Here is a 57,671-nt window from a genome sequence, read left to right as displayed (position 1 = left end):
TGGCAAAACAGAAAGCCGAGCTAATGCAAATGCAGGCCGAACTAAGAACAGAAGATAAACAGGTTCGGGCGGCTATGGATAAGTTAAACTCCATGAAAGATGCCGATTTAGCTTACAAAAAGGCAGAACTTCAACTAGAACTGGATCAATTACGCGCACAGACAGCTAAATTAAGGGACGAGGCATTTTTAAAAGCCAAAATACAGCAGGATAAACTGCATGCCGGAAACGCTGATCACAACCTGGTTGAGTTACGCGAACATGCCGAACAGGTAAAACGGATGGCGGAGGATAACAGGAGCTTGGCTTTGATGGCGAAGCTCAGGGCCGAAGAAGCACAGGGAATGGCTCAGGTTGCCAAAAAACAGGCCGAACACGCAAGAGTAAGAGCTGAAGAAGCGAGAATCTATTTTGAAAAAACAACCCGTGGCGTCATCGACGACCTGATCAAGGAAGGAATCATCACCGATAAAAGCGATCTGTCATTCAGACTGTCAAATGATGAATTAGAAGTAAACGGAGTAAAACAACCCGAAGCGGTACATCAGAAATTGAAAGCAAAGTATGTGAATGAAGCCGGTTTCGAAATAATTTATAATCATAACGGTCGAACGGGCATTAGCAAAATGGCTAAATAATTTGACTATGCCGATAAGACCCGTAATTTGAGCCGATCAATACGTGTCTTATTGAATGATAAACTATCTGCTTGCTTTTCTGCTAATTACGGCAACGGTTGTACAGGCTCAAACAGCCACTAAGCCAAGAGCCCGTGATGCAGGCATACCATTCAATGGTACGCCCGGAGAATACAATGCCATTACCGACGTGCCGGGTGTATTGGTGGGTTATAAAACGCTCATCGAAGGAAAAGGAAAATGGATGCTGGGTAGCGGCCCGATCCGAACGGGTGTAACGGTAATATTGCCAGCTGGGAAAACGACTAAAAGTTACCCGGCTGGTTATTTTATTTTTAATGGTGATGGTGAAATGACCGGCATTCCCTACATCCATGATTACGGAACGGGTTGCGGCCCTATCGGTATTACCAATACGAATAGTGTTGGCGTGGTCAGAGATGCTATTGGCAGTTGGTCCCACCAACATTTTGCGTCTAAAAATCCCCTCGATTTTGCGTTCGGTCTGCCTATCGTCGGCGAAACCTGGGACGGTGTTTTGAATGATATCAACGGCTTACATGTCCGGAAGGAGCATGTTATGGCTGCGCTGGATGGTGCGTCGTCGGGGGCAATTCAGGAGGGTAACGTTGGCGGAGGTACGGGTATGATCTGTTATGCCTTTAAGGGCGGAACGGGTACGGCTTCGCGCGTGATAAAAATTGGCAATCAGACCTATACGGTGGGTGTATTGGTTCAGGCCAATTTTGGGCGCCGACCCGATTTGCTGATCGCCGGTTTGCCAGTTGGTCAGGAGATTACGGATCTAATGCCGGTGCTGAATGAGAAAGACGGCTCAATCATTGCAATCGTTGGAACGGACGTGCCCCTTGTTTCATCGCAGTTGAATCTGGTCGCTAAGCGCGTCACAATGGGTATCGCCCGAACAGGTACCTACGGAACCAACAGCTCCGGCGATATTTTTATGGCCTTCTCAACTCAAACAGCCGAACAGGACACGCTGACGAAGTTAACAACTTATCGATCAGTCGATAAGTCGAGTCTCGATGTTGTGTTTAAAGCAACGGTCGAAGCCACCGAAGAAGCTATTATTAATGCCCTGGTAGCTGCCGAAACGATGGATGGCATTAATGGTCATAAAGTGTATGCACTACCACACGACCGTTTGCAGCGAGTAATGAAAAAGTACAATCGCCTGGAAAAGAAAGACTAACGCGTTATTTTAAGTGCCAGACTTCGGTTGAGACCATGCCTCCTACGCAAGGCTGCCGTTTCTGAAGAGATAGACCGGCCTCCGCAAGAAGCCGTTGCCAATCAGCCAGTTGCGTAGTTCCTATGCCAGCCGTCAGTCGAAAAAAACGGATCATGGTCCACAGCAGCGTTTTTTGCCACCAGACATCTGTGACTACAAAGTCTGTAACCAGCCAGATCCCGTTGGGTTTAAGCGCATTTCGGAGTTGAGGTAGTAGTGTGGATTGTAACGTTTCTTCTGGGAAAAGATCGAGCAGAAAAGGCGTTATAACAATGTCGAATTGTTCGTCTTTGTGCAAATGCATGATCGTATCTACCCGATATTCGACCGTACCCAGGACTGCTTTCTGGATTATTCGCTGACTGGTCAGCGCTACCATTTGAGCCGACGCTTCGAGGTAAAGAACCCGTCTCGGATTCCGCTCCACCAAAAGCTGTTCGAGCAACCAGCCAGTGCCACCACCTGCCAGAAGCACCGATGCATTTTGCGGAATAGTAGGTAAAAAGACAACCTGCGCCTGTTGAAGTTTTCTCCCAAATACCACACTTGCCAGTAAATCATAAACGGGCGCAATCCAATCGAAAGTAGAGGAAAATCGGGTTGTTTTTCCCATTGATTAACTTGACAAAGTGTTTAGGTACAGTAGTAGTACTCTTCCACTTTATAATTTATACGTAATTACAAACCTATAAGGTTTCAAAAACCTTATAGGTTTAACTTAGCCGAGCACTAGTTCGTCAAATGTTGTCGTATAAGCACGGGCATATCAATACTTGTTGATGCATTGCCCTTCAGACTAAACGAACAGAGTAGTCAGGCCATAATTCGAGATTCTGTGTATTTAAACGCTAGTTCGCTGATTTAGCAGGCACAGGGAAATCAGAATTAACGATATTTTGGGATTACTTTGCGTAATGCCACTTATATAACAAGATTATGCTTCAGTATATCACTTGGAACATTGATCCTGAGATCATTCGTATCGGCTCCTGGCCCCTTCGGTGGTATGGGTTATGCTTTGCCGCCGGATTTCTGATCGGACTCCAGCTAATGACGTTCATCTTCAAGACAGAGAAAAAACCGCTATCTGATACTGATCCACTATTTATAACGATGGTCGTTTCAACCATCTTAGGTGCAAGGTTAGGTCATTTTCTTTTTTACGAGCCTGCCATGTTTCTGCACAACCCATTAGGGATTATAACCCCTCCTTTCGCTGGTCTTGCCAGTCATGGAGGCATAATAGGCATTAGTATTGGTTTGTGGCTCTATTCTCAACGTGCATCCAGCAAGGCGACTGGTCAAACGTTTTTATGGCTCACTGACCGCGTGTGTATCATAGCTGCCCTTGCCGGAGCTTTTATCAGGTTTGGCAATCTGATGAATTCAGAAATTGTTGGTAAGCCAACCGACGTACCCTGGGCTTTTGTGTTCTTGCGGAATCAAGAATTTAGTCAGGTAGCCCGTCACCCAGCCCAACTCTACGAATCGTTATCCTATCTGGTGCTGTTCTTTCTGCTACTTTGGTACTGGAGAACGTATCGTACCCAATCGGCACCAGGTACGATGTTAGGAATATCTTTAATCTGGGTATTTGGCCTACGGTTCCTCTGGGAATTCTTCAAAGAAAATCAGGTTGCTTTTGAAGACAGGATGAGCCTGAATATGGGTCAAATTTTGAGTATACCGGCTGTTTTAGTTGGCTTATCTCTGTTGCTGAGAAATTTTATCAGACCCACTCTGTTCGTTCCAGTGGCATTAGTAATCCAGTCAACTAGCCTTTGTTACCGTTGTGAGCACACATCATCATTACCCGATTCGAGTAAGGATCATCAGTCAAGTTGGTCAAATGACTGCGACGTACTCACTATTAATAAACAAGCTTTCAACATAAGACTTTTACAAGATCACATAGCAAATCTGAAACGGCCTGATTCTAAAGTCAACCACATAATTTGACGGTAGTGACTGTTTGCTTAGTTACACAGTTTGCAGGTGGCCTCTGGGAGCCATCCTAGAGTTAAGACAGATCCAACGGAAGAAAAATCAAACAGACAAGCTTACTGCAAAGTCGTGATGCCAGCATCCATGACGTTGGGATGGTCAGTTACTGTCATGACTTTTTTTGCCTACTCAGGCTATTAAAAATGCCTTACAGCGTGATTTGGAGGCTTTTTATAACAAACCCGTCGGATGGTGAAAATTTTTACTGAAAATGTCCTGTTTGCTTTAAGGGTTTTGGATAGGTAAATGTGTCTTTAAGTTAGAATGGTTATTAGTGAGCATACGATTAATCAATTACAACATGCAACTAATCAGTACCTGGCAAACTGACGCAGTGACCGAATCAGTACCTTTATCGACTATGGACGCATCATCACCAGATGAGCTGGAGCCGTTGGCTACCGATAAAGAACTGTTTATCCGCCGAACGTTCAAAACCGACGCCCAATTGGGTTGCGAGTTGCTTTTTCGGCAGCATTATGTCGCCCTTTGCAGTCATGCTGTGCGTTTTGTGGGGTCAAAAGCTGTTGCCGAAGACCTGGTCGCCGATATGTTCTGTCAGTTTTATGAACAACAGATTTTTAGCACCATTACCACTTCTTACCGGGCTTATCTCTACAAAACCATTCGGAATCAGGCCTATAATTACATTCGGCAGACATTCCAGCGCGATGTATCGCTGGAGGAAGCCCAGTATCAGACCACAAAGGAGCACCAGCAACCAGACGCCATCACCCAGTATGATGAACTCTATCAGGATGTAGAAAAAGCGATCGAGTCCTTGCCTGTACAGCGCCGACGCATTTACCTGATGTACCGCTTCGAAGGAAAGAAATACGGAGAAATTGCCAGTGAGCTTGGCCTTTCGGTTCGAACGATTGAAGTACAGATCCGGCTGGCCAGTCATGCGCTGAGGGAGTTATTGAAAGATCGTTGGTTTCTTCTGAGCATCAGTGTATTAGTTGATTTTTTCTAACCTGTATTTAAGGGTTTTCCAACACCAAATGTGTCATCCTACTAAATACTCCTGGACATGAATCAACTCGTCAATAAACAACTTATTTTCGACTCATTTGCGGGCAAGGCAACTACCTTGCAGCGGAAGCTGATCGATGAATGGTGTGAAGATCCTCGCCATGAAGAACTATTTTATGAGTGGCTGGAAGAATGGGAGCAATCTCATTTGCAGTACGTAGCCGATCAGCAAAGCGCGCTAACGAGCTATACCAATTTTTTAACCAGTGATCGCCCGACGGACGTGCAGGCAGGTGAAGCAATACGTATGGCATTACCCACGCCTACACGTCGAAACTGGTTGCTTTGGGCAGTAGCGGCCTCCGTTGCCATCATGGTGGGCAGCTTTACGTTTCGTCAGCAACTACTGAATAAAAATTACGAAACTGCGTATGGTCAGACGCGCGTCGTTCAACTGGAAGATGGCAGCCAGGTAACGCTCAATGCCAACTCCACTTTACGAGTACCTCGGTTTGGTTTCGGACGCGAAACCCGCCAGGTTTGGCTGGATGGTGAAGCGTTATTTTCAGTTACACACATGGCTAACAATCAGCGATTTGTGGTCAAAACCGACAATGGGGCCGATGTTGTCGTGCTGGGTACAGAATTCACATTGTATGCCCGACCTCGGGGTACGCAGGTCGTGCTGCAGCGAGGGAAGGTTGAACTCCATTATCAGCAGGCAGGCCAGGGCGAACAACAGGTAACCCTCAAACCAGGTGATCTGGTTAACCTGAAACGCAATGGCGTTGCCCGTCTGAAGCCAATCCCGCAACCGGCTAACTATGCGGCCTGGCGGGACCATCGGTATGTCTTTGAGGAGACCTCACTCAAGGAAATTACGTATCTGTTCCAGGAAAATTTTGGTATGAGCCTGGAAATTTCCGATCCCGAAACGGCAGCGCTGACGTTATCGGGTGCCTATCCGGCTCAAAGTGCGGATGACTTATTATCCATTATTGCCGAAGCCTTAAACATTCGGATTACCCGGCAGGGCGACAAAGTGCTGCTGGCTCCCCAACCTATTTAACCCTTCTTGTATGCTTTCCTGTTTTACTGGCCTTCCAACGCTGGGGCTGGTAGTTTGCCTGACTTTTTCCGGTCAATCAGCTACTGCTTTGCCCGTTTTCGCCCCGCAGCCGATTCATTCGCCTGCCAGAGTTACCGACAATACGACACGATTATTAACCGACGCCCTGAAAGATCTCAAACAACTTTTCGGGGTAGATATCCTGTATGGCGATCAGCTCGTGCGGGGTCTGGTCGTACCGACCAATATCATTGATCAGAAAGTCGACCTGGAAGAAAACCTGAAAATGGTTCTCAAGAATACCGGGCTTCGCTATCGTAAAGTAAAAAACGGGGCTTATTTAATAACTGGACATCGGGTAGATAAAGGCCTGTCTACCAGTATAATAGGTTTGCCAGGTGTTAGCGCCACCGGATCATTGACCAGCCTGGAAACAACGGACGTCAACGCAAAGCCGGGCTTGTCCAATGCAGTCTCGGAGAAGAATCTACAGGCAATTGACCAGGCCATTGCTGGGCAGGTTATCGATGAAAACAAGGCTGGATTACCGGGTGTCAATGTGCTCTTGAAAGGGACAACTCGAGGAACTACAACGGACGTCGACGGGAAATTTAAACTGACTATCTCGGAAGGAGGGAATGCTACTCTGGTTTTTTCGCTGGTGGGATACACGTCTCAGGAAATCGCTATCGGCACGAAGTCGACGATCGATATTCAATTAATGCCCGATAATAAAACCCTAAATGAAGTCGTCGTCGTCGGGTATGGAACCGTTAAGAAAAGTGACATTACTGGCTCGCTGGGTTCGGTGTCGGCCAAAGAATTGACGGCCTATCCAACCATTAATGCCGTTCAGGGACTACAGGGACGCACTCCCGGTGTACAGGTTTTACAGAACTCGGGCGAACCCGGTACAACCCTGAGTGTACGCATTCGGGGCGGTAACTCATTGCAAGGAAGTAACGAACCGCTATATGTCGTAGATGGCTTTGCCTTGTCGGGTGCGCCAAACGCCATCAGTCCAAACGATATTGAATCGATGGAGGTCCTGAAAGATGCCTCGGCAACGGCTATCTATGGCTCCAGAGGGGCGAATGGTGTTATCATCATTACAACCAAACGCGGTAAAGCGGGCAAAACCCAGATATCGCTGGATAGTTATTATGCTGTGCAGCAGGTAAATAAAAAAATAAACCTGATGAACGCTCAGGAGTTTGCTACGTTAGCCAACGAACGGGCAATCAATGATGGCTTTGCCCCTTATTTTACCCCCGACCAGATTAGTGCCTTTGGGCGGTCACCGGGCACCGATTGGCAGGACGTTATCTTCCGCCAGGCACCGATGCAGAACCATACGCTGTCGGTAACGGGAGGAAATGAGAATACGCAATATGCGGTGTCGGGCAATTATTTTGGCCAACAGGGTATTATTCGGGGCTCAGATTACAACCGGGAAAATTTCCGTGTCAATCTGAATCAGAAGCTGGGGGATAAAGTCCGCCTGTTCTATAACGCGGTACTGACCAATACGGATCGCTCCCAGTTGTTGAACGACAACGGACAGAAAGGCAGTACAGTAATATCGGCTGCGCTGGGTTCCCCACCCACTATTGCTCCCTATGATAATTTGGGTAATTACAGTTATGTGAAGCCCTATGCGTTCAGTCCTAACAGCCTGGAGAATCCACTGGCGCTGGCCGAAGCCCGGCACCAGAAAAACAACGAAGTCTATATCCTGACCAGTGCCGCAGTTAGTTATGAGCCCGTTAAAAACCTGACCCTACGCTCATCGATCGGTATCGAAAATAGCTCGATCCGGGGCGATTTTTATTCCCCGGCTGTAATTTCAACGACCCCCGCCGGTTCGGCAACTATTACCTACGGCAGTCGGGCCAATATCCTGAATGAAAATACGGCTACGTATATGCCTCAACTTCCAGCCAATCACGAGTTAACGCTATTAGGAGGTGTTACGTATCAGCAGGAAAAAAGCCGTTCGTTTGCAACCAGTTCTACCGGCTTCAATTACGAAGGACTGGAATCGGAGAATATCGGCGTAGGGAGCAATCCAGGTGTACCGACCAGCACTTCCTACAAATGGGCACTTTTCTCCTATCTGGCCCGCGCTAACTATTCCTATAAAAGTCGGTATCTGCTGACGGCCAGTATTCGGGCAGATGGTTCATCCCGCTTTGGCGTCAATAACAAATGGGGCTACTTCCCCTCAGCGGCCTTTGGCTGGCGTATCATCGATGAACCATTTGCCCAGAATATACGAACCATTTCAGACTTAAAACTTCGTCTTTCTTACGGGATCACGGGTAACACGGCTCTTTTGCCCTACCAGACGCTGTTTACGTTAAGCCCCGTCAACACGGTCTACAATGATCAGCTTTACGTGGGCCAGTTAACGGGTTCTTTGCTCGTCAATCCTGATCTGAAATGGGAGTCGACCGGGCAATTTAACGCGGGTTTGGACATTGCCATTTTACGAAACCGGTTTTCCTTAACCCTCGATTACTACCAGAAAAACACGCGGGATCTACTGGCTACCGTACCGCTTCAACAATCAACCGGCTACACCAGTACCATACAAAATATCGGACAAATTCGTAACAGCGGCATCGAGTTGGGGTTAAACGCCAACCTGATCAATAGGAAAGCCATCAAGTGGGATTTAAACGTCAATTTTACCCGGAATCGCAACGAAGTGGTTCAACTCGCAGGCGGAAGTGATGTGTTTGGCACACTCCTGCAACAGCCACTGTCGGTAGCCGTTAACCTGATCCGGGTTGGCCAGCCCGTGGGGGTTTTCTATGGGTATCTGGAAAACGGTCTGGATGAAAAAGGGGCTATTAAATACCAGGACCTGAATGGGGATGGGGCTATTACCCTGGCCGACAAGACCATTATCGGCAATCCGAACCCCAATTTTCTGTATAACTTCAACACAAACATTTCTGTCAAAGATTTCACCCTTACAATGTTCTGGCTGGGGAAACAGGGCGGAGATATTTTCAATGCCAACTTGACCAATCAGGCCAGTAGCATGTACTTTGGCGAAAACCAGATTAAAGATGTCTTCGATAATCACTGGACAGTGGCCAATCCAAACCCCAACGCCAGGTATCCGAAGATCAGCGCCAGTACATCCTTTAAGGAGTCGAATCGATTTGTAGAGGACGGTTCCTTCCTGCGCCTGAAGAATATACAATTGGCCTACAATGTACCAACAACCAAATGGGATTTGAAATGGCTCCGCAGTGCGCAGCTCTATGTGAGTGGCCAGAATTTGCTCACGTTTGCCAACTATTCCTGGTTTGATCCGGAGGTCAATACGCTGGGAGGGGCTTCCTCCATTTCGGTGGGCATCGACCAAACCGGCTACCCCTCCGCCCGTACCTATACGATTGGTGCCCGCATTGGTTTCTAAACCCTACTTTTCTGCCAACAAGCCATGAGAAAAAATATTATATTCTGTCTACTCAGTACGAGCCTGCTGACTTTTTCCTGTAAGGAAATACTAATCGAAAAGCCCGAAAGTTTGTTGGCCACGACGAACTTTTACAAAACGGCGGCTGATGCTAACTCGGCAATCAGTGCGGTATCCAGTACACTCCATACCACTACGTTATACGGTTTCCGGTATCTGGCTCATACGACTGCTCTAGAGGATTATGCATCCGGACAGGGATTTTACATTCCTATGTCGCAGTATCAGATTACGACACCCATCATTGCCGTAACGGATCAGTTTTGGGCGGGATTTTACAAAACCATCGATGCGGCCAACCTGGCACTGAAGTACATTCCCGCTATTTCGATGGATGAAACGCAAAAGAAACAGTTACTGGGTGAAGCCTATTTTCTACGGGCGCTGGCCTATTATAATCTCGTCAAAAACTTTGGCGGGGTTCCTGTTCGGACTCAACCAACACAGGATCTGACGGCTGTTGGCGGCAAGCGCGAAACCGTCGAGACTGTCTATGCACAGATTATAGCCGATTTAAAACTAGCAGAGACCAGCCTGCCCCTGACACAATCGCTTGCCGGTAAACCCACCTCAGGCTCAGCAAAAACGATGCTGGCGGATATTTATTTAGTGCGGGAACAATGGGCTAATGCCCGCGATAAAGCCGAGGAGGTTATTGCGTCGGCAGCTTACTCGCTGGTTACTATAAAGCAGTCTGCTGATTTTGAGAACATTTTTGGCGCTGGTGTTGTCACGACGGCCGAAGAAATCTTCTCCATTAAGTTTCAGCGGAGTGTGGCCGCGGGTTCGGCGCTGCCTCAATTCTATCATCTGCCGACCAGCCTCTGGGCCATAAACGGCTTCGGTACGTTCTTCGGTTTCCCAACCTACCCGCTACTGCGCGACTGGGCCGACACGGATTTACGGAAAGGGTATAATCTGTATACCGCAGGACCCAACAAAGCAGGCACTATTGTTGCCAACAGCGCGACACAACCCATTCGATTTGGAAAATTTAAAGATACAGGTGCTCCGGCTTCGATAGCCAGTGGCAACGATTTTCCAATCTACCGCTACGCCGATGCCTTGCTGATTTATGCGGAAGCGGCTAGTCAGGCTAGTCAAGGGCCAACGGCGCTGGCGGTGGAACGACTGAATATGGTTCACAGAAGGGCCTATGGCTTTGCGCCGGGAAGCCCGTCATCGGTCGATTTTACGTTAGCTGGTCAGACAGCGGCCACGTTTCGGGATTTAGTCCTGAAGGAACGGGCTTATGAATTTATCGCAGAAGGTAAACGCTGGTATGATCTCGTCCGTACGGGCACCGCCAAGTCAGTCATTAAAGCAGCAAAAGGTATCGACATTCCAAATTCGGTCTTACTAATGCCGATTCCCAAGCAGGAAATTGATAATAATCCGGATATTGCCCCGACAGATCAGAATCCAGGTTATTAAATCCTACCCTCAACTTAGCTAACAGCATGATTAATCGCATAAACACCCATTTTTGGGGAAGTCTGCTCCTGGTACTTTTGGGCTTTCCGGTAGTTGCTCAATCGCAAAAAGCACCGAACATCATTGTTATTCTGGCCGATGATTTAGGCTACGGCGATTTGGGGTGTTATGGTCACCCAACTATTTCAACGCCAAATCTGGACCGAATGGCCGTCGAAGGCATGCGCTTCACGGAGTTTTACTCGGGCGCTGCCGTTTGTACACCCAGTCGGGCGGCACTGCTCACCGGTCGGCTTCCGGCTCGCACGGGTGTGTACGGTAAAGGGGATGTATTCCGGCAGAATTCGGCCAGCGGTTTGCCCCTGAGCGAAGTAACCATCGCCGAGATGCTTAAAGAGAAAGGCTATGCAACCGGATTGGTTGGTAAGTGGCACCTTGGCCATCTGCAGGAGTTTTTGCCGACCCGGCAGGGCTTCGATTACTGGTTTGGTACGCCCTACTCCAATGACATGGGGAAAGTCTTTACGACAAGTAAAGCGGGTGTTTATGGCATACCGCCCGGTCCTCGTGCGAACGCTCCGGCTTTGCCCCTGTATAAAAATGAAACCATCATTGAAGAAGAACCGGATCAGCATTTTCTGACCAAACGCTATACCGATGAGGTCATTCAATTCATCAAACGGAGCAAAGACAAACCGTTTCTGATGTATTACGCCAGTAATTTTCCCCATACACCCCTGTATGCCTCGCCCGATTTCGAAGGGAAAAGCCCTCGTGGTTTGTACGGTGATGTGGTTGCGGAGTTAGATTGGAGTGTGGGGCAAATACTGAAAACGCTGAAGGAACTTAAACTGGATCAGAACACGCTTGTTGTTTTCACCAGCGACAATGGTCCCTGGCTCGTTCAGAAGGATCACGGCGGCTCAGCGGGCCTGCTGTATGAAGGTAAAAATTCGACCTATGAGGGCGGAATGCGCGTTCCGGGTATTGCCTGGTGGCCTGGTAAAATTAAAGCAAACGTGACCAGTAACGCTCTTATGAGCAATATGGACCTGCTCCCAACGATTGCTGCGGTGGCAAAAGCAAGTTTGCCTAAAGACCGGGTACTGGATGGAATTGACCAATCCGGTGTACTGTTTGGTCAACAAGAAAAAGCTCGTGAAATGCTGCCGTATTACCTGAATGAGCAGGTTTATGCAATCCGTAAAGGTTCCTGGAAGGCCCATTTCCTGACCCACGCATCCTATTCACCAGCAGCCCCGGACGTACACGCGACTCCGTTACTCTACAATATCGATAATGACCCCAGCGAAAAATATGACCTGGCCAAAGACTATCCTGAGATTGTGGCGGATTTGACCAAAGAATACGAAAAGCAGAAAACGTCCTTTACCCTTCCGCCTTCAGAAATCGAGAAGGTGCTTCCTAATCCGCAAAAACAGAATTAAGGGATGTATCGGATAAAGACCATTCGCTTAATTTAAACCTATAAGGTTTTTGAAACCGCAATGGCGGCCCGGCTTATAGGTTTATAATCAACCCCATTCATGACTAGTACGTATAAACTATAAATTGGTAGAGTACCAGTCGATAGTGTTAACTGCCCTTTTATTGCATGAGAACTCTGATTGCAATAGGAGAAGGAGGCAGTACGAAAGGACTTCTTGCTGTTTTACGGCTTCACCAAACTGATCATGCTGTGCTGCCACAATCACTTGATTTCGATTATAATAACTCTCAACTACAACCAGTCATCTACGTTTTTTTAACAGGCGCTTACCATTCATGATTATTGATTTCGCCGTGCCGACTCAGAAAATATGACAAAATTTGCGCAGGTTCTAAGTAAAGACGCAACCGTTTACGCATGGGAGAAATAAATTCGGCTACGATAAGCACAAAGCAACACTTTGTTATTCTGGATGGATTGCGCGGAGTGGCAGCACTGGCCATCGTAATCTTTCATTTCATGGAGTGGGTGTATCCCGATCCCAGCCGGAATTTTATCGCCCACGGTTTTTTAGCCGTCGATTTTTTCTTTTGCTTATCGGGCTTTGTCATCGGCTACGCGTATGACGACCGAATCCGTCTATTGGGGCTCGCAGCGTTTTTTAGACTACGATTGATTCGATTGCACCCCCTTGTCATTTTAGGATCGGTACTAGGTTTGCTGGGGTTTCTGTTCGATCCGTTTGCGGCTCAGCCCGGTTTAATTGGTCGGGCAAACCTATTGCTGACCTTTGTTTGCTCGATATTCCTCATTCCGTTGCCCATCATGAAAGAACGGGCTTTCAACCTGTTCAGTTTTAATGCGCCAGCGTGGTCATTATTCTGGGAATACATGGCCAATATCATTTATGCCCTTGTATTATACCGGATCGGCCGTCGCTATCTGTCCGTATTCATCGTACTGGCGGCAGTAGCACTCTGTTTCGTTAGCTACCGGGCAGGAAATCTGTTGGGCGGATGGGCAGGGTCTAACTTCTGGGATGGCTGTGCCCGTGTAGCGTACTCGTTTCTGGCCGGGTTATTCATTTACCGGGCCAACTGGATACTGAAGAATAGCCTTGGCTTCACGGGTGTGGCGGGACTACTTATTCTGGCATTTCTCGTGCCCTTTACCCGATGGAACTGGTTGGTCGAACCGATCATTGTGCTATTCTATTTTCCAGCCCTGATTGCGGCTGGAGCAGGGGCTACCCTATCGCCTGGACTTAAAAAATTGTGTGTGTTCTCGGGCAAACTTTCCTATCCGCTCTATATGACCCACTACGGGGCTATGTGGATCTTCGGCAGCTATTTGGCCAGTCAGAAACCGGATACGCTGCATCTGTCACTGATTGTGGTAACCGGGGGCATTTTACTTGTTGTATTCGCCTATCTGGTACTGGTGCTATATGATGAGCCCATTCGACGTTATTTAGCCGGCCGTCGGTAGCCGGAACCTATGCTATGAAGTGGGCCACATGACTGGTAAATTAGTTGTGTAAAGCGTATAGCGCTAATCCACTAGTTTTGTGGTGATTGGGGTGTCGCTTTTCTTTTCTTTACGTCAATTGAGCAACTTCAAAATGCATTCCATCCAGGCGGCTTTTAAAATGCCCTCCCCAGAAAAAACCGTGTCTGTTGGCAATGGGTACAAGTTCGCGCACACACCCCGGCTTGCCCACTAAGGCTGGCGTAGTCCCAAGCTTATTCTGGGCTACATTGATATCGAAAGCTGTTCCGAATGCATGGTTACTCAGGGTTGTTCTGCTCCCTCGGATAAATCGGGGGACAAATGAACCACCATAACTTAACACTCGATCAATCAAACCCGCGCTCTCCCACTCCGCCCACATGTCCTGAAGTTGTGGCACGGCGAGTCGATGAAACGGAATCGTTCCAGATGCCGGTGCGCCAGGTATACCGGCTAGTTGTGAAATAGTTACGTTTACAATATTGTTATCTTGCCAATTTCCCAGAATCTTAATATTCTCGGGGTTCCCAGGAACAGGAGCGGACTCAAAGGTGAATTTTCCAAACAGATCCTGACGTGCTTTCAGGCCAATTAATGCCGGAAAATCGGGTCGTGGGGGCCAGTTAGGCCCTTCCATTGCGGTATCTACATTGGTAAGTACGGGGAAATTCAGTTGCATGGCTATCCCCACCGTTTTGTCGCCTACGACTCCATCAGGAAGGAGTCCATGCTGTTGCTGAAAAGCCACTGTAGCTTCATGAGTTCTCGGTCCGAAATCACCATCGGCTTTACCTATTTCAAACCCCTGCCCAATGAGAAAAAATTGCCATTTTTTAACATCAGCGCCGTTACTGCCTTGTTTGAGTACCTGCATATGTTTACTTGTTTTAATTATGAATGACTGTTCGGCAACGGTTAGAAAGGTTTCGCCAAATTTGAGGGGCTGTTAATTTTTTTTATTTTTTTATTTAGTGCCCGGATGCAATCACCCCACTTCGCTTTATTGAAAAAGTCAACCGGCGATAGGTTAAAGTCCTTTTTAAGGTCAGTTTTTATACATTCCATCACATACATGCCAAGCGCCCGATAGCTTTCAAACTGGCTTTCGCTGAAAAACTGATCGCCTGTGGATTCATGCGGAAAGGCTTTCTGAACTGATGCATAATTGAAGATATCGCGAGGCTCCTGGCCGTAGAAGGCGGGTTTGATGTACAAAAGAATCCCATCCGTTTCCGCAAAAGTCAACGGGCTATCTTCTTCGATGTTGGTGATGCCAGCGTTTGATTTTGATCGTTTCGCTTTCGTTCCACTCCTGGCAGGAATTCCGCAAGGGCCTTCCGAATAGCGGATCCGACCAATAGCCAGGTATTTTTTGGGTTCGGAAGTTACAAAGGTGCGTGCGTAGATATCAAACCCCAACGGAAAGTCGATTGAGATTCCCAGATCGATTCGTATTTTCCGAATGGCATTGCCGAGGTCTTCCAGCGTACAGGTTCCATCGCAACCGGCGTCGGAAACGACAATCACCCGATTCCGGCGAAGTACCATTTCATACAAACCCAGGTTTTCAAAATGCCCGCCATCCGACAGATAAACATACGGGTTGACATCGTCGGTATTGCCCGTCATTTCGTCAAGAATTGGCTTAATGGTCAGCGTTGGCGACGATTTGTGGAACGTTTTGTCGCCCGCGGGCCCCGGATTGCCTAGCCACCAGCCCAGCCGAACATTGAACAGTGTCATCAAAAAACCAATCACCGGGGAAGAATGATAGCCCTGATTTGGGCTCGCAGCCGCACCGGAAATAGTCATCGCCGTTCCCAGGGTTATCCCTTTCTTCCCGCCATAATAGCAATCATCTTCATCGGGGTCCGGACAGCCTTTATTATCTTCCAGAAACGTGCGCCGATAACCCAGATATAGAGCGCCCCCATGAAGGGGCGAAACAGTGAATGACTCGGCCTTACGCTCCTGCCACGCCAGATTCTTTCCGGCTACCAGATTTAGGGCAATGTTGATGATATGGAACGGTACTTTTCGGTTTATATCTTTTTCGGAGATTGTTCGGGCATAGGAGTTTGGCGGACGCATACAGCCCATATAGATATTGTCGGTTTCATCAAAGCCCGTAAACGGATCTGGCTGGCGTTCGCCGGGTGGACGGGAAGCGCCCAGATAGGCTCGAATCAGCCGCATGCGATAGAGGGCATGCAGAGAAAACTTGTTCGTATTGATTGGCCAGCCTAACAACCCACCCGCCACCGTAAGCCCTACCATGACACTAAGTGGTACAATCGGGTTGACACATGCCAATTCTCCGGCATTGAATTTAAGTAGGTGATACTGGTTAATGTCAATCCAGGAGATAACCCATCGGATCAAAATCATGTCGAGCAGCGACAGTAAAATGAACAGGCTGATGGCAGCGATAATAGCCACCACGGGTAAAGTCAGGTAGGGAATCAGTCGGCTAAGGGCACTTGGCGCTCCTTTGTTGGCGTCCTTCTCTTTGCCCGCCGTTTTCGAACTTTGTCCCAATAGCGCGGTCAAAATCCCCGACCCCAGTCCAACACCGGCCGTTGTGGATATTCCAATGGCTCCGGCAAGTTGATTCGCCAGATTCAGCCCGTGCAGAACGAGGCCCATAGTAACCAGCCAGCCGGACGCCAGGATCAGCAACCAGGCACTGTAGCGGGCTGTCCATTCGCGTTCACCATCATCAGTCATCACGCTCATTAATCCCTCAAACACATAACCCGCCAGCAGCAACGAAATCGTGTATCCAGGTACGGCTAGGCAGGTATAGGCAATCCCGTCGGCGATATGCACATAACTTGTATGCAACAGTTTGGCTGTCAGTAGCAACAGAAACCCAGCGAAGGCACCGGTAAAAATGACAACAACTGGTTCCAGCAAGCGCTTCCACCATTGCTTCTTTTCCTTTTTCCGCTCCTGCGACTGAAAAGGAATCGACCCAGCCCAGCCCAGAAAATGCGCGACTGTGGTTCCTCCCATAATGACCCAACCACCCCAGGCGAAAATATCCAGACCATCGGGGCCGTTTAGTTTCAACGACTCTCTCAGACCCATCAGAAAATACGATGTTTCGGGATTCAATTGCTCAAACCAACGCCAGCCCAGCATCCAGCAAATGATGGCAAGCGCTAAAGGAAGCAGGCAAAACCACAGAAAGGCTGACTGATCTCGCTTTGATTCGACCTGTTGCTCTTTCTTGTAAACAGCCTCTGAACGGGGTCGAAACGCATGGACAAATCCAGTACCAATAATCGTACTTAAAGCACCCAAAGCCACGATAGCAGTTATCCAGTATGGCGCATTGCTCATGTTGAGTTCGACCAGCGATGCGATGACCCACGGCAAGGCGGTAAATGCAGCCAGCAGGGGCAGAATGATTAGCCACAACAACAGCAGATTACGCAGGTAAATCGCCCCTAACGTCCAGCTATCTGCCGAAAATAGCCCCAGCACCGGGCTCAGGTAGTTGCTATATCGACGAAGGTGACGCACCGGAATAGCCTCGGGCTCAAGGGGCGATTCGGCATGCTGCCGTAATTTTTCATTCACTGCCTGAAACCCTTCATTATGAATCCAGGCGCTGAGCCAGCTCCCCAGATAGCCACCTCCCGACACTGTGGAGAGGTACGTAAATTTATCCAGCAGGTCAACTTTGACGAGACCTTGTAAAATACCCATCCCAAAGGTGGCGCTTCGAATACCCCCGCCGGAAAAACAGAGCGCAGTCTGACCACTTTCATACATCAGCCGGAAGATCTTAGCCAGCCGCCGATCATCGACCCGCTCAACGTAGCCAACGAATGTATCTTCGAGCAGAAACCGATTGAGCAGTTGCTGCTTTTCGGATGAATAGGTCGGCCCTTGCATCCATTTCATAGTCAAACCAGCAGTAGCTAGTTGAGGAGGTTCTTTTCCTGTCGGGGATTTAACCGGTTTTTTCTGGTGATACTTAAGTAAACCGCGAGTATAGGGCCTCAGTGGATCGTTCGTCATCCAGGGTTCTGTTGTCGGCAAATCTTGTTTAAGTTTTTCCGCAAGAACCGTTCTAATCAGGTTTAGTTTTTCCTCCCTGCCGAGTGTCGCCACTCCAGAATCGGCTGTTTTAAGCCATTTTGCCAGCTTTATATAACGAAGTTCATTGGGTAAAGCCTTTGTCGTAGCTAGTTCGGTAGCTTCCGTTAGCGTAAGCCATTTCTGTAGTTCACCCAACAATTCATCTTCGTTTAACAGTACAATTTCGCCAAACCAGTCTTGATACTTAGCATACTGTTTAGCCTGTTCACCCTCCGGGGGGGCACCGTGTACATGCTCGTATTCTTCCTCAAGAATTTCACACGGCCGAAGCGAACGGTTCTTATCCTTAATGGTTGGATTATTCATAGTTTGGTGTCAGAGGAAACAGGCTAAAGTATCTGATGGTGAAATAGTTATTTGGCCTGTTTTGATTTTTACGATATCGAACCCAATGCATATCAAACTGGATGGTGCAGGCAAAGCTGCCGAGTCTACGCTCTGACAAATGAACCCCTATTTCTGGGCGGAATCAATGGGGAAATCCCCGTATCTATTGCGGGTTTGTGGGTATGATTTATTTGCTGGTCGCCCACTCAGCTCTGTCCGGCATGTGCAGTCCAGACAGTGTAAGATGCTACATGATTTAAGCAGATCACTGTCGACATTAGTACAAAGTAGGTTGCAGGGAATGGAAAATAGAAGGTCAACTACTTTATAACCCGACAAGTGTTCTGGCTTATGAAATCGATTTATTCATCAATCGTTTATCGCCTGGTACACCAACGGTTTAAACGCTTTGTCAGTATTTGTAACATACGGCCCCCACATTTGCCGGTAAATCAAGACGAGCATATCCTCTTTAGGATCAACCCAATAGGAGGTGGAAAACACGCCACCCCAGGAATAAGTACCTGCCTGGCTGGGGGTAAATCGACTGCCATTTTCTGAAATAACCAAAAAGCCAAACCCGAATTTATTATCGCTGGCATGATCACCAACATTAGGACTCAGGTCGCCAATTTGATTCATGGTCATCAGACGAACCGTATTGCGAGCCAACAGCCGTACACCCTTGTATTCGCCACCATTTAACAACATTTGCAGGAAAACCGCATAATCATAAATGGTGGTTGACAAACCGCCACCGCCCGAAAAATAGTCATGTTTTTGGAGTGGGTAGTTCATGTCGAGTGCGCCACCAAAAACCGAGCTCTGCTTTTGGATTCTTCCAGTAGAATCGCCCAGGAAAAAATTGACCAGTCGGGGGCCTTTTTCAGGGGGCACATTAAAATAAGTATCGTTCATTCCAAGGGGCTGACAGATCCGCTTCAGAAAAAAATCCTCTAGTGTCAGACCTGACCATTTCTCAATCAAATAACCTAATACATCCATATTTAACCCATATTTCCATTGTTCACCGGGTTGAAAAAAGAGCGGCAGACTACCCAGGCGGGTCATGGCGTCGGAAAGCTTCTGGCCTTTTGTGCCAACTCCACCCGTCAAATTGTTTTTTGCATAAATGGCACTCTCTGCCGGAGGCCCGATGGCTGGATAGCCCAGGCCCGATGTATGGGTCAGCAGATCACGGATCGTGACAGGTCGTTTGGCCGGAACGGTCGTATAAGTGGTGTCTTTTGCCTGGAAGCTAGCCAACACTTTTTGATTGGCGAAGGAGGGAATGAACCTGGAAACCGGATCGTCCAGCGAAAACTTTCCTTCTTCCCACAGCATCATCACGGCCACCGTTGTGAGTGCCTTTGTTTGTGAGGCTACCCGAAAGATTCCGTTTTTATGGAGTGGCGCATTCGTCGGTTGATCATTGTATCCATGCGCTTTGTAAAAAACAATTTTGCCATGACGGGCTATCAGAACTACTGAACCATTTACCCATTTCTGCTTGACCCAACTACTCATACCAGAATCCAATCGGGCAAGGCGGGCAGCAGAAAAGCCGCCAGCTGCCGGTGCTGCTTCTGTCAGAATTTTAGCTTGTGCCTGGGCCGTGCTGGAGTAAACAATAAACGGAACCAGAATAAACAGGGCGGCTAGGTAACGGTTCATTGTAGAGAATGGTCGAAAACAAACAAGTAATAAAATACGGAAGGACTTGTAGGTCAAGGAAAAGAGTTACCGAAAATCAGTTGAAAGTCAACTCGTCAACCGTCGATCGACCGCTAATTTTTTGGCAGCGACAAAAAAGAGCGCGGTCGATCCAAAACTAATAACGATGATGATCGACATGGCCCATCGCAGTGATTCGGTACCCAGAGAAGGAGCGAGCCCATCGCTGATCATGCCAACCGCCAATGGCCCAAAACCCAGCCCAATGAAATTGAGTACAAAAAACAGAATAGCCGACGTCAGGGAACGCATCGATGCTGGAACAAGGCTATGGGATACTGCAATTGAGGGCCCCAAATAGGTACTGTGAAGCGACGCGGTTAACCCTAAGCAGAATACCGAGTAAACCGTATTCTCCAGAAAAAGGGCTCCTGCTGCACACGGAATAGAGATAACAATCGCAAACGCCGGAATTTTCAGGTACCATCGTTCATCTCTTTTTCCGAAATAATCCGTCAGGTACCCACCTGTGAATGAACCGACTGCTCCGCCGATGCCAAAGATAGGGCCGAGTAAAGCACCTATTTCTGAGTTCGTCATCTTGTGAATCCTGGCCAGGAAAGAGGGCGCCCAGTTAAGCAGACCATAAATACAAAAGACATGCAGACCAGTAGCCATCGCCAGAAATACAAAAGTTTTGGTCGCATACAATCGCTTTAATACCTCGCGTAACGAAGGTGACTCTATGGCCGACGATCCGTTCGTATCGGTCGCTCCACGTCGGGGTTCTTTCACCGATAGATAAAACAGCAATGAAAAAATAACACCCGGTATACCCACTACAAAAAAAGCCGTTCGCCATCCAAGCTGTTGGTTCAGGTAACCACCCAGTAAGAAACCTGTCAATACCCCGAAATAAATGCCAGTTGAGTAAATCGAAAGCGCTGTAGATCGTTTTTCCGGCGGGAAGTAATCGGATATCATGGCATGGGCTGGCGGGCTTCCCCCTGCTTCCCCAACTCCCACGCCAATACGGGCCAACAACAGTTGTACGTAATTTCGCACCAGACCCGAGCTGGCGGTCATTAGGCTCCAGATCCCCAGCGACGCGGCCACAATATTTCTACGATTTGTTTTGTCGGCAAGACGAGCAATGGGAATACCCAGTGTAACATAAAATAGGGCAAACGTAAACCCGGAGAGCATCCCTAGCTGGGTATCCGACAGGTGTAACTCTTTTTTTATCGACTCCTGGAGAATGACAAGGAGCTGCCGGTCAACAAAGTTGAAGACGTAAACCAATGTCAGCATCGCCAGGACATAATTCCGGTACAGGCTACTTACCTCATTACTACTGGTTTCTCTTGTTTGCATATAGGGGCTGAATGAAGGGTAGGCTGGGGTAAAAAAGAACTAAAGACGCCGGAAATACTATGGTGTTCAACAGAACCCACACATTCATTCGATTATGGAACAAATAACATACCTCTTACTTCGGTATGAATGGGAGGTTTTCGTGGACGGTGGTCAGGTAGGAGGGAAGTCCCGAAAAAGCTTTTTGAGGGCCAAGAAACCGTTCACTTAATAAGTTCAGCTTTTGTTTTAAGCGAGGTTTTTACTGAACAATTTCCTCAGCGTCGAACGCTGATAAACCTGCTAACACCCGATACGGATACTGTTAATGGCCGCGAGAAGGAACAGAAACAGTTTCAGCGCCTTGTTCGTTGGGGTTATGCATCGATCTGCCAATACTAGTCTGGCAAGGAATTAATTACCTGCTTAAGTGCCGTAAGCTAATGCTATTTTGATAGCCTGCTCAAAGAATGATAATATTACCTCAGTAAACCCTGTAATGCGTTAGCACCATGGCAACCTTTATCGCTGAAATTGATACTTATTCTGTTTTATTGGCGCACGGAAATAGTCAAAGCCAGTCGCCCTTTAGAAGCCGGTTTATTCACCTTCATTTTAAGGATAATACTGGGAAGCTTGAATTTTACAGCCTGAGTTTTGTGCCAGAAGCAAAGCATGCGTCGACCGGAACAATGGAGAAGCGATCGAGTGGCGTTTTCTATGGAAACACAAATATCCCGATGGACGAATTCTCGCTGTATTATGAAGTACTCTGTCGTGAAAAACAGGTATCGGTTCGACTGGATTTCGATGATGATCCAGACGCGTCTCCGGTGGGAGAGCCGCTACCACTCAAATCGTTTACCTTATTTACGGGCAACGAACCGATTGATTGAACAGAAGATAGTCAGTGAAGTTATTACGTCCTTATTTCCGGCCCAGGTATTTATTGATAGCCTCAACTTTAGAGTGTACCTGGAGCTTTTCGTAGATGTTGAAAATGTGTTTTCGAACGGTAGTCGGGCTGACAAATAGCTCATTGGCTACTTCCTTGTGGCTATGGCCTTTGGCCAGCCGGTCGAGGATTTCACGCTCGCGGGGTGTCAATACATCCAGTTCGTTAGGAGCAGCAGGGCCTGCGTGGAAAGAAACGGCGATTTTACGGGCTATGGTACTGCTCATCGGTGATCCGCCTTCGTAAAGTTCGGTAATGGCTTCGAGTAGTTTGTGCGGTGGACTCCGCTTCAAAATATACGAATTAGCGCCGGCTTTGAGGGCTTCAAAAACGGTTTCATCCTCGTCATACATCGTACACATCATAAACTGTGTACTGGCGCACAGAGCCTTCAAATGACGAACGCAGTCGATTCCATTCATGCCGGGAAGATCAATATCCATCAAGACAACATCAACGCAATGGCTGGGTAAGTAATCGAGAGCCGCTTCGGCCGTCTCAAAAGACGCCTGGCATACAAACCCATCAGCGCCGTCGATCAGAATGGCTAATGATTGGCGAATTGGCTCTTTATCTTCAACAATGGCAACCGTAATGGAGGATTTCATTCGGCAATATTCATCGATTTATTCGTTCAACGCTATACTACAGTTGCATTATTTTCTTCATCGAAACGGTTGGATAGGGATAACTGATTTTTACGCAGGTTCCCGCTGGTGATGACGAAATTTCGCAGGTTCCGCCCGATTCGGCCATGCGGTTCTGCATATTACCCAATCCGTTCCGCAAACTAGTCTTTTCATTCGACACAAACCCGTGTCCATTGTCGCATACTTCGATCAGGAGCTGGCCGGATTGTGGATGGATCATGAGCCTTACCTGTGTAGCCTGTGCATGTTTAACGGCGTTGTTCAGGGCTTCTTTTACCGTCAGGAACACATTCCGACGGTCGGCACCCCTCATCGGAATTTCAAGGGGTGATTCTTCGACATCCGTTTTCAGACTAAGCGAAGTATTGTCGATGAATTCACTGGCGTAGGATCGTGTATAGGCGATCAGGCCGTTCAGACTGTCATTTTTGGTGTTCAGTGACCAGATAATCTCATTCATGGACGTGACCATATCGGATGAGATGCTCGAAATTTTCTCTATTTCGGGGGTAGTGTTTGGTCCCATTCGGGTTTTAACAACTTCGCTCAATAGCCCAATGGCCGTTAAAGATGCCCCCAGATCATCGTGCATTTCTTTGGAAATCCGGAGCCGCTCTTTCTGTTGGCCCTGTAATTCCGACTGTATGGCTACCAGTTCGTGCTCCCGCTGGGCAGCTAATAGCGCATTGTTGGCTGTTCGCTGGCGTTGTTTCGCGTAAAGATAGGCGAAGAACAGACTGCCAATTGCGGCCAAAATGATCAGTCCCGCAATTAATAGCCATAAGTTCTGACGCTGGTGTTGCTGCTCCAGCCGATCAATCTGGTGTTGTTTTCCGGCGATTTTCTGGCGGGCTTCCGCTTGCTTAAGCTGGAGTTCATAACTTGCCAGCAACTCTTTCGTTTCCTGATTGTTGAGCGAATCCTTTGCCCCAACATACTTATCGAGCCACTCGGCGCAGGCTTTGTAGGCATGAAGACCTTCGGTTGTTATGGCATATTCCCGATAAATATTAGCGAGTTCGGCTAAGCCAACCTGATTCTTCTTTGCGATAGCGTATGATTCATCCAGTAGAGGTATAGCCCGCGCAAATTGCTTCATTCGATTGTTCGTTTGCGCCAGCGACATCAGCATGTGCAGCTCATGCCTGGGATTTCCGAGCTGTCGACTCATTCGGAGTCCTTCCCGCTGATAGTATAAAGCCGAATCATAGTTCGCTTCAGCACTGTATTGGTAGCCAAGATTATTGTAGAGATTGATCATGAAATCAAGGTCGTTTTTAGGATCAATCCATTGTCGAGCCATTAAATAATACACCCGCGACTCCCGTAATTTGTCCTGTTTACTGAGAAGATTGGCAATGCTGAAATAATCGGAAGCAATCGAGCGAGGGTCCTGTTTATCCGTACTATCGAATGCCAGCGCTCGCTTATAATGGTCCAGCGCCTGCGGATACATCCGCTGTTGCTCATAGATATACCCTAAATTCTGATTGATAACGGCCACATTTTTTAATTTGCCGATAAGCTGCATGAAATGCGCTGCCTGTCGATAATTTGGAATGGCTTCGGCAAACCGGCCCGAAAACAGGGCGGTATTCGCTAAGGCAAAATAACTCAGGCCAAGGTTCCGCTTGGAGGTATCCTGCCTGGCTTTCTGTAGCGCATTTTGGGCAATTTTTCTGGCTTCGTCGTGCCGACCGAGGTTATTCAGCAGATAGGCCATGAGTCGAACACTCTCAAAATATCCCTTTGTATAGTTTATTTTTTTTGAGAACTCATATGCATTCTGATAATGAGCCAGCGCCGTGGTCGCCTGCTTTGTTTCAATGGCTTCTCCTTTTTTCAGCAAAGTCATCACATAGCTGGTATCGGTAGGATTCGGCAAGGACTGGGCATGGCTGTTGATACTGAAAAATAGCCAGGTAGAAAAAAAAATAACCAGATAAATCAAACGGACCTGCATAGTTTAGTTGACGTTGATTAAAGAGGCTTCAACAAATGTAATTATTTGATGGTGTATTCATAAACAGGTGATTTTATCGGTATTTTTTTGATTGAATTCGACGCGTATAAACAGGGAAACCCGCCAGATGTTGACGGGTTTCCCTGTTTATGCTGACTAGAGGTCTTTCTCAGGACTTTCCTTTCAGACTCACTGTCTGCTGATTTTGGCCCTTGATTGTTAGGGCTTTGCCGTGTAAGTTGAGGGTAACCGGCTGTGCCGAAAAGTTTTTTACTGTTACGTCCGTCTGGGTTGTCGTGATTTGCAGCAACGCGCTCCGAAATCTGATCTTGAACGCCAGCGATTGCCATTGATCAGGGCAATAGGGGTTTAAAACAAGCTGCGAATCGGCCCCTTGTTCCTGCTCTACACGCAGACCGCCGAAGCCTTTCACGACTGCCAGCCAGGTTCCGGCCATGCTCGTAATGTGGCAGCCGTCTTCGGTGTCGTTGTTGTAGTCATCCAGATCGAGCCGGGCTGTGCGGAGGTACATTTCATAGGCTTTCTCCCGCATGCCTAACTTCGAAGCCTGAATGCTATGAACACAGGGCGATAGCGATGATTCATGAACCGTCATGGGTTCGTAGAAGTCAAAATTTCGCTTGAGCGTTTCCGTATCAAATTCATCTTCAAAGAAGTACAGGCCCTGAAGCACATCGGCCTGCTTGATAAAACACGACCGTAAAATCCGATCCCATGACCAGTGCTGATTGATCGGGCGCTGCCCTTTCGGGATGTCAGTAACGGGCATGAGATCTTTATCCAGAAAGCCTTCCTGTTGCAGAAAAACACCTCGTTCATCGTCTTTCGGCAGGTATATTTTCTCGACAATCTGCCGAACGGTAGCCATTTCCTTCTCTTCGCGAAAGTGTATTCGATCGATCAGATCTCCATATTTTTCAGCATCAAGGACTTTTACTTTTTCGATTGCCTCAATGGTGTACCGAAGTGTCCAGGCTGCAATGTAGTTGGTATACCAGTTGTTATTGACGTTGTTTTCGTACTCATTCGGCCCCGTTACCCCAAGCATCACGTACTGCTGTTTGGCCTTTGACCAATGTACGCGCTGGCTCCAGAATCGGCTGATGGCAATCAGTACCTCCAGGCCATACTCAACAAGATACTGCTCGTCGCCCGTATAGCGAACATAGTCGTATATGGCGTAGGCGATGGCTCCGTTGCGATGAATTTCCTCGAACGTAATCTCCCATTCGTTATGGCATTCTTCGCCGTTCATGGTCACCATCGGATACAGGGCAGCTCCGGCCCGAAAACCTAACTTTTGCGCGTTTTCGATGGCTTTCCCCAGTTGCTTGTAACGATAAACCAGCAGGTTCTTGGCTACTTTCTGGTCGGCAGTGGAGAGGTAAAACGGGAGACAATATGCTTCGGTATCCCAGTAGGTTGAGCCACCGTATTTTTCACCCGTAAATCCTTTGGGTCCGATGTTTAGTCGTTCGTCTTCGCCGGTATAGGTCTGGTTGAGCTGAAAAATGTTAAACCGAATGCCTTGCTGAGCGGCAACATCGCCGTCAATGACGATGTCGTTCATTTTCCACTTATCGGCCCAGGCCTGCATCTGCTCGAACAGCATCTTGTCGAATCCTTTCCGCGTAATTCGTTGCATGCTCTGACGGGCTTCCAGTAGAATCGTATCCGGATCGTAGTTGAGTGACGACAGATTGACGGCGTATTTATAAATGACCGTTTCCTGGCCCTGCTGACAGTCGAGCGTCATGCGATTGGCTACGTACTTTTCGTACTTGATCGGCTGCGATTGATAATCGATTTTAACACCGTCCTGCTCAATCTCGATGGACATACCCGTGGCAACGTGAAAGCCGGTTTTACGGGTCCGAAGTTCAATGTAAGCCTCTCCGTAGCCAGTTTCCTTCCGCACTTCGTCCCAGAACGTTTCGTCGTAATTGGCATCGCGATTGCGAATCGCCCCATCGATATAAGGTGTAATGGTAATCTTGGCGTCGAAATTGAGTGGCTTGATCGCGTAGCGGATAACCCCGGCTTCGTCGTCAACAATCGAGCAAAACCGCTTGCTATTGACCTGAAGTTCTTTGCCACTTTTAAGAATCGCCACAAACGAGCGTTCCAGATACCCTTCCTGCATGTCGAGCACCCGCCGGAAATCACGAACTTCGCAGTGGTTGAGGTCGAGTGATTCATACTCAATATCGATGTCGATACCAATCCAGTTGGCTGCATTCAATACTTTGGCGAAGTATTCGGGGTACCCATTCTTCCACCAGCCGACGCGGGTTTTGTCAGGATAATAGACACCGGCAACGTAATTGCCCTGCAATGTTTTGCCGGTAAATTTCTCTTCAAAATTACCCCGCTGCCCAAGCCTGCCATTGCCCAGGGACATTACACTTTCAGTAATCTCGTTGTAGTCACGGTGAAACCCCTCTTCAATAATGCACCAGGGGTCCTGTGTAATGTAATTTTTCATTCAGTTAGGGTATAAAGTCGCCTGAAGGGTTGGGACAGATCGGTGAAACCTGTTTAGGTAAAAATAGATCAATTCGCTGGAAGCAAAAATAGACATTTCCTTCATCTTCACGACGGAGTGGCACCAGTCTGCGCCAGCGCAAACAGTTCTACATCGCGTTTGGAATCCAGATCAATGGCCCCAGCTTCGAACGGAACTTCAGCACAATCCTGCCGGTGTTTAATAATAACCCATTTTGCGCCTTTGTCGCCTTCCAGTTGCAGCATTTGCTCAATATATTTTCGATCGAAGAGGGCCGGAACACCCAACTGATCATCGTAACGACAGGCCACAATGCCCTTATTTTCACTGACGTAGGTTTCAAGCATAAACTGTAGCAACCCGACCGATACGAGCGGTTGGTCAGTGAGAAGAATCAGGACGGCATCGATATCTTTATTGGTTATATAAAGTGCCGCAAGACCCATTTTGAGCGATGAGGCCATTCCTGTTTGCCAGGCTTCATTGTCTACAAGGGTAATGGGAAGACTGGCCAACTCGGGCGCGATTCGCTCGCGGTTGGCCCCCAGCACCACAATAACCGGACCCGTTTGGAGCGCCAGGGCTGTATCGGTAATCCGACGAATGAGCGACTGCCCTTTGTAGGTTAATAATTGCTTCGGTTCGCCACCCATGCGTGTTGAAGCACCAGCCGCTAATATGATCGTTCCAATTTTCAATGCAAGAACTTGTTTTTGATGAAAGACGAATGTAGGAAAAAGAAATGAGTAGTCAGGATCGTGGAGAGAGAATAAGCCGTTAGGAATGGCACCAATTCACACGATCAGCTACCCTTGCCTTTTTGGGCAAACACCTCTGCTGGATATCCCACTTCAACCAGCGATAGCCCATCGGCGGGGGCGGCTCGCCCAGCCTTTTTGCGATCTCTGGCAAGAATAATGCGGTCAAATTCATCGATGCTAAGCCGACCCTGACCAACATCCAGCAGTGTACCAACAACTGCCCGAACCATGCCCCGCAGAAAACGGTCGGCCTTGATATGAAACGTTAGATTTCCCGCCGGGTCTGTAACCCAATAGGCAAAGTCAATTCGACAATTGAACGTTTTAACGTCGGTTTTTACTTTACTAAAGCTTTCAAAATCAGTGTGATGGAGCAGTTGGTTTGCAGCTTCGTTCATCCGCTCGATGTCGAGCGGTAGCGTAAAAACATAGGCTAAGCCATCCCGAAAAGGATCTTTCCGGCGAATAATTTGATATTGATAATACCGAAACGTAGCTGTATAGCGAGCGTGATCATCGGACCGAACCGGAAAGCAGTCGTAAACGGCAATGTCGTTGGGAATCAGGCTATTTATTGATCGAAGTAGATTTCCAGGAAGTGGTTGATCAGTTTCAAAATGAGCAAATTGTTGTCCGGCATGAACGCCCGTGTCGGTGCGGCCACTTCCCACAATAGCAACTGGGAGCCTGAATAGTATGGTCAGTGCATTTTCGACCACCTCCTGCACACTGAGGCCATTTGGTTGCCGTTGCCAGCCATGATAGTTGGTACCTCGATAAGCTAATTCAAGAAAATAACGCATATAAGAGTTCAAAGCCTTGACACGGTTCGTGTAGGAGGTGGCCTAACCATGGCACGACTCTGAGTGAAAGTCATAAGGTTACAAAAATACGAACCTATTCCTGGCAAAGGAAGAGGGCTCTAGTCTAAAGCCTGTTAAGCCTCAAACCAAAGCCCTCACTAAAAAGAGGAAAGAACGAAAGTAAAGTCACCGTTCAACCGTGAGCTAACGCCAACAGGAATAGCACTTTACTGAGCCTCATTGAACTCATTATCATTTAACTCTTTCAGGCTGTTTACGTTTGCCAAATCAGCTAAAATATTGCTCATCTGAGGCAATGGCCTACTAACTGGTTGACTATAAGCGATCAACTTCAAACCGCAATTCATCGACCAATTGTTTCAACCGGTCGGTGCTGGGAGCCGGTGGCGGTATGTGCTGGCTGACGAAGGCCCGTATTTCCCAAACCTCCATCACTTCTTTCAGAGCCACTTCGCGGTTGGGTATCTCGGCTTTATCGGCAGTAAGCAGCAGACTACCTTTAATTTTTACCTGATTGTAGACGCGTCGACAAACAATTCCTGATCCTTCAGGACGCTGATGGTGAATGAGGAGGACGTACATTTTTCCATCGGCAATCTCGAACCAGCTACGAACGAACTGACCAATCAGCAATGCCCCCGGAAACACAAAATCGTCGCCAGCTTCAAAAGCACGGTAGTGACCGTCGGGTAACGTAGGTAAGTGCATGGCGGGCAAGCGGTGCAGAAATTCGAATTGCTGATACCGCTGGCTATAGTCACCGAACTGCGATTGCATCACAATCGAAATGGTCGGAGCCATAACCTGGGCAGCCCCTGTTGAGCGAGCCGAAGCCGAATCGCCGTACCGCCCTGATCCTTCATAGACATTGTTGAACGTCAGTTGCTCCGGTTGGCGGGGCGGGGGAGGAGTTACAGGCTGGTTATCCGGCTGACCAAACAACCGATCCATGGGCGAAGGCGCTGGTGTATCCTGAGTGGTCTGAAAAGTGACCGGTTGCGTCCGTTCATGAATGGGCCTTTCCTGCGTTGGTCGAACAGGAGCGGTAATGACCGGCGGAGTCGGAACAGGGCGAGGTTCTTCCGATGGCCGGTAGTATTTATTCAGAACCGTTGAGAGCGGTTGCGGTTCGGGTGTTTTGCTGGCCGGTTGAGAAAAAATATCAGGAAAGTCAGGGTGCTGGAATGGATCGTCATCACCTGCGTCGAGGTGACCGTCGGAGCGAATATGTGGACTGTCGCTTCGGTTCGGGCGAGCGTCGACTGTTTTGTTTGACTGTCCGAGAGGAATGCTAAGACTCGGCGTTTCGCGGATTTTACGCAGATCCTGCCGGGTAAGTAATTCAACTGTTGTATTGAAGGCTTTGGCGATTGCCTGAATATTCTGCTGGTTCGGGTTGGCACGTCCTTCTTCGTACGCACCTAATAACGAACGTTTTATGTTGATTTTTCTGGAAAACTGCTCCTGCGTTAGTCCGTTGAGTTTACGCAGGTAGCGGATGTTGTCACTGACGAGCGTCATCCGGTCGGGTTTGCTAAAGTTTTAGCTAAGATAGACGATTCACGATATAAATGCCAATATCAGCCTTTCTGGTCAATTATTTGTACTTTTAAAGTATTCTTTTGGCTCAATTAAATTCGCCTGGTATTAGACATGAACACCCTACTTTCTGAAACCGACCTTAGCAACGAATTGAAGGCGGTTTTTGATGCTCAACGCCAATACGCCCCCCAGATGGCGCTTACGACTGTCGACCAGCGTATTGAACGAATCCGGCGCATACAGACGTGGGTAAAGGATCATGAAGCCGATATTCAGCGGGTTATGTATGAGGACTTTCGTAAGCCCGCTGCCGAAGTAATGATTGGCGAATTATTAGCACTTCAGGCAGAGATTAAACATACAATCCGGCACCTGGCCCACTGGATGAAACCACAACGGCTACCAACGCCCTTAAGCCTGGTTGGTACGAAGAGTTCGCTACACCATGAACCCAAAGGTAATGTGCTGATTATGGCACCGTGGAACTACCCGTTTGTGTTGTCTATCCGGCCGCTGGTATCAGCCATTGCCGCCGGAAATGTGGTCATTTTGAAGCCTTCAGAATTAACACCTCATACGGCTGGGCTGATCAAACAAATGATCACGGACCTGTTTCCGGTAAAAGAGGTAGCTGTTTTTGAAGGTAACGAAACGATAGCCCAGGCCTTATTGCAACTCCCCTTCAACCATATTTTTTTTACAGGAAGCCCTGCTGTTGGACGCATTGTGATGACCGCTGCTGCAAAGCATCTGGCATCGGTCACGCTCGAACTTGGTGGCAAATCGCCCGCTATTGTCGATGAGTCGGCCACAATCAAACAGGCGGCCGGGCAGTTGGCGTGGGGCAAGTGCCTGAACAATGGTCAAACCTGCATTGCACCTGATTATTTGCTGGTGCACGATTCCATTAAGGAGCCTTTTATGCAGGCTTTTCGGGATGCCCTGGCGAGTATGTATAGTCCTGATGGCAAACCGGTTGAACAGTCGGACAGTTACGCCCGAATTGTGAACAGCCGGCATTTTCAACGTCTCCGTGCGTTGCTTGACGATGCTGTAGAAAAAGGGGCGACCGTAACGGTGGGTGGCAAAATGAACGCCGATCAGCATTTCATTGAACCTACCGTACTGGAGAACGTAACGGACGATATGCGGGTAATGCAGGATGAGATTTTTGGCCCAATACTGCCCGTTCTTTCGTATTCAACGCTCGACCAGGCCCTCCAGATCATTAACCAACGAGAAAAGCCGCTGGCGCTCTACATACATAGCCATAATCGGAAGAATACACAGTACATTCTGGATCGGACGTCAGCAGGAGATACGGTCATAAACGATACACTTCTTCAGTTTGGTAATGTTGAACTCCCCTTTGGTGGAGTCAACAACAGCGGTTTGGGTAAATCAAATGGATTTTTTAGTTTTCAGGAGTTTTCGAATCAAAGAGGGGTAATGCAACGGGATTTTGGCACGATGAAATTTCTATATCCGCCATACACGGATAAGGTGAAAAAGCTGATAAGTCTGGTTGTGAAGTATTTGTGAATATGATTTAGAACCTGATTTAATATATATTTATATATATAGTGGTTTAAAGTATATATCTTATTTTATAATATTAGTTTATATATTTGGCTGATGGTTTTAACTGGATCATCAATTTACAATGGTTTCTTAAGCCATCATTTATCCAGAAAACCGGCCCACAAAATACCCACTATGAAAAAAACATACTTATCTTTTATCGTCATTGTATTGACAATGAGTAACTTAATTGCTCAGAAAGTCGTACAGCCGAAAAACGTACGTTGGGGGATTGGCGTTTTTGGCGGTATAAACCGTTCCAGACCTGAATTGAGGAACAGCAATTTTCAGTCTTTCCCAGATCATTATGGTCTCCTGTTGGGCCTGGAACTAAACCTCCGACTAAATAAACGGTCATCTTTCCACTTACAACCGTCCTATACAAGTATTGATAAGCTAAATGCAAATAGAAAATATTGGGACATTCCCAGCCTTGGTGTATCCACGATCAAAATACCACTATTGTACCGCTATCGGATTCTGGATACTAAAATATCCCCTTTTCTGGAACTAGGAACAGGCTATAATCAAGCCATAAATGGGTATTATCGTATTCATACATACCCCATGTGTGATCTCGTCCCTTGTCAAGTTGATCCTAATTTTGAGTTCAATTACGATTTGTCAACGAAATCAGCGGTGAGTGCTATTGGTGGTATTGGAGCCAATGTAACAGTTGGGAAAATCAGCATTCCGATTACGGTGCGGTATGAGCATTATGTAAACGACCTCCTATTTTCGGCCCGTTTTTTTGGCTCTGGCCCTCAGTTACAATTTGAAAATATTGCGCTCCTGACAGGTATAAATTTTTAAACTAATAATCGCTAAAGAACAAACGACTTCCGTTAGTGAATTGGAAGTACAGACAGGAATAGGTTTCATGTCAAAACGCGGACATTTTTTCGTTAAAACTCCGTATCATTGATACGGCATGTTACGAAGATACTTTCTCACGACCCAACTCCTGCTTGCGGCCCTCACGGCTACAGCCCAAAGCCTTCCTATTCTCGATCAGAATCCAACCAGTCTGCACTGGTATCGTCTGACAACGCCCCACTTCCGGGTGCTTTATCCAACCGGACTTGATTCTACAGCCCAACGGACGGCCCAACGGCTCGAAAGCCTTTATGAGCCAATCAGCGCATCGCTCGAAAAGAAACCCCGGCGGATTTCATTGCTTCTACAAAATCAAACGACCAACAGCAACGGTTTTGTGACCTTGTTTCCACGCCGGTCGGAGTTTTTTGCGGTGCCGCCCCAGGACCCTGGCCTGCTGGGCACATTTAACTGGCTGGATCTGCTGGCTGTGCATGAATACCGGCATGTTGTGCAGAATGACAAAGCATTACAGGGGTATGGTCGTTTCTTTTATACCCTGTTTGGGAATACAGGCCTTTTTCTGCCACTTCTGACAGTGCCCGACTGGTTTGCCGAGGGCGATGCTGTCAGTACAGAAACGCTGTTTAGTACGAGTGGCCGAGGGCGAATTCCGAATTTCGATCTGGGAATGCGTGCAAATTTACTGGCCGGAAAACGCTTCGATTACCCAAAGGCGGCAACGGGCTCCTATCGGGATAATGTGCCTAATCATTACGTACTGGGCTATTTTATGACGACGTACCTCAAGCGTACGTATGGCCCCGATGCGTGGAGTCGTGTACTGAATCGAAATTACCACCGGATTCCGTGGCCGTTTGCATTCTCGGCCAGTATCAGGGATGAAACGGGTTTGCGGACGGAAGATTTGTACCTGAAAACGATGGATGACCTGACCGAAACCTGGCAGAAACAGCAGGATCGATTGACCATTACACCCGCGACCCTGTTTGCCGTCAAGGCCGAAAAGCAGGAATCCTCCCAGCCCGTTTTTACGAACTACCAGTATCCGCAATTTCTGACTGACTCCACGATTCTCTGCGTAAAAAGCGGCCTGGGCGATACACCCCGGTTAGTAATTCTGGATAAAAATGGAGTCGAGAAAACGGTTTTTGTACAAGGTTTTCCGAACGATCCAGCTATGCTGTCGGCAACAGCAACCAAAGCGTGCTGGATCGAATTTGGTTATGACCCGCGCTGGGGCCAGCGTATTTACTCGAACATTCGGCTACTCGACCTGACGACTGGTAAGCTTACGCGATTGACCCACCGAACCCGATACATGGCGGTCGCCCTCTCGCCCGACCATTCAAAACTAGTGGTTGTTGAAAGCAACGAGCACTATAAAACCCGTCTGCTTGTGCTTGATGCTAAGACCGGTAAAGTTGTGAAAGCACTGCCCAATCCTGAAAATGAATTTTATCTGCATCCACGGTGGCAGACCGATAATCGTACTTTAGTTGCAGTCTCGCTCAAGAATGGCGAAAAAACGATTCAGACGATCGACACTCAGACCAATGCACGAACCGATCTGTTGCCACGAGTAAACGAAAATCTAAGCAATCCGCAGCCCTGGGGCGAATATGTGTTTTATAATTCCCCCCGTTCCGGAATCGATAACGTTTATGCCGTGAAGGTGCAGTCGAAGCAGGTGTTTCAGGTTACCTCCCGACCATTAGCGGCCTATCATGCAGCTGTGTCACCATCAGGAACAAGGCTGGCTTTTGAGGATTTCGCATCAACCGGCTATCGAATTGCGGGTATGTCGCTGAATCCGGACAACTGGAAAGCGGTTTCGGAAAACCCGACCGCTCCCGGCCAGACGCAGCCGGTTCGTTTTTTTGGCTCACTGGCCGGATTGGAACCCGGTGCAGCGCAGGCCCGACGGATTCTGGCCGATTCAATACCGGCAGCTACATCGTATCAGTCCACCCGTTTTCGGCGGCTTGCCAATGCGATCAATGTCTATAGCTGGGGACCAACGCTCAGTAGTTCGGGACAGGCTTTGTCGGTCGGATTAAGTTCGCAGGACCTGCTGGGCACCACCCAGGTAGGAGTGGGATATACCTACAATCAATCGGAGCAGGTCGGTAATTTTTATGCGAACATCAGCTATCAGGGACTTTACCCGATTATAGATCTGAGTTTTCAGCACGGTAACCGCAACACGGCGCTGTATATCGATCGGGTAGCACCTGCCGACAGCTTGCGGTCGGACCAGTGGCAGTACAACCAGCTTACGGCAGGATTCCGGCTGCCCCTGCAACTGACTAATTCGAAATACATTCAGGGCCTGAATCTCTCGGCCTATTACAATTACCTTCAGGTATCAGGTTATGATCTGCCCTTTCGGTACATAACCGATGTCGGTTCGGCGGGATCGCTCAATGCGCTGACGTACGGCATTAGCTTTTCGAGACTGCTACGACAAAGCAAACGAGACGTTGCCCCCCGCTGGGGACAATCCATTTCGGCCAACTGGCGGACAACGCCCTTTGGTGGCCGGTTGACTGGCGATCAGTGGGGTGTTCTGGGCAATTTGTATCTTCCCGGATTCGGGAAACACCATTCCCTGCGGCTACGGGCTGGTTATCAGCAACAGTCGCAGGGAACGTACCGCTTCAGCGCACTCGTATTTTACCCACGCGGGCAATCGTACGTGAGTGACGACAGGATAACTGCCGGAAGTGTCGAATATCGTCTTCCAATTGCCGATACACACTGGTCTTTAGGGCGGTGGCTCTTCGTACAGCGAATCAAAGCCGGTGCATTTTTTGATGCAGCGGAAGGACAGAGCCTGGAAGAAGTACGCGATGGTAATGGTCGTTTGCGGGGCTATGAAACAGTACGCCATGCCTACCGCACAACGGGTATCGACGTATCGTTTGTCTTCAATGCGCTACGTTTACGAACACCTTTCGAAGCTGGTTTTCGCACGATTTATAACACGACTACACAGCAATGGATCATTCAGCCTTTAGTCATTGATATTGGTTTTTAGTTGTTGATTTACCACCGTAGGCTTATCCGAACACCCCCGATGCCGTTTCGGGCCGGAGCAGCGTTGTAGAAGCGATTGCCGATCGCATTCAGGTCATAACCCAGTGAGTACGTCTGGTTTAGCAAATTATCGCCACTGGCATATACATCCAGGGTCCAGTGCTGGCCCAGCGGCCGTCGGAAACCAACGGTTGCCTGTAACAGTCTGGTTGGATCAGACATGACTGTGTTAGCGTCGACCAGTGGGAACTGGTCCAGAAACTGGAACGTGGCGTGTGCATAAATTCCCATTTTTGTTTCGGCATCCAGACCGGTTACCAAAGTCGTAGGCGCTACACCCGGCACCCGGTTGTTTGATAAATCGGTTGTACCCTGCTGATAATCCCGGAATCGGTAATTGGTCAGGGTCATACTGTGCCAGATTCTGAGGAGAGAGAAAAGGGACGTAGAAGAAGGCTGAATGAAATCGTAGGAAAGCTGCGCTTCGAGTCCACGCTGATCGGTACGGCCCGCATTAACGAAGAATTCCGCTCCGGTCGCATCCGATCGCCGGACGATCGTCTGACGTAGGTAGAACTGGTAAACCGCTATATCGAACCGTAATCGGCTATTAAGTGCCGAACCGCGCAATCCTGCTTCGTAATTCGTGCCGAGTTCGGCATTTAACGTTGCATTGAAGCCTCCCGCAGAAGGGCGAACTTCCTGACTCGATGGTGCCGAGTAGCCCGTACTGATGCTGACAAAGGCCGCGAGGTTTTGGCCAAACGTGCGAAGTAAAGCCACACGGGGCAACCATACGGGCGTGAAATTGCGCGTTAAGGTTGTTGCGGGTAAAGCACCCGCCGACCGGACAGGGAAACGGGTGAAATCATAGCGGACATCATTACGGCTCAGCCCGGCCGTTAATCGGAAGCGGGCGGGCAGTTCGGTTTCGGCCTGTGCGAAAATTGTTGTCTGACGAGCCGTTAGCTCCTCATCGGTTTGAATCGTATCGGCTATACCCCCCCGATTGCCGAAGTTACGATCGACGGTAAAGGTGCGCAGAAGTTCACCACCAACCGTAAACGTGGTTGGCAACGGGCCAGTGGGTAGTCGGAATTGCGTAATCGTTCGGCCGCCCATACCCTGATCGGTGCGCTTTTCGAAGTTGGTAATGAATGGGTTAGCGAAGTCGGTATTGGAACCGTAAATCACGGTTGTGTTCTGAATCCGGTCATTCCACTTGTATTCATGCGAAAGCCCCAGGTAGCCTATTTTCTGATAAATACTCGCATGTTGGGCCGCACTACTGGGCAGGGTCGGCGTGGCCGGACGCGAAGCCCGAGGGTTGGCCGCGTATTGCGCCTGATTGAGGCCACCTGGTGTTTGATAATAGAGATCAGAGTAGAGTCCCAGCACCGATATGGTTCGCTTTGGGCTAACACTAAATGACCCAATCAGGCTCAGATTGTCACGAACCATCGCACTTTGATCGCGGTAACCATCCGATTGCAGGTGGTTGTAATTGAGGGCAATTGCCGAATTGTTCTTGCCTGTTTGTACCGCAATGCCGTTGCCATATAAACCATAACTGCCACCCAGTGCCGATAATTCTACATTCGTTTTACCCGCCGGAACAGCCAGTCCACTGAACAGAATAGTTCCCCCAGTGCCTGCCCCGTACAAACTTCCCGACGGCCCTTTGATGACTTCAATTCGACCCAGTGCCCGAACGTCTAAGGCATTGAGGGGCGTGTTGCCGCCAGCGTCGGTAAGTGGTAATTCGTTCCAGTATGTTTTAACATTTCGTACGCCAAATGGCGACCGGATTGCACTCCCCCGAATCGCCAGCCGGTAGCTACCCGGTGAGCGCTCATCGGCTCGAACGCCCGGCAAAGTATTCATGGCCGGAACGAGCGTAGGCGTTCCAAATCGCTGATTTAAATCCCGACGTGTCAACAACCCAATGGAAGCCGGTGTTTCAAGAAGTCGGCGATTGGTGGCATATCCCCGAACAACCACCTCATTCAGTTGAAGTGTGTCGTCTAGGGAACTAGAGGTAGGAGCTTGTGCAAACAGTAATGCAGGTGCACTTAGGCCGCAAAAAAAGGCAACCGAAAAGTATCGATGTCGCATAGGGGAGTACTAGGAAAGAGAATCGGGCAGACAGCTACTGGTGAGAAGCGATCTGCCTGCAAATGTAAATGGAGTTTTTGGTATACGGTATTCCATTGCGGTCTATGGATAGCCAATTTGACTGAAAGTTGCTTTAAAATCAGCCATCCAATACCGTACCCGTACACCGACTGGCGATGCATTAGTCAGGTTCGATATGCACCAGTACGTCGTAAACTGCAGGTTTGGCTTCCATGATAGCCGCCTTAACGGCATGGGCTATGGCATGACCCTGACTCACGGTAAGACTCCCCGGTACGGTTACGTGTAAATCGATGAAATACTCAAAACCAGTTTTACGAACCCTGAATTTGTCAATTCCTTTTACCTCAGCAACCGTCATGGCAATGGCCTTTAATTCCTGCTGCCAGTCACCAGCCGGTGTCTCGTCCATAATTTCGCCGAATGAAGGACGGAAGATATGGTAGGCATTAACGATTATGAATCCAGAAGCCAGCAGGGCAGCCCAGTCATCGGCGCTTTCGTAGCCGGGTCCACCAATCAGCGCAATACTGATACCAACAAAGGCCGTCAATGACGTAATCGCATCACTACGATGGTGCCAGGCGTCAGCTTTCACCGCACTACTTTCTACCTCATCGCCTACTTTGGCAATACGCCGAAACAGCACTTCTTTAACAACGACAACGACCGCCAAAACCACAAGCGTAAACGGAGCCGGTATTTCGTGCGGCACCTGAATATGCTGGATACTTTGAACGGCGATCAATATAGCTGCTCCTACCAGCGCGATCGAAACCATAATCGCTGCCAGTGGCTCTGCTTTTCCATGACCAAATGGATGGTTTGTGTCGGGCGCTTTTGAGGCTGTGCGCAAGCCTACCCAGACAAGTATGGAGGTTAAAATATCAGTAGCAGATTCCATGGCATCGGCGATCAGCGCATAGGAATGTCCGAACCAACCGGTAATTCCTTTCACCAGCACCAGGCCAATATTGACGAAAATGCCTACCAACGTAGTCTGCTCTCCCCGTTTGGCCTTATGAGGTTCCACGGTCGATGAAGTCATGATATGTGGTTTGTTTAATAAATACCTACGTGTATACAACAAGGGCAGCAATAGAAAGATTGTTTTTCTTCGCCTATTAACTGCTTAAACGGTCTGACAAAAACGCCGAATTAGATTGGTAAGCAACCAAGTGTGTTGCTGATATAGTCACGAAAGTCAGCCAGTAAATCTTTGGTATGGCAAAGGGCAATTGATGGCTCTACCCAAAATCGGCGGCAGTTAGGGGACGGCTACTGCATTCGTTTTCAGGATTTTGCTGAAAAATAACAATTGATACGGCAGTGCATTCTCCCAATAATCCCACGTATGGGCGCCGGGCCGCTCGGTGTACTCGTGCGGGGTTTTGTTATCGACTAATCGACGATGCAGATCGCGGTTTGTGTCAATCAGAAAATCATCAACCCCAATGTCGAAAATTAACGGTAGGTTGTTAGTCTTCAGCTGATCGGCCAGCGTTACCATCGTATAGCCTGGATAGGGAGCGTCACCGTCCTTTGGTGGCCCTAACAGCTTCGCGAAGTTGTCGGCACGAGATTTGGCAAAATCGGCGGGTACTTTCCAGGTAGCGGTGTTAATATTCATCACTCCGCTCATGCTTCCGGCCGCTGCATATAGCTCAGGATGACGACACGAGATAAACATGGCTCCGTGTCCGCCCATTGATAATCCAGCGATCAGGCGCCCTTTCCGATCGCGGACAGTACGATACGTGTTATCAATTTTATCGATTAGCTCTTTCGAAATAAAAGTTTCGAACTGACTGGTTTTGACCAATGGGCTATCGAAGTAGTAGCTGGTTGGATCACCATCGGGTGTGACAATGATCAGATTGTACTGATCGGCCATGCGTTGTAGCAGGGTATTGTCGGGTGTTTTGGTTAGCCAGTCGCGGAAACTTCCAGTGCCGCCATGCAGCAGATAGAGAACCGGGAACGGCTGCTTAGCTTTTCGATATCGATCTGGCAGCACGACTGCGGCCCGTAGCGTTCGACCCATGCTCGCACTCGGCACCTCGAGGGTATCGACTTTAGCACAAAAGCCAGCAAAAGATTGTACTAACAGGCTGAAGAAAAGGAGCCAATGGGTGAGCCGCGTCATAGAGCAGGAATAATAAAGGGTTGGGTTTGGGGTAATTGTATGCTGGCTAAGCCGAAGCCGTACTGACCCAATTACCAGGCTCAAAAGTACATAGCGGTGCTTTGTTGCCAAGCACGTCAAATGATTTTTTGATAATTCCCATGAAGAGCTGCAATCAGTTTAGCGTATATACCGATAAGTGCGTAAAAGAATTGTTGATTGGTAATTTAGTCAGTAAAGCAGTCGATGTGGTGATGTGGTGTCGGTTTGAAGAAACCGACACGGCGAACCAACCTATCAAAGGTCAGGTTGAAGAACCTGACCCCACGTCAATAAATCTGACCTCACGCCAATATCCGCTAAACTGGGTCAAACCAGGTAGCCACCTCATCAACTGGATGGATTTAATCACCCATCAGTAAGTATGCCTTTCTGCCATAAGGAACGCCTAAAATGCCGTTCAATTTGGAGAAGCTACCCTATACGCACCAAATCGTCCGGCGACTCAATTGTTACCAAAATTTATGTTTGTCTAAGTTATTTTTGGAGAAACCCACTAATCGTAATGGTTTCGTCGACGAAAGTAGTTTACCTGGTACTATTGCTCCTAGTTGTCTCGATGCCAACTTGGGCACAGGGACCTGTAAACGGCTCTGGGAGTCTTCAGTCAGGAGGGCGTACCCGAACATTCCGGTTTCATTTACCCACCGGCCTTCCCAAAGATAATCTGCCCGTTGTGCTGGCCTATCATGGTGATGGTGGAAATGGGGCCAGTTTTCAATCCTATGCGGGCTTCGATGCGATAGCCGATGCCCAGAATTTTATTGTTGTTTATCCTGATGCCGTAACGGTTGGTGGAAGTCTGCAATTTAACAAATACGCCGATAATGTACCCGGTTTTGGCGCTACCGGTGATACCAATGGCCCTAATCCGGCCGATCCGAACGCGCCGGACGACGTTTTGTTTACCTCCGATCTAATTGATTATTTATTCCAGAAGTATCGGATCAACCGAAATCGGGTTTACGTGACGGGCCATTCGGGTGGAGGGTTTATGTGCTATTTTCTGAGTATGGCGCTGCCGAACAAAATCGCGGCTTTTGCTCCGGTTGCTGCCAGTTTGTGGGGTAAAAACAGTTTTTTGTCCAGCTATTTTACGGCTGCCAACTATAAACCCGTGCCGTTGATGCATATTCATAGCAAAGGCGACCCCGTTGTCGATCCGCCCATTATTCCCTATCCAAAGACTCCAGGATTCGTCTGGCCGCTATCAAATTATGCCTATCTGGATTGTGGTAATGGCAGTACCTATACGACGAGTGCCGTGAATCCGAATGTCGATTCGCTGACCTTCTGTAGCTCTGGGAAAAAAGTGGTGTTGATGATGACCAAAGATGCGTCGCATGGGTGGAGTACCCTTTTTAACGTGCCGCAAACGATCTGGAATTTTGTCAAAGGCTACCAACTGACAACCTTCCCCGAATTCGATAATCACCTGAAGGTCGATCAGTTTGGCTACCTGCCGTTGGCCCGGAAAGTAGCGGTGATCAGTAGCCCTCAAACCGGCTATAATGCATCCGAGACGTTTACGCCGTCTACCTATTACCAAATTCGAAGAGCTGCTGACAATTCCGTAGTGATGCGGGGTTCGCCAACTACCTGGAATAGTGGTACAACGCATGCTCAGTCGGGTGACAAGGTATGGTGGTTCGATTTTTCGCAGGTGCAACAGGCCGGAAGCTATTTTGTGTACGATTCGATCCGCAATAAGCGGTCTTATACCTTTGAGATCAATAATGACGTCTATAATAGCGTCCTGAAAAATGCTGCGCGGGTTTTCTTCTATCAGCGAAGTGGGTTGGCGAAACAAACACCCTATGCAGCCCCCCCCTGGACCGACGGAGCCGCATTTCTGGGTGCTCAACAGGATACAGATTGTCGGCTGGTGACGAATACCAATGTGGCTACGACCAAAAACCTGCGCGGTGGCTGGTTCGACGCGGGCGACTATAACAAATACGTTCCGTTTACGTACGGAACGATGATTGATCTATTGCTGGCCTACGAAGACAATCCGGTGGTCTGGACCGACGATTTTGCGATTCCGGAATCGGGAAATGGTGTGCCTGACCTGCTGGACGAAGCGAAATGGGAGCTTGACTGGATGCTTCGAATGCAACAACCCGATGGTTCTTTGCTGCATAAAGTGTCGGTAACGGATTTTAGCGCGGTATCGCCACCCAGCGCCGATACGCACTTTCGACGATACGGTGCAGCCAGCACGGATGCAACGGCTACGGGGGCCGCCGTATTGGCCCTGGCCGCCATTCAGTTTAAATCACTGAGCGATCCGGCAAAAAAACGGTACGGCGATACGCTCCAGACGGCCGCTATCAATGCGTATAGTTGGGCCAGTACGAACCCGAACGTAGCCTTCTCGAACACCGGTTTTCAGAGTGTGGCTGCTACCAATGATGCACACGACCGACTGGCACGTCGGGTGGCCGCTGCTGCCTTCCTGTACGGACTGACAGGCAATACAACATACCGAAGCTTCTTTGATGCGAATTACAGTCAGATTCACCTTATTCAGTGGGGGTATGCTTACCCATTCGAAGCTACTTACCAGGATGCCTTGTTGTATTACGCCAGAGTTTCGGGAGCTACCACCAGCGTCAAAAACGCAATCTTAACGACCTATTCGACGAGTATAAAAACCAGTAATGCGGAAAATCTGCCAGCTTATTTAAGTCAGACGGACGCGTATCGAGCTTTTCTGGATGATCGGAATTATACATGGGGCAGCAACGAAACGAAGGCTCATCAGGGCAACATGTTTTTTGCGATGAATACCTACAAGCTGGATGGTGGGAATAAAACCAATTATCAGGACGCAGGCATGGGTTTCGTCCATTATTTACATGGTGTAAATCCGACGGCCTATTGCTACCTGACCAATATGGGCGTGGCTGGAGCGGAATTTTCGGCTCCAACGATGTATCATAGCTGGTTTGGCGATGGAACAGCCTTCGATTTCAATCCGCCACCTGGGTATCTGATGGGCGGTGCTAACCCAACCTACACGCCCGATGCGGCCTATAGCGGTCCTGTTATTTCGCCCCCTCAGAATCAGCCCGTTCAGAAGTCCTACAAAGCCTGGAACACGTCGTATCCTGAAAATTCATGGGAGCTCAACGAACCCGCTATTTATTCGCAGGCGGCTTATCTGCGGTTGTTGTCACAATCGATGTGTTATACCGATGTGGTAACCAGCGTGAAATCGGGTAATTGGAACGATTCGTCTACATGGTCGTGTGGGCGCATACCAACGGCCACAGATAAGGTAGTTATTCAGAAAAATAACACGATCTCAGTCGCTGGAACCGTCCAGGCGAAGAGTGTGACCTTACGTGGAACGATTACCTACGCCAGCGGAGGGAAGCTGCAACTCGGGAACTAAGCAACTCAACACGGCGTGAGTAAGTAGTATACAGTTGCTACAGAGAATAATCGTCAGTGGCTGATCTTAACGCCCGATTGCTACTTTTCTCAGTATTGAATCAATTACCTGCAAGGTTGAAACACCATCGGCTTCGGCTTCATAGTTGAGCATAATGCGGTGGTTGAACACATCCGGCGCAACTTCCTTAATGTCTTCGGGTAGAACGTATTCGCGTCGATCGAAATAGGCGAGTGCTTTAGCCGCCAGATTCAGGTGGATGCTGGCGCGGGGCGACACACCAAACTGGATGTAGCGGGCTTCGTCGCGAAGGTTGTAATCCATCGGTCGTCGGGTAGCAAATACCAGTTCGATGATATACCGTTCAAGCGTTTCGGAAATGGTGATACCGTTAATTTCGTTGCGGATGGCTGCCAGATCTTCTTTGCCCAGAACAGGCTGAACCTCATAGTCGAAATTCATATTCGACATTCGGCGCATCACTTCCAGTTCTTCCTCTTTATTCAGATAATCGACGAATACTTTCATCATGAAGCGATCGACCTGCGCTTCGGGAAGCGGATACGTACCTTCCTGCTCGACCGGATTTTGCGTAGCCAGCACCAGAAAAGGGCGATCGAGAATAAACGTTTCCTCGCCGATGGTAACCTGCTTTTCCTGCATGGCTTCCAGCAGAGCGGCCTGCACCTTTGCCGGAGACCGGTTAACTTCGTCGGCCAGAATCAGGTTGGCAAAAATTGGCCCCTGCTTCACTTCAAATTCGGCGGTTTTCTGGTTGAAAATCATCGTTCCGATCAGGTCGGCAGGAAGCAGGTCGGGCGTAAATTGAATCCGTTGGAAATCTAGTTCAAGAACTTTGGCCAGTGTGTTGATAGTCAGTGTTTTGGCTAATCCAGGAACGCCTTCCAGTAAAATATGTCCGCCCGTAAACAGCCCGATAAGCAGCCGGTTGAGCAGTCGTTCCTGCCCAACCACGACCTGGCTCATCTCGCTGAACACCTCGCGGATTTTAGTATGATAGGTGAATGAAGTTGCTTGCATTGGGTTAAGTTTTCAGATTTCAGATTTCCGTTTTCAGTGGGCTGGCACATTCGTAATTTTCGCGTCAGTCAACCGAAAACTGAAAACTGAAAACTCGTCAACTAAAAACTAAAACGTTGCCCGGATGCTTCGATCCTTGCCGTGAATGTCTTTGTAAACCTGAATATTTGTGAAACCACGATCGGCAAATACCTGTCGGGTATCATCGCCAAATCGTTCGTTGATTTCAACATAGCAAGCTCCGTCTTTCGTCAGATGACGAACGCAGAAATCAGCAACCGCTTTGTAAAAGACCAACGGATCGTTATCCTCGACGAACAAAGCCAGATCGGGTTCATACGCTAGTACATTCCGGTTCATATCTACTGCTTCTGAGCGGGTTACGTACGGCGGATTGCTGACTACGCAATCAAATTTTCCCGAAAAGTCGGTTTGTACGCGTAAAATGTCCTTAATCTCAAACGTCACATCGGCGTTTAAATTTTGTGCATTATGCCGGGCCAGCGTCAGCGCTTTATCGGAAACATCCCAGCCCGTTACGACCGATTGCGGTAAGAAACGCGCCAGCGTAATGGCAATACAACCACTGCCCGTACCGATGTCAACAATGGGTACATCGTCGTTGCGATCAGAAAAATCGTGCATGATCAGCCGGACGAGATCTTCGGTTTCAGGTCGGGGGATAAGTACGTCGGGTGATACCTCAAACTCAAGGCCGCAGAAAATCGTTGTGCCAATCACATGCTGGATTGGCTCCTGTCGGTTGAGTCGTTCCAGTATCTTAAACCAATCTGGTTCTGTCCGGTTTGGGGGTAATGGTTTATCGGTTAACACATCGGTCTTACGCAGGCCGAAGTAATGATCGAGCAGCATAAAAGCCATTTCCCGCGCTTCTTCGGGCGGGTAAGCTGTAATATTCTTGCTTAAACGTTGATAGAGTGGTTTGGCGGTGGCCATTTGATCAAGTCTAATAAATTTGTGTAAAACTAAAGAAGTTTGCGGTTTATCGGTCGTGATTCCTTATTCTGATCCTGTCGAACGAATCATAACTATCCAGCCACAAGCTACAAATTATGAACCAATTCATGCGTCGTGCCCTCGAATTAGCTACACTTGGCCGGGGGCAGGTGAGTCCAAATCCAATGGTTGGCTGTGTCATTGAACACAACGGACGTATTATCGGTGAGGGCTGGCATCAGCGATACGGCGAAGCGCATGCCGAACGTAATGCTATTCTTTCTGTAAAACCCCAGGATGAGCACCTATTGCCCGAATGTACAGCTTATGTTACACTTGAGCCCTGTTCCCACTATGGTAAACAACCTCCCTGTGCCGATTTGCTCATCGACAGACGAATAAAACGAGTAGTCTGCTGCAATGATGACCCAAATCCGTTAGTAGGCGGGCAGGGATTTACTAAATTACGAGAGGCTGGCATTGAGGTCGAAACAGGTCTTCTCAATGAACTTGGCCGTGAATTGAACGCCCGGTTCTTTACTTTTTTTGAGCGAGAACGCCCATATATCATTCTGAAATGGGCTGAAACGACAGACGGTTTTATTGCTGCAGCAGGAGGGAGACCGGTTAAAATCAGTGGTGATTTATCGCATCGGTTAGTTCACCGCTGGCGATCGGAAGAAGATGCGATTATGGTTGGAACCAATACGGCCCGAACGGATAATCCGCGACTAAATACCCGGTTGTGGCCGGGCAAAAATCCAACACGTCTGGTACTGGACCGGAACCTGCTATTGCCGCCTGATCTGTATCTGTTTGATGGTACACAACCAACGATTGTCTATCATCAGGCTGAAGGTCAGGTAACAACAAAACATTCTGCGGTTATTCACTCATTCGCTCATTCGCTCATTGACATTTTGCAGGATCTGCATCAACGCCGGATTCAGTCGGTATTGGTAGAGGGTGGTACGACCTTACTGCAATCGTTTATGGATGCTGGATTGTGGGATGAGATGCGGATATTTCGGAGCCGATCTATGTTAGGAGAAGGAATAAAAGCACCGACTGTTCGTGGGCAACTGATTCAACGGGACCGAATTAGCGACGACGAGTTAAGCATATATCGTCCGTAGTCGTCGGGCAGTCGATCTAGCCTATTTTGTGGTTAGCGTTGGAAAATAGCTGCCATTGCCTGCATGTTAACCGCTTCATCAAAAGCCGCTTGCACGGGCATGACGTAATCAGATATGACAAAGCTCCGAATGGTGCCTTCGTTGTATTTTACGATTAACTGATACTGCTCATCCACCAGATGGTATTGTTCAATGAACCGATCATCTGCGTCGATAATCCAGTATTCTTCGACGCCGTGAGCCTGATAATCCTGAAATTTGATGCCCCTGTCTCGTTTCGCCGTGCCGTCCGATAAAACTTCGATCACAAGATCAGGCGCTGGAAACAAGGTTTGTTTTTTGTCAAATAAATCCGCTTTTGCCCGCCCGAAAAAACATATATCTGGCTCGTAGTCGTTGCGGGTGAGAGCCGTCATGATTTTTTCTACACCAACAAATCCAAGCTTATTTTTGCGAACATATAAATCAATAAGCCCGCACAAGTATTTAGTTGTTTCGTTATGCATTTTCTTAACCGGTGAATGCATAACAATTTCACCATTAATGAATTCAAGCTTTTATTCATCGGTGATGTCGTTGTAAAATGCTTCACGCTTTTTACGCTCTTGAGCTAACACGGCTTGAATCTCCTGCATAATCAAGTAAGCACCTGGGTATTCCAGAATCTGTTCGACAACTGTATGGTGCATAGTACGGTGGTAATTCACAACTAATATACGAACGAGTCGGTAAGTCTGACCGTTTGGCTACGATGAAAACACAAACGCCCTGGTTTTGGCCGGGGCGTTTGTATATAGAACAGCTGTTTAATCGAACCTAGACTCCTTAACAAGCGCTAGTTCGATTGGGCAACGGGTGTAGCATTCGCCCCGATATTACCACTGGCGACCAACTTCGTACCCGACAATACTTTCACATTGGCATTGTAGGTAGTTAGTTTGTCATAGAAACCTGCTTCGTTTATGACATAATATTTGCTGGTAGAAAACTCCCCGGTAGCCCCACTGATAGCATCAAGCGGTTTGAGAACCGTTGCCGAGCTTTCAGCAAGTTTACCCTGATAAACAGATGAGGAATAGGCCGTTCCTGTTGTTGTATTATAAAGGCCCATTTCAACCAATGTAACCGAGGTGCTGTACTTATAAAATACCACACGGCCGTAAATAGTCGTTCCGGTTGCCGACGCTAATGTGTATGACTTATAGGTCGTTACGGTACCACCGCCCGGAGCTACGCTTAAATTAGGTTCATATTGCTGCTGCTCACACGAACTAAGGAAAGCAATCATTAACAGGAAAATGCCCAGTGCTGGGATAAGGTTTCTTATATTGAGAAATCGGTTCATAGTTGGGGTAGCGATTAGAAGTTGAACATTACACGGCCATAATAATAGGCCCCGTTGGAACCTTGCTGATTGTTAGAGTACAGGTAAAAGCCCTGATTCTCTGACCGTAGTATTTGCGGATATTTATCAAGAATGTTGCTGCCTCCGATTGAGAACTTCACATTGCGGTTCAGATCATAGCCAACGCTTAGGTCAAAAATGGCCTGCGGAGAAAATGTCTGATCATAAAAATTGCCGTCACCGTCAGCAGATACAGATCTTTCGGTGACCGATCCATAATAGGTGCCTCTCAGCATGGTATTGAATTTGTTAACCCGATAAGAAACCGAACCAATCAGCTTAGTTCTGGGTGTACCTGTTTCAAATTGCCCTACTACATCACGGCTGAGGTATTTTCCAACGACCTGATCGGAAGTAAGATTGGCTACATTCAGGTTAAGCGTTTTGCGATTGAGGACCGTATTTTTGCTGAAAATGGTAGCCAGCGTGAACGTAAAACTTTTGCCTTTTTGTAGGTTAAGCGTGTAATTTCCAACGGCCTCGATGCCTTTAGAACGTACATCGGCTCCATTGACAAAAAATTGAGCTTCACCTTCGCCAATTACTTCGCCATAATTATTGCCAACTTCCGAAGCGTTAAAATAACTGGTTCTGAAAATACGGTTGTCAACATCAATCTGGTAAGCATCCAGGGTTACCTCAAATCCCTGAACGGGTTGATAGGTAAGCCCAAAGCCATAGGTGCGTGATTGTTCCTGTTTTAACCCTTTGATGCCTAATACCCGGGCCGCTGTGCTGTTGGTGGGGTAAGTGGTCACATCCAGAGGCTGCGGAATGCCATTGGCATCTGGTACGAAGGCAGTAGCTGTATGGGTATAGTTAAGCTCCTGTAGCGATGGTGCGCGGAACCCCGTTGCAATCGATCCACGGATAGTAAGCGTTTTCGTCAGCGAATACCGGGCGGCCAGTTTTCCAATCGTTACCCCGCCAAAATCAGAGTAATTTTCCAGCCGGAAAGCACCAGCTAGTAAAAATTTCCGGGTGAGTTCCAATTCAGCATCCAGATAGGCCGCCATCGTTGTTCTGAATTCATTGCGCTCATTCTTAGGGCCAAAGCCAGCAAAACACTGACAGTTAGACGAGAGGGATTTAACGGTTACCTGTTGTCCGGCATTTACGGCCAATGGATTTCCGTTGGCATCAACAATAGGTACGCTGCTGGCATCTTCGAGGGGTTTGCCATCGGGGCCAACAAGGAGCCCGTCTTTTGCTACCGTTAGTATGCCTGCATTACCATACGCATAACTCTCTTCCTGTCCTTTAAGGATTTTATAGTTCTCGACGCGCATTTCTGCACCAAAGGCGATGTTAAGGCCATTCATCACACCTTTAAAATAACGGGATAAGTCGAGGTTGGTCGAGTTCTGAGTGAACTGATGTGTTCCCAGATTCATGTTGACCGGCGAATTGGAGCCGAGGGAGGCATTGAAGGTATTCACCATGCCAAGCCGCATGGTATTTTTCCCGAATGTATTGCTGAAGTCAACCAGAAATTCGCCGATCTTGCTTTTAATGCCAACGGTGTTCGAAATATCGGAGGTATTGGAGGTCATTTGTGGCCTGAATCCGTTGGGATAGAGCAGGTAGTTGAACCGGTCGGTCTGAGCGGGTCGGCGGAAATAGCACGAGAAGCCTTCCAGGTATTTATAAGAAGCACCGCCAAAACTGTAAATAGTTGTGTTAGGATTTATCTCATAACCGGCGTTATAAAACGTGCTTCCAAGCGTAATCGCTGGCATACCGGCGTATACCGCAAAATCTGCTTTCGTCAAGCCGCGGGCACTCATCAAACCCGTTTCTGTGGTCAGTGCAGCGATTTGTGACGTATTACCGGTCGCCTGTGCATTAATTAGTTCAGGATTGGTAATGACCGGATTACCGTTCTTGTCGGTTCGGAGGTTATTAAGATACGTTTTGTCAAAAAATCCCCAGTCATTTACGAATGGGCGAAGTGTGGGTCGGCGCTGGGTAATCTGACCTGAAAGGTTAAAGTAGCCTTTGTCGTTTATTTTGAACCCATAGTTCGCATCGAACTGGTAATTGAATCCATCGGGTTTACCAGACTTAGTCAAATCACCGGCCTGGCCACCTGTATTGGCATAGCCTCCACCGGTAAGGCTACCCGTTAATTTATTGGTGCCCTTTTTTAGGATAATGTTGACGACACCGGCCACCGCATCGGAGCCATACTGGGCAGCAGCGCCATCGCGAAGTATTTCTACCCGATCAATAGCCGAAACAGGGATGGTCATCAAATCAACTGTAGTAGAAGGGCTGCCAACCGCTGTTTCGGTAATGAGCAGGGCCGATGTATGGCGTCGCTTTCCGTTAATCAGAACAAGTATCTGATTGGGGGCCATATTCCGTAGCTGAACCGGATCGACGTGCGAATTTAGATCGCCACCCTGCGACCGGACCGCATTGAAACTCGGTGCGACAAAGGCCAGCATCTGAGCCAGATCCATTTGAGGAAGTTCGCCCATAATATCCTTAATCGAAATGACATCGACAGGAACGGGTGTTTCCAAAATAGTTCGCCCGGTATTCCGCGATCCTGTCACGATCAATTCAGTCAATTGAGTCGCATCCTCATCCAGGGCAACGTTAAATGTGGTCTCATCGCCAACTTTTATCTCTTTTGATTTAAAGCCGATGAAGCTGAAAACAAGAATGTCAGCCGGTGTGACTTCCAGGGTAAATAGGCCCTGAGCATCGGTGATCGAACCTTTCCGGCTATTGCCCTTCACCAGTACATTGACTCCTTGTATTACTTCGGAATTAACGCTGGTGGATACTTTACCCGTTATTTTCTTCGTCTGGGCTAAAGCGTCCAAAGGACATACAGCAACCAATAATAGCATGGTGATGATTACGGGTATCAGATCATGCTTCAGTAGTTTTCTTTTCATGGTTGTTATTTGATTGTTGGAGTTAAGTAGAGAATATTCATTTTTAGGTATTGTGGTAAGAAAATGGGTATTTCTGGACAAAGGCGTAGCTAACAACCAGAAGAATTCCGGTTTGCAAATTGGGGCAGAAAGACAATGCAGAATACGAAAGCGGTTGAGTGACACTGACTGTGTTCACGCACCGCCCGACCATCATTTGGTTAAGAATCAGATGTTGCTTTTGTGCACAAAGGCATGTATTTTGTGTTGCCTTATATCAAATATGCCAATTAATTTATTGTGTATAAAGTATTACTAGAAATAAAATATGTTATTGTTTGTAAAGTACAAAAGATAGTTAACTGAGTACTATTTACTAGTAAAGAATAGGTATTTTTAAGCAATTGCCTGACCTGTCGACCATACAGTTTTTACATGAAGAGAGCTGTCCACACGGACTACATTAGCCACATAGCCATTTTGTATTTTACCAAGTTTATCGCCCAGGCCAATTACTTCGGCCGGAATAACCGATGCCATGCGTAACGCATTCACTAAAGGAATTTCAGCCTGATCAACAGCCACTCGAACACAGTCGATTAAAGTAAGGGCTGAGCCCGCCAGTTTGCCTTCATTATTTACGTATCGACCGGGGCCGTTTGGGTCGGGTTCGAAATGGACAATAAACTCGCCTAATGAGAAATTGGGGCGCGGTGGATTGGCAAATAAAGCGTCTGAAATCAGGAAAAGGCGTTCTGAGCCGTCGTTGTTCATTAGACGGTACGCAATTCGGATAGCAACCGGATCGCAGTGGTAGCCGTCGGCAATGATGCTTGCCCGAACTGCCGAGTGGTCAACTACAGCCCCAACGACGCCCGGCTCACGGCTTTCAAACCCCCTCATGGCATTATATAGGTGGGTGGCCAGTGGAAATCCGTTTTCAAAGGCGCTCATGGCCTGTTGGTAAGTAGCATTGCTGTGCCCCAGCGAAAGAAGCGTATTCGGGTGTTTTAGCCGATGTAGGGTGGCCAGCTGTTCAGGGGTTAGAATTTCAGGAGCCAGCGTCAGTATCTGGATCACATCGGCATTCGTGCTGAATAAAGCCTCCAGTTCACCCTCCGCTGGTGTGCGGACAAAAGCGGCACTGTGAGCCCCGCGCTTGATTGGATTGAAATACGGTCCTTCGAGGTGGATGCCAGGCACACCATATGGCTCTTCAGCCCGAATAACCTGCACGGCCGCCATGGATTGTTGCATTATATCGAGCGAGGTCGAATGGATCGTTGGCAGCAGGGTCGTGGTGCCGTTTCGGCGGTGGGTTTCGTAAATATGCCGAACGGTCTCGGGCGTTGGTACATCATTCAAAAACAGATTCGAGCCCCCGTAAAGCTGCAAATCAATCAGACCCGGAATCAGGTAATCACCTTCCAGATCAATGACAGTCGAGTCGTTAGGTGTTGAGCCGTTGGGAGTCTCTGAAACTTCCTGTATATACCCATTCGCGACGCGGACAGATGCGCCTGAAAGAAACGATTCGCCCGTGAAAACAGTGGCGTTCTGAAATGTAATTGCCTGCATAAACGCGAAAGTAAAATGCCGGATTTAAATATCCGGCAGAATTTTACAAATACGTTCACTTTTCTACTTTAATCAACTCTACCGGGCCGGCCAGCCAGTTCTTTGCTTTTTCGCCGAAGGCTTTCATGTGCGGCATCTGGTCATGAGCCTGAAGTCCGGCTTCATCCGTCCAGCGCTCGTGCATGATGAATTTTTCGGGATGTTCGGCACTTTCAAACAATTCATAAAGCAGACAGGCGTCTTCTTGCCGAACCTTTACAACAAGGTTATATAAGCCATTACGCAATTCAGCTTCGGCACCGGGTCGGGCCGTAATGATCGCAAAAACACCGAGAGCCATACAAGAATGAGGGTTATTGAGTAATTTTTGTTAGACATTATGTAAGATCACTTTACCACACAAACTTAGCGTTCCTGCCAGATTTCCCACGCTTTTTCGGCCTGTAAAACCAGCATCTGGTAGCCATTCATGACCGAAGCTCCCCGCTCGAGACCGAGTTTCATAAATTGGGTTTCGGCCGGATTATAAACCAGATCGTAGAGTAAATGCTGTTCCGTAAGCTGGTCGTAGGGGAGGGTCGGCGCTTCATTGGTGTGTGGGTATGTCCCAACAGGCGAACAGTTTATAATGAGTTGGTACGCAGCAATCAGGGCAGGCAGTTCATCGTATGTGAGATTATCGGCGGTTTTGGTCCGTGATACTGATTTATAGGAAATATGCAGATCGGCCAGGGCCACCATCACGGCCTTTGAGGCACCGCCCGTTCCGAGTACGAGTGCCTGCAAACCGTTCGCCGTGCGCCCAAGCGAAGTGAGCCAATCGGTAAGCGATTGTTTGAAACCGTAATAATCGGAGTTGAAGCCGGTTTTGGTGCCATCGGCTTCCAGTTTAATCACATTCACCGCTCCAACCTTTTCGGCCGACGAATCCAATCGATCGAGGTACGGAAGTACGGCCTGTTTATGAGGAATCGTTACGTTTAACCCCCGTAGACCCGGCGTTTGAAGCAGATCGGGGAGTGCAACCGAAACGTCGGACATCTCAAACAGATCATATCGGGAATCGGGAATGCCTTCACGGACGAATTTATCTGTGAAGTAGCGTTGCGAAAATGAATGCGTAAGCGGAAAGCCAATAAGACCGTAGCGAGTCATAAATGAGTAGGGTAATAGACAATTTACCAGAAGCGGTAGTCCAGTAAAAGTAAAACGGGTTATTGGCTTACTGCGTTATTTCCAGTCAACCACAGACGGTAATAACCCAGTAAGCCAATAACCCGTTTAATTCTCGATTCAGACAGTGGGCGTACTGGATCGTTTTTTTAGTGCGCCATAAATGATAGGCACAACGGACAAACCGACGATACCGAACACAACCAGCTCAAAATTCTTTTGAACGATCGGGAAATTGCCAAAGAAATAGCCCAGTAGTGAAATACTGGTTACCCACAAAACAGCCCCGATGATGCAAAACCGGAGGTAGGTTCCGTAGTTCATACTGCCAGCACCAGCTACAAACGGCGCTATAGTCCGGACAATTGGAATGAACCGGGCAATGATGACCGTACGACCACCGTATTTGGTATAAAATTTCTCCGTTTCAGTGATGTATTCACGCTTGAAAAACAGAATCCTCTCCCTGGATTTGATCGTATTCCCCAGAAACTTGCCAACAAAATAATTGACGTTGTCGCCCAGTAGAGCGGCCGTAATCAATAATGGAATAATGACCCAGACACTCAGCTCGTTGGTAGGCCGGGCTGCCAAAGCTCCGGCCGCAAACAGCAATGAATCGCCGGGGAGGAGCGGCATCACAATCAGTCCTGTTTCGGTGAAAACGATCAGAAATAGAATGGCGTAGAGTAATACGCCGTAATCGTTGGCCCACGCATCAAGGTAGCGATCGAGGTGGAGCAGAAAATCAAGCAGAGATTTGATAAGATCCATAAAACGGAGTTTTTACCGGGTCGCCGGTGCGATTTATAGTTTTCAGTAGGTTATGCAATGAGTTGTGATGCGTCAGCTCTCAGAAAGCCATAAACTGTAAACTATTTATCAAGAAATTGCGTAAACGTATCTCCGCGCAACCCTAATCGAATCGTTTCCAGGGGAATAACTTCGTGAGGAGCAATGTTACCAAGATTAACGTTGGCACCGAGGAGTTTAACAAACCAAACCTGCTGTTCTTTTTGCGGAGCTTCCCACAGGATACTTTCAAAGGGAACCTGCGTCAGAATTTCTTCGACTAGTCCCTGGCGCACTTCACCACTCGAGCGAAACAAACCTACGGTGCCTCCTTCGCGGGCTTCACCGATTACCTTCCAGGCACCAGCCTCTAACTCTGCCTTCATCAACTGAATCCACTTATACGGTGGAATGATCTTGGCTTCATCTTTTGAACCAACTTCCGACAAAACCGTAACCTGCGTAGCCAGTGTTCGAATATACTCGCATTTTTCGTCCTGGGGCATCTCAATAGAACCATCTGAAACCTCAGCGTATTCCATGCTATACTTATCCAGAAGCTTTCGGTAGTCGTCGAACTTATTCCGGACAACGAAGGCTTCAAAGAGGGTTCCGCCAAAATAGACCGGCACACCCGCTTCCCGATAAATGTCAAGTTTTTCTTTAAGATTGGGGGTCACAAAAGAGGTTGCCCAGCCCAGTTTGATGATGTCTGCGTAGCCAGCGGAGGTAGACAAAAAGTCCTCAACTTCGCGCAGGCTTAATCCCTTATCCATTACCATCGTCAGTCCGCTTTGGCGCGGCTTAGCGGTACGATCGGGAATCTGCGTAAGCGTATAATTCATTCCGAATGATCTAATAGGCATGTTTAAAATCGCCCAAAAGTAGTATAAGTCCTGATAACCTCCCAAGAAAGTCCATAAATAGTAGCGTCTGTTGCGACTATAGCTTAGTTTCGTACTATTTTTGTTGGATATGGACAATTTGACAAACCCTCGCCTTGATTTCTTTCGCTCACAGATTGGCAACGACATGAGTGGTAGCATTTCTCCTTTCGGTCGTTGGCTTAAAGGCACAATCCGAGCCGCCGACTATGGGCGGTTAGTCGTTGAGTATACGATTCGGGAAGAGTTGACCAATCCGGCTGGAGTGTTACATGGCGGGGCAGCTGCTGGCATTCTCGACGATCTTGTTGGCGCTACCGTCTTTACCCTCGGCCGCGAATACGCTTATACATCTGTAAACCTGAACATCGATTTTCTTCACGCAGCCCGGTTGGGCGAGTCCATTACCGCAATTGCAGAGGTTATTCGCGAGGGGAAAAACATCATTCACGGTGAAGGCCGAATTGTGGCAGCGGATGGCAAAATCATTGCCAAATGTGCTACTAATCTGATCCAGACGTCGATGAAGCTGCCCATTTAAAATGCAGCGACAAGCTCATAGCAACGGCAATACCTTAAGACTTCCGGGCGGGTGATTAACAGGTATCGGTTTGCTTTATTGGCTGATACCTGACCATTTATTATTAATCCGGTATTTTTACTGGCACGAATGAGTGGCTACGTCTTGCGTTTCAATAAAGAATACGTTACTTTTGCACCTCATTTCCAATTTCATACACAAACATGTACGCAATCGTAGAGATCGCAGGGCAGCAATTCAAGATCCAGAAGGGTCGCTCCATCTATACCCACCGGTTAGAGGGCGATGTGGACGCTGCACTTGCCTCCGACAAGGTGAAAATTCTCCTTGTTGACAACGAGGGGAGCATCTCCATTGGTGCCCCGACTGTCGCTGGAGCGACAGTATCGGCCAAAATCGTCGAACACCTGAAAGGCGAAAAAGTTATCGTCTTCAAAAAGAAACGTCGTAAAGGCTACAAAAAGAAAAATGGTCACCGTCAATACCTGACCAAAGTTCTAATCGAAGATATAACAATCTAAAATAGTAGTTAGTGGTCAGGAGCTGGAAGTGAGGAATTGTACACGCAAACCTTATTCTTACTCCTAACACCTCGCTCCTAATTCCTAAAAGACAATGGCACACAAGAAAGGTGTAGGTAGTTCCAAAAACGGCCGCGATTCGCACAGCAAACGCTTGGGTGTGAAGCTGTTCGGTGGCCAGTCGGCTATTGCCGGCAACATCATTATCCGCCAGCGCGGTACGAAACATCATCCTGGCAAAAACGTTGGTCTGGGTAAAGACTATACGTTATTCGCACTGGTTGATGGTGTCGTAAAATTCCGTCCTGGCCGCAATAGCCGTTCATACGTAGACATCATTCCCGCTGGTCCTTCGGCAGTTGAAACAGCTCCTGTAGCCGTCGCTCCCGCAGCAACAGCAGAAGCGTAAGGCACACACTTACGATACGAAAATGAACCCGTTTAACAGTACGTTGAACGGGTTTTTTCATGCCCAAAAACTAAAAAAACGGTATGACTGTTACTACACCATCAGCGCTGCCAACCGAAAGTCATAACGTATACACTGAAAACTTTTTAATAATGAATCCTACGCTAAGTCGTCCTGTATCCATCTTTACCGAAGGAAGTCCCAATCCGAACTCAATGAAGTTCGTCGTTAATTTCGAACTCGTTCCTGCCGGGTTATCCTTCGACTATGCCACGCCTGCCGATGCATTGATTGATGGTAAAGCGTCACCGCTGGCAGTAGCCCTCTTCGGGTTTGAGTTTGTGCAACGGGTGTTTATTTCGGGAAATTTCATAACCGTTACCAAAGACGACGAAACGGACTGGGACGAAGTGATATTTGAAGTTAAGTTTTTTCTGAAAGAGTATTTTGGTGAGCAGAAGCCCGTTTTTTCACAACGGACCATGGACACCAACTCGGCGAAACTGGATATGGATTCGGAAACCGTTCAGAAAATCAAAGCCGTACTGGATCAGTATATTAAGCCAGCCGTTGAGTCGGATGGGGGTGCTATCAGCTTTTATTCATTCGATGAACCAACTGGCACCGTAAAAGTCCTGTTGCAGGGCTCCTGTAGCGG

General features: G+C 48.1%; 45 protein-coding genes (2 of these 45 running past the window's edge). 20 read left to right on the top strand and 25 right to left on the bottom strand.

The annotated features are described in order from the left end of the window. Together GJR95_RS06845 and GJR95_RS06840 are read left to right on the top strand one after the other, a co-directional pair. A protein-coding gene (locus GJR95_RS06845) for a M56 family metallopeptidase (protein WP_162385164.1) crosses the window boundary here: on the top strand, positions 1–638 show its final stretch. 1,471 nt of this gene lie to the left of the window's left edge; the window shows 638 of its 2,109 coding nt (coding positions 1,472–2,109); the start codon falls outside the window, past its left edge; its stop codon occupies positions 636–638. Positions 639–693: 55 nt separating this feature from the next. Then, complete coding sequence (locus GJR95_RS06840; protein WP_162385163.1) at positions 694–1,851, top strand: DmpA family aminopeptidase; 1,158 nt, start codon at positions 694–696, stop codon at positions 1,849–1,851. Positions 1,852–1,855: 4 nt separating this feature from the next. On the opposite strand, the gene GJR95_RS06835 is transcribed toward GJR95_RS06840, so the two are convergent. After that, positions 1,856–2,503 (bottom strand): class I SAM-dependent methyltransferase, encoded by a 648-nt coding sequence (locus GJR95_RS06835; protein ID WP_162385162.1) that lies wholly within the window; start codon positions 2,501–2,503, stop codon positions 1,856–1,858. Between the two features lie 323 nt (positions 2,504–2,826). On the opposite strand from GJR95_RS06835, the gene lgt reads away from it, so the two are divergent. The 7 genes from lgt to GJR95_RS06800 all read left to right on the top strand — a co-directional run bounded on the left by lgt (position 2,827) and on the right by GJR95_RS06800 (position 13,803). After that, a complete protein-coding gene (gene lgt, locus GJR95_RS06830) occupies positions 2,827–3,849 on the top strand; it encodes a prolipoprotein diacylglyceryl transferase (RefSeq protein ID WP_162385161.1) in 1,023 nt (340 codons plus the stop codon). Between the two features lie 346 nt (positions 3,850–4,195). After that, the gene (locus tag GJR95_RS06825; RefSeq protein WP_162385160.1) at positions 4,196–4,870 is read left to right on the top strand and encodes an RNA polymerase sigma-70 factor; all 675 of its coding nucleotides are present in this window, start codon (positions 4,196–4,198) and stop codon (positions 4,868–4,870) included. Positions 4,871–4,927: 57 nt separating this feature from the next. Further along, positions 4,928–5,938: a FecR family protein gene (locus GJR95_RS06820; RefSeq protein ID WP_162385159.1), complete on the top strand. Its 1,011-nt coding sequence runs from the start codon at positions 4,928–4,930 to the stop codon at positions 5,936–5,938. Between the two features lie 10 nt (positions 5,939–5,948). Beyond that, entirely contained in the window at positions 5,949–9,371 is a 3,423-nt protein-coding gene (locus GJR95_RS06815; RefSeq protein WP_162385158.1) for a SusC/RagA family TonB-linked outer membrane protein, read from the top strand. 24 nt (positions 9,372–9,395) lie between these two features. Continuing rightward, complete coding sequence (locus GJR95_RS06810) at positions 9,396–10,865, top strand: RagB/SusD family nutrient uptake outer membrane protein (protein WP_162385157.1); 1,470 nt, start codon at positions 9,396–9,398, stop codon at positions 10,863–10,865. 26 nt (positions 10,866–10,891) lie between these two features. Further along, a complete protein-coding gene (locus GJR95_RS06805; protein ID WP_162385156.1) occupies positions 10,892–12,313 on the top strand; it encodes a sulfatase family protein in 1,422 nt (473 codons plus the stop codon). A 419-nt stretch (positions 12,314–12,732) separates the two neighbouring features. After that, positions 12,733–13,803 (top strand): acyltransferase family protein, encoded by a 1,071-nt coding sequence (locus GJR95_RS06800; protein WP_162385155.1) that lies wholly within the window; start codon positions 12,733–12,735, stop codon positions 13,801–13,803. 109 nt (positions 13,804–13,912) lie between these two features. On the opposite strand, the gene GJR95_RS06795 is transcribed toward GJR95_RS06800, so the two are convergent. The 4 genes from GJR95_RS06795 to GJR95_RS06780 all read right to left on the bottom strand — a co-directional run bounded on the left by GJR95_RS06795 (position 13,913) and on the right by GJR95_RS06780 (position 21,309). After that, on the bottom strand, positions 13,913–14,698 hold the full coding sequence (locus tag GJR95_RS06795; protein WP_162385154.1) for a M15 family metallopeptidase: 786 nt from the start codon (positions 14,696–14,698) through the stop codon (positions 13,913–13,915). Positions 14,699–14,739: 41 nt separating this feature from the next. Next, positions 14,740–18,240: a patatin-like phospholipase family protein gene (locus GJR95_RS06790; RefSeq protein WP_198424815.1), complete on the bottom strand. Its 3,501-nt coding sequence runs from the start codon at positions 18,238–18,240 to the stop codon at positions 14,740–14,742. Between the two features lie 390 nt (positions 18,241–18,630). Continuing rightward, entirely contained in the window at positions 18,631–19,935 is a 1,305-nt protein-coding gene (locus GJR95_RS06785) for a serine hydrolase domain-containing protein (protein WP_162385153.1), read from the bottom strand. A gap of 87 nt (positions 19,936–20,022) precedes the next feature. Further along, entirely contained in the window at positions 20,023–21,309 is a 1,287-nt protein-coding gene (locus tag GJR95_RS06780) for a spinster family MFS transporter (RefSeq protein WP_162385152.1), read from the bottom strand. A 491-nt stretch (positions 21,310–21,800) separates the two neighbouring features. Here GJR95_RS06780 and GJR95_RS06775 point away from each other — a divergent pair, with 491 nt between their 5' ends. Then, positions 21,801–22,184: a hypothetical protein gene (locus tag GJR95_RS06775; RefSeq protein WP_162385151.1), complete on the top strand. Its 384-nt coding sequence runs from the start codon at positions 21,801–21,803 to the stop codon at positions 22,182–22,184. A 31-nt stretch (positions 22,185–22,215) separates the two neighbouring features. Here the strand turns inward: GJR95_RS06775 and GJR95_RS06770 are convergent, their stop codons facing one another. The 6 genes from GJR95_RS06770 to GJR95_RS06745 form a co-directional block, all read right to left on the bottom strand. Further along, positions 22,216–22,851: a response regulator gene (locus GJR95_RS06770; RefSeq protein ID WP_162385150.1), complete on the bottom strand. Its 636-nt coding sequence runs from the start codon at positions 22,849–22,851 to the stop codon at positions 22,216–22,218. Positions 22,852–22,888: 37 nt separating this feature from the next. Further along, entirely contained in the window at positions 22,889–24,856 is a 1,968-nt protein-coding gene (locus GJR95_RS06765; RefSeq protein ID WP_162385149.1) for a tetratricopeptide repeat-containing sensor histidine kinase, read from the bottom strand. Positions 24,857–25,025: 169 nt separating this feature from the next. After that, positions 25,026–27,362, bottom strand: a complete 2,337-nt coding sequence (locus GJR95_RS06760) for a glycoside hydrolase family 65 protein (RefSeq protein ID WP_162385148.1) — start codon at positions 27,360–27,362, stop codon at positions 25,026–25,028. Positions 27,363–27,469: 107 nt separating this feature from the next. Continuing rightward, complete coding sequence (locus tag GJR95_RS06755; protein WP_162385147.1) at positions 27,470–28,081, bottom strand: nucleotidyltransferase family protein; 612 nt, start codon at positions 28,079–28,081, stop codon at positions 27,470–27,472. A gap of 104 nt (positions 28,082–28,185) precedes the next feature. Next, entirely contained in the window at positions 28,186–28,947 is a 762-nt protein-coding gene (truA, locus tag GJR95_RS06750) for a tRNA pseudouridine(38-40) synthase TruA (protein ID WP_162385146.1), read from the bottom strand. 336 nt (positions 28,948–29,283) lie between these two features. After that, positions 29,284–30,489, bottom strand: a complete 1,206-nt coding sequence (locus tag GJR95_RS06745; RefSeq protein ID WP_162385145.1) for a helix-turn-helix domain-containing protein — start codon at positions 30,487–30,489, stop codon at positions 29,284–29,286. A gap of 132 nt (positions 30,490–30,621) precedes the next feature. Here GJR95_RS06745 and GJR95_RS06740 point away from each other — a divergent pair, with 132 nt between their 5' ends. The 3 genes from GJR95_RS06740 (at position 30,622) to GJR95_RS06730 (ending at position 35,968) form a co-directional block, all read left to right on the top strand. Continuing rightward, positions 30,622–32,052, top strand: a complete 1,431-nt coding sequence (locus tag GJR95_RS06740; RefSeq protein WP_162385144.1) for an aldehyde dehydrogenase family protein — start codon at positions 30,622–30,624, stop codon at positions 32,050–32,052. A gap of 174 nt (positions 32,053–32,226) precedes the next feature. Then, entirely contained in the window at positions 32,227–32,904 is a 678-nt protein-coding gene (locus GJR95_RS06735; RefSeq protein ID WP_162385143.1) for a GH3 domain-containing protein, read from the top strand. A gap of 118 nt (positions 32,905–33,022) precedes the next feature. Next, positions 33,023–35,968 (top strand): TolB-like translocation protein, encoded by a 2,946-nt coding sequence (locus tag GJR95_RS06730; protein WP_162385142.1) that lies wholly within the window; start codon positions 33,023–33,025, stop codon positions 35,966–35,968. An 8-nt stretch (positions 35,969–35,976) separates the two neighbouring features. Here GJR95_RS06730 and GJR95_RS06725 read toward each other — a convergent pair whose 3' ends face one another. From GJR95_RS06725 to GJR95_RS06715, 3 genes are all read right to left on the bottom strand, one after another. After that, a complete protein-coding gene (locus tag GJR95_RS06725) occupies positions 35,977–38,082 on the bottom strand; it encodes a TonB-dependent receptor (RefSeq protein WP_162385141.1) in 2,106 nt (701 codons plus the stop codon). 181 nt (positions 38,083–38,263) lie between these two features. Then, positions 38,264–39,151, bottom strand: a complete 888-nt coding sequence (locus tag GJR95_RS06720) for a cation diffusion facilitator family transporter (RefSeq protein WP_162385140.1) — start codon at positions 39,149–39,151, stop codon at positions 38,264–38,266. A gap of 219 nt (positions 39,152–39,370) precedes the next feature. Continuing rightward, positions 39,371–40,249 (bottom strand): alpha/beta hydrolase, encoded by an 879-nt coding sequence (locus GJR95_RS06715; RefSeq protein WP_162385139.1) that lies wholly within the window; start codon positions 40,247–40,249, stop codon positions 39,371–39,373. Between the two features lie 140 nt (positions 40,250–40,389). Here GJR95_RS06715 and GJR95_RS06710 point away from each other — a divergent pair, with 140 nt between their 5' ends. After that, on the top strand, positions 40,390–40,650 hold the full coding sequence (locus GJR95_RS06710) for a hypothetical protein (protein WP_162385138.1): 261 nt from the start codon (positions 40,390–40,392) through the stop codon (positions 40,648–40,650). 197 nt (positions 40,651–40,847) lie between these two features. Then, positions 40,848–43,688, top strand: coding sequence for a glycoside hydrolase family 9 protein (locus GJR95_RS06705; RefSeq protein WP_162385137.1), 2,841 nt, complete (start codon positions 40,848–40,850; stop codon positions 43,686–43,688). Between the two features lie 66 nt (positions 43,689–43,754). On the opposite strand, the gene GJR95_RS06700 is transcribed toward GJR95_RS06705, so the two are convergent. Then, entirely contained in the window at positions 43,755–44,729 is a 975-nt protein-coding gene (locus GJR95_RS06700; RefSeq protein ID WP_162385136.1) for an AAA family ATPase, read from the bottom strand. 108 nt (positions 44,730–44,837) lie between these two features. After that, the gene (gene prmC, locus GJR95_RS06695; RefSeq protein WP_162385135.1) at positions 44,838–45,686 is read right to left on the bottom strand and encodes a peptide chain release factor N(5)-glutamine methyltransferase; all 849 of its coding nucleotides are present in this window, start codon (positions 45,684–45,686) and stop codon (positions 44,838–44,840) included. A gap of 116 nt (positions 45,687–45,802) precedes the next feature. On the opposite strand from prmC, the gene ribD reads away from it, so the two are divergent. Continuing rightward, positions 45,803–46,822: a bifunctional diaminohydroxyphosphoribosylaminopyrimidine deaminase/5-amino-6-(5-phosphoribosylamino)uracil reductase RibD gene (gene ribD / locus GJR95_RS06690; protein ID WP_162385134.1), complete on the top strand. Its 1,020-nt coding sequence runs from the start codon at positions 45,803–45,805 to the stop codon at positions 46,820–46,822. Positions 46,823–46,854: 32 nt separating this feature from the next. Here the strand turns inward: ribD and GJR95_RS06685 are convergent, their stop codons facing one another. The 9 genes from GJR95_RS06685 to GJR95_RS06650 form a co-directional block, all read right to left on the bottom strand. Continuing rightward, complete coding sequence (locus tag GJR95_RS06685) at positions 46,855–47,367, bottom strand: Uma2 family endonuclease (RefSeq protein WP_262889807.1); 513 nt, start codon at positions 47,365–47,367, stop codon at positions 46,855–46,857. Between the two features lie 12 nt (positions 47,368–47,379). Next, positions 47,380–47,511: a hypothetical protein gene (locus GJR95_RS42500; RefSeq protein WP_262889761.1), complete on the bottom strand. Its 132-nt coding sequence runs from the start codon at positions 47,509–47,511 to the stop codon at positions 47,380–47,382. Positions 47,512–47,657: 146 nt separating this feature from the next. Further along, the gene (locus GJR95_RS06680) at positions 47,658–48,167 is read right to left on the bottom strand and encodes a hypothetical protein (RefSeq protein WP_162385133.1); all 510 of its coding nucleotides are present in this window, start codon (positions 48,165–48,167) and stop codon (positions 47,658–47,660) included. Between the two features lie 14 nt (positions 48,168–48,181). Continuing rightward, positions 48,182–51,136 carry a TonB-dependent receptor gene (locus GJR95_RS06675; RefSeq protein ID WP_232541104.1) on the bottom strand — a complete coding sequence of 985 codons (2,955 nt, stop codon included), beginning with the start codon at positions 51,134–51,136 and terminating at the stop codon, positions 48,182–48,184. Between the two features lie 375 nt (positions 51,137–51,511). Further along, positions 51,512–52,693 (bottom strand): N-acetylglucosamine-6-phosphate deacetylase, encoded by a 1,182-nt coding sequence (gene nagA / locus GJR95_RS06670; protein ID WP_162385132.1) that lies wholly within the window; start codon positions 52,691–52,693, stop codon positions 51,512–51,514. Positions 52,694–52,748: 55 nt separating this feature from the next. Continuing rightward, positions 52,749–53,033 carry a putative quinol monooxygenase gene (locus tag GJR95_RS06665; protein WP_162385131.1) on the bottom strand — a complete coding sequence of 95 codons (285 nt, stop codon included), beginning with the start codon at positions 53,031–53,033 and terminating at the stop codon, positions 52,749–52,751. 65 nt (positions 53,034–53,098) lie between these two features. Further along, a complete protein-coding gene (locus tag GJR95_RS06660; RefSeq protein ID WP_162385130.1) occupies positions 53,099–53,848 on the bottom strand; it encodes a shikimate dehydrogenase family protein in 750 nt (249 codons plus the stop codon). Between the two features lie 138 nt (positions 53,849–53,986). Further along, entirely contained in the window at positions 53,987–54,640 is a 654-nt protein-coding gene (locus GJR95_RS06655) for a DedA family protein (RefSeq protein ID WP_162385129.1), read from the bottom strand. A gap of 101 nt (positions 54,641–54,741) precedes the next feature. Further along, on the bottom strand, positions 54,742–55,503 hold the full coding sequence (locus GJR95_RS06650; RefSeq protein WP_162385128.1) for a phosphosulfolactate synthase: 762 nt from the start codon (positions 55,501–55,503) through the stop codon (positions 54,742–54,744). Between the two features lie 130 nt (positions 55,504–55,633). On the opposite strand from GJR95_RS06650, the gene GJR95_RS06645 reads away from it, so the two are divergent. The 4 genes from GJR95_RS06645 to GJR95_RS06630 form a co-directional block, all read left to right on the top strand. Then, complete coding sequence (locus GJR95_RS06645) at positions 55,634–56,083, top strand: PaaI family thioesterase (protein WP_162385127.1); 450 nt, start codon at positions 55,634–55,636, stop codon at positions 56,081–56,083. A 203-nt stretch (positions 56,084–56,286) separates the two neighbouring features. After that, entirely contained in the window at positions 56,287–56,604 is a 318-nt protein-coding gene (gene rplU / locus GJR95_RS06640) for a 50S ribosomal protein L21 (RefSeq protein ID WP_162385126.1), read from the top strand. Positions 56,605–56,698: 94 nt separating this feature from the next. Then, positions 56,699–57,013, top strand: a complete 315-nt coding sequence (rpmA, locus tag GJR95_RS06635) for a 50S ribosomal protein L27 (protein WP_162385125.1) — start codon at positions 56,699–56,701, stop codon at positions 57,011–57,013. A gap of 152 nt (positions 57,014–57,165) precedes the next feature. Next, a protein-coding gene (locus tag GJR95_RS06630) for a NifU family protein (protein WP_162385124.1) crosses the window boundary here: on the top strand, positions 57,166–57,671 show its 5' portion. 97 nt of this gene lie beyond the right edge of the window; the window shows 506 of its 603 coding nt (coding positions 1–506); it begins with the start codon at positions 57,166–57,168; the stop codon falls past the right edge of the window.

Origin of the sequence: Spirosoma endbachense, assembly GCF_010233585.1 — a bacterium.
GTDB lineage: Bacteria > Bacteroidota > Bacteroidia > Cytophagales > Spirosomataceae > Spirosoma > Spirosoma endbachense.
Note: the sequence above shows the minus strand (reverse complement) of the source record. Positions and strands in the feature narration are given on the sequence as shown.

What these genes read in the sequence shown, in the direction of transcription:
- GJR95_RS06840 (WP_162385163.1), top strand. Translation starts at nt 694, where the DNA reads ATGATAAACTATCTGCTTGCTTTTCTGCTAATTACGGCAACGGTTGTA.
- GJR95_RS06835 (WP_162385162.1), bottom strand. Translation starts at nt 2,503, where the DNA reads ATGGGAAAAACAACCCGATTTTCCTCTACTTTCGATTGGATTGCGCCC.
- lgt (WP_162385161.1), top strand. Translation starts at nt 2,827, where the DNA reads ATGCTTCAGTATATCACTTGGAACATTGATCCTGAGATCATTCGTATC.
- GJR95_RS06825 (WP_162385160.1), top strand. Translation starts at nt 4,196, where the DNA reads ATGCAACTAATCAGTACCTGGCAAACTGACGCAGTGACCGAATCAGTA.
- GJR95_RS06820 (WP_162385159.1), top strand. Translation starts at nt 4,928, where the DNA reads ATGAATCAACTCGTCAATAAACAACTTATTTTCGACTCATTTGCGGGC.
- GJR95_RS06815 (WP_162385158.1), top strand. Translation starts at nt 5,949, where the DNA reads ATGCTTTCCTGTTTTACTGGCCTTCCAACGCTGGGGCTGGTAGTTTGC.
- GJR95_RS06810 (WP_162385157.1), top strand. Translation starts at nt 9,396, where the DNA reads ATGAGAAAAAATATTATATTCTGTCTACTCAGTACGAGCCTGCTGACT.
- GJR95_RS06805 (WP_162385156.1), top strand. Translation starts at nt 10,892, where the DNA reads ATGATTAATCGCATAAACACCCATTTTTGGGGAAGTCTGCTCCTGGTA.
- GJR95_RS06800 (WP_162385155.1), top strand. Translation starts at nt 12,733, where the DNA reads ATGGGAGAAATAAATTCGGCTACGATAAGCACAAAGCAACACTTTGTT.
- GJR95_RS06795 (WP_162385154.1), bottom strand. Translation starts at nt 14,698, where the DNA reads ATGCAGGTACTCAAACAAGGCAGTAACGGCGCTGATGTTAAAAAATGG.
- GJR95_RS06790 (WP_198424815.1), bottom strand. Translation starts at nt 18,240, where the DNA reads ATGAATAATCCAACCATTAAGGATAAGAACCGTTCGCTTCGGCCGTGT.
- GJR95_RS06785 (WP_162385153.1), bottom strand. Translation starts at nt 19,935, where the DNA reads ATGAACCGTTACCTAGCCGCCCTGTTTATTCTGGTTCCGTTTATTGTT.
- GJR95_RS06780 (WP_162385152.1), bottom strand. Translation starts at nt 21,309, where the DNA reads ATGCAAACAAGAGAAACCAGTAGTAATGAGGTAAGTAGCCTGTACCGG.
- GJR95_RS06775 (WP_162385151.1), top strand. Translation starts at nt 21,801, where the DNA reads ATGGCAACCTTTATCGCTGAAATTGATACTTATTCTGTTTTATTGGCG.
- GJR95_RS06770 (WP_162385150.1), bottom strand. Translation starts at nt 22,851, where the DNA reads ATGAAATCCTCCATTACGGTTGCCATTGTTGAAGATAAAGAGCCAATT.
- GJR95_RS06765 (WP_162385149.1), bottom strand. Translation starts at nt 24,856, where the DNA reads ATGCAGGTCCGTTTGATTTATCTGGTTATTTTTTTTTCTACCTGGCTA.
- GJR95_RS06760 (WP_162385148.1), bottom strand. Translation starts at nt 27,362, where the DNA reads ATGAAAAATTACATTACACAGGACCCCTGGTGCATTATTGAAGAGGGG.
- truA (WP_162385146.1), bottom strand. Translation starts at nt 28,947, where the DNA reads ATGCGTTATTTTCTTGAATTAGCTTATCGAGGTACCAACTATCATGGC.
- GJR95_RS06745 (WP_162385145.1), bottom strand. Translation starts at nt 30,489, where the DNA reads ATGACGCTCGTCAGTGACAACATCCGCTACCTGCGTAAACTCAACGGA.
- GJR95_RS06740 (WP_162385144.1), top strand. Translation starts at nt 30,622, where the DNA reads ATGAACACCCTACTTTCTGAAACCGACCTTAGCAACGAATTGAAGGCG.
- GJR95_RS06735 (WP_162385143.1), top strand. Translation starts at nt 32,227, where the DNA reads ATGAAAAAAACATACTTATCTTTTATCGTCATTGTATTGACAATGAGT.
- GJR95_RS06730 (WP_162385142.1), top strand. Translation starts at nt 33,023, where the DNA reads ATGTTACGAAGATACTTTCTCACGACCCAACTCCTGCTTGCGGCCCTC.
- GJR95_RS06725 (WP_162385141.1), bottom strand. Translation starts at nt 38,082, where the DNA reads ATGCGACATCGATACTTTTCGGTTGCCTTTTTTTGCGGCCTAAGTGCA.
- GJR95_RS06720 (WP_162385140.1), bottom strand. Translation starts at nt 39,151, where the DNA reads ATGACTTCATCGACCGTGGAACCTCATAAGGCCAAACGGGGAGAGCAG.
- GJR95_RS06715 (WP_162385139.1), bottom strand. Translation starts at nt 40,249, where the DNA reads ATGACGCGGCTCACCCATTGGCTCCTTTTCTTCAGCCTGTTAGTACAA.
- GJR95_RS06710 (WP_162385138.1), top strand. Translation starts at nt 40,390, where the DNA reads ATGAAGAGCTGCAATCAGTTTAGCGTATATACCGATAAGTGCGTAAAA.
- GJR95_RS06705 (WP_162385137.1), top strand. Translation starts at nt 40,848, where the DNA reads ATGCCAACTTGGGCACAGGGACCTGTAAACGGCTCTGGGAGTCTTCAG.
- GJR95_RS06700 (WP_162385136.1), bottom strand. Translation starts at nt 44,729, where the DNA reads ATGCAAGCAACTTCATTCACCTATCATACTAAAATCCGCGAGGTGTTC.
- prmC (WP_162385135.1), bottom strand. Translation starts at nt 45,686, where the DNA reads ATGGCCACCGCCAAACCACTCTATCAACGTTTAAGCAAGAATATTACA.
- ribD (WP_162385134.1), top strand. Translation starts at nt 45,803, where the DNA reads ATGAACCAATTCATGCGTCGTGCCCTCGAATTAGCTACACTTGGCCGG.
- GJR95_RS42500 (WP_262889761.1), bottom strand. Translation starts at nt 47,511, where the DNA reads ATGCACCATACAGTTGTCGAACAGATTCTGGAATACCCAGGTGCTTAC.
- GJR95_RS06680 (WP_162385133.1), bottom strand. Translation starts at nt 48,167, where the DNA reads ATGAACCGATTTCTCAATATAAGAAACCTTATCCCAGCACTGGGCATT.
- GJR95_RS06675 (WP_232541104.1), bottom strand. Translation starts at nt 51,136, where the DNA reads ATGAAAAGAAAACTACTGAAGCATGATCTGATACCCGTAATCATCACC.
- nagA (WP_162385132.1), bottom strand. Translation starts at nt 52,693, where the DNA reads ATGCAGGCAATTACATTTCAGAACGCCACTGTTTTCACGGGCGAATCG.
- GJR95_RS06665 (WP_162385131.1), bottom strand. Translation starts at nt 53,033, where the DNA reads ATGGCTCTCGGTGTTTTTGCGATCATTACGGCCCGACCCGGTGCCGAA.
- GJR95_RS06660 (WP_162385130.1), bottom strand. Translation starts at nt 53,848, where the DNA reads ATGACTCGCTACGGTCTTATTGGCTTTCCGCTTACGCATTCATTTTCG.
- GJR95_RS06655 (WP_162385129.1), bottom strand. Translation starts at nt 54,640, where the DNA reads ATGGATCTTATCAAATCTCTGCTTGATTTTCTGCTCCACCTCGATCGC.
- GJR95_RS06650 (WP_162385128.1), bottom strand. Translation starts at nt 55,503, where the DNA reads ATGAATTATACGCTTACGCAGATTCCCGATCGTACCGCTAAGCCGCGC.
- GJR95_RS06645 (WP_162385127.1), top strand. Translation starts at nt 55,634, where the DNA reads ATGGACAATTTGACAAACCCTCGCCTTGATTTCTTTCGCTCACAGATT.
- rplU (WP_162385126.1), top strand. Translation starts at nt 56,287, where the DNA reads ATGTACGCAATCGTAGAGATCGCAGGGCAGCAATTCAAGATCCAGAAG.
- rpmA (WP_162385125.1), top strand. Translation starts at nt 56,699, where the DNA reads ATGGCACACAAGAAAGGTGTAGGTAGTTCCAAAAACGGCCGCGATTCG.